This is a genomic window from Leisingera sp. F5 (assembly GCF_001593695.1).
Genome location: NZ_LUKH01000009.1, coordinates 166,588 through 222,308, shown reverse-complemented (window position 1 = coordinate 222,308; position 55,721 = coordinate 166,588). Strand labels below are relative to the sequence as shown.

Sequence of the window (55,721 nt, the reverse complement as noted above, 5' to 3'; positions counted from 1 at the left end):
TCCGCCAGCAGCCGCTGGATGTCGCCGGCCGGGACATGGCCCTCGATCACATAGGGCCCGGCCATCGCGGTGTGGCAGGAGGCCAGATCGCTGGTGATCCCCAGCCGGTCCTTCATTGCCCGCAGCTGATCATCAGGCACATTGCGCAGTTCGGTTTGCAGCCCGGCAGCGGTCAGATGTTTTGCCCAGGCGGTGCAGCAGCCGCAACTGGGGGATTTCATGATCCGGATGGTGTCCTGAGCTGCGGCGAAGGCGGGGAATGCGGCAAGGGGCAGGGCGGCGGCTGCGGCCAGCAGCAGGGAACGGCGGTGCATGGGGATCTCCAGTCCTGGCAAATACGGGGCTGTCAGGCACCCTAGGTCTGCGCTTGCAGCGGCGCCATGCCCCTCCCGCGCAGGATGCGCGGTATTGCCGCAGGCGCAACCGTGCTACTCCCCCAGCAGTTCGCGCGGAACGGCAAAGTCGACGGGTTTGCCGCTGCTCCAGGCCAGGTCGCGCCAGCTGCTGATATCAAACTCTGCCACCAGCGTTGCACCGGTCGGGTAATCGTCGAACCGTGAATGATCCGGCGGACTGGAGACGATGGAATGGGCAAAGGCGGCGATGCCGGGATTGTGCCCGATCAGCATGACACGCGGCTGCTCCGCCTCGATCAGCACCTTGAACATCATTTCCGAATTGGCGTGATACAGACGTTCGGTGAACTGCGCAGGCACGCCCAGCTCCATCAGCTCGCAGGTTTCGCGGGTGCGCTGCGCCGAGGATGAGATCACTTGATCCGGCAGGTAGCCATTGTCCCGCAGCCAGGCGGCAATGGCCGGGGCGGACCGGCGCCCTCGTTTGTTCAGCGGACGGGCGTGGTCGCTGGGGACATTGGCGTCCCAGGCGGATTTGGCATGGCGGGTCAGGATCAGGGTGCAGGTCATTGGGGGTGAAAATGCCTCATGTGATGTGCGGTTTGTTCCGGATCGCGGCCGGCGTTGCGGCTCAGCGGGCAGGCCCGGCGGGCCAGGCAGCCGCCTGCCATGCAGCCGGCGCCGGCTGGGGTGTCGAGATAGTCATGGCAGGCTGCCAGATCGTAGGGGCCGCCGTCTGCCAAGGCGCTGACGGGGCAGGCGCTGAGACAGGGGCGGGCGGAGCAGCTGCGGCAGGGGGATTCTGCCAAAGTCGGCGGGGGAATGTCAAATTCCTGTTTGAAATGAAGGGCCCCCCGCAAGGATATCAGCATTCCGGCGCGATCATGCACCATCATCTGTGACGGTGATGTGAAAAACCGGCCCGACGCCAGCGCCCAGTTGATAAAAGGCGTGTAGGGCGGCCGGCCAAAGGGGAAATAGGCGCTGCCGCGCAGGTCTTGGGCCAAGGCGCCGACCACCCGCTCGGACCAGCGGTCCACCGGGTGCGGGGCGCCGTCGCGGTGCTCGGGGCTGGTCTTGAAGACGGGCCAGAACGCCCCGGCTGTGCCGAGCAGGATCAATGTCCCGCCCTCCAGCGCCTTGACGGGCTGCCGGGCGGGATGCAAGGCGCCGCAGACCGCAAGCCCGGCCTGCGCGGCGGCAGCTTCGATCTCAGGATAAGACAGCGCGCCTTGGGCGCGGCGGTCTGGCAGGTCGGTCAGGGTCATTTGCGGCATCCGGTCCGGGGGCTTGGTTCGAGCCTAACAGCGCAAGCCTGCTTGCCAGAGTGCAAAAACGTCCCGTCCTGTCCTGCCGGCGTCTTCCCGCCGGCGCGGTCAGAAGCGGCGGAACGGCAGTCTCAGGCTCCAGCCCAGCCGGGCCGGGCGCCCGTCCTGCCAGTGCAGTCCCACAGTCATGCCCCTATGCCCTGCGCCGGGCCGGGCCGTATAGGTTCCGAACATGCGGTCCCAGATGGACAGGGCAAAGCCGTAGTTGCTGTCATGCTCCGCGCGGCGGGCGGAATGATGCACCCGGTGCATGTCCGGTGTCACCAGCAACAGCCGCAAGACCCGGTCCAACCGCCCCGGCAGCGCCAGATTGGCGTGGTTGAACAATGCGGTGCCGTTCAGCAGCATCTCAAACAGCACCACCGCCAAAGCTGACGGCCCCAGCAGGTAGACCAGTCCGGTCTTCAGCAGCATCGACAGCGCGATCTCAATGGGGTGAAAGCGCACCGCTGTGGTCACGTCCATGTCGCGGTCGGCGTGATGCACCCGGTGCAGCCGCCACAAAAGCGGCACCTTATGGGTGATCAGATGCTGCAGCCAGATCGCAAAATCCAGCACCAAAACCGCCAGCAGTCCCTCCAGCCAGCCGGGCCAGTTCAGGTGGTTCAGCATCCCCCAGCCGTGTTCAGCGGCGTCCCAAGCCGCCCCAACCGCCAGCAGGGGCAACCCAAAGGCCAGCGCCCGCAAGGTCAAGGTGTTCAAAACGGACATGGACAGGTTGGTCAGCCAGCGCCGCCGCCGGGGCAGGCGCCGCGCGCGCCGCGGTGCCCAGGCCTCGGCTATGGCAAACAGCGCAAACAGGCCCAGGAAAACAGCAAGGCGGAGGAGGTTTTCATGATCCATATATGCAGAGAGGCGCATATATGGGTAAAAAGCAAGCCCCGCTGCCGGTTCCGCACTCATATGCCGGAAGGCCGGAATGTGCTATGATCCTGCCCCGGGGGGATGCGGGCCGGACTGTGCGGCATCGGGCCCATCGCCGGCCTGCAGGATTCACCCCAGGGAGAGTCAGAATGCCAAGATTTATCGTGACCGGTTGTTACACGTCCTCTGCGATGAAGGCGATGATTGAAAGCCCCAGTGACCGCGAGGCGGCAGCCCGCGCACTTGTCGAAGCGGCAGGCGGGACTTTGGAAAGCTACTATCTGACCACTGGCGAAAGCGATTTTGCGATCCAGGTGACAATTGACGACGCATCCGGCCTGCTTGCGGGGCTGATGGCAACCGGTGCCAGCGGGGCCGTCAGCAACCTGAAAACCGTGCGAGCGTTCACCTCGGACGAATTCACCGCAATACAGAAGAAGGCCGGCGGCATCGCCAAAGCCTACAAAGCGCCAGGAAGCTAACGCAGCCAGCGGCCGGACGGCAGCCGCCCGCTGCCATCCGGCTTCTTTCTGGTCAAAAATACCTCGGGGTGAATTGGCCAGGCAGGGCCAAGAGGGGCAGCGCCCCTCCAATCCCGCCGGTGCGCGTCAGGCGCGGATCATCGAGCCTGCGCCGTGATCGGTGAACAGCTCCAGCAAAACCGAGTTCTGCACCCGCCCGTCAACGATGGTGCAGGCGCGCACACCGTTGCGCACCGCATCCAGCGCGGTTTCGGTTTTGGGGATCATACCGCCGGCAATCACGCCGCTGGCGGTCATTTCGTCGACGTCCGCGGCCTTCAGTTCGGTCACCACTTCGCCTTCGCCGTTCTTGACGCCTGCAACGTCGGTCAGCAGCAGCAGCCGGTCGGCCTGCAGCGCCTTGGCGATGGCCCCGGCAGCGGTGTCGCCATTGATGTTGAAGGTCTCGCCCTCCCGGCCCGCGCCGATCGGGGCGATCACCGGGATCATGTCTTTTTCAAACAACCCGTACAGCACCTTTGGGTCCAAATCGGCCGGGGCGCCGACAAAGCCCAGATCTGGATCGGCCTGATCGCAGGTGATCAGATTGGCATCCTTGCCCGAAAGGCCGACGGCACGGCCGCCCTGGCGGTTGATCGCCTGCACGATGCGTTTGTTGACGACGCCGGACAGCACCATTTCCACCACCTCCATGGTGGCGGCATCGGTGACCCGCTTGCCGCCCACGAACTCGGACTGGATCTGCAGCTTCTCCAGCATCGCGTTGATCATCGGCCCGCCGCCGTGCACGATCACCGGGTTCACTCCGACCTGACGCATCAGCACGATATCGCGGGCAAAGGTCTCCATCGCCTCGTCGCTGCCCATGGCGTGGCCGCCCAGCTTGATGACAACAATGGCCCCGTCATAGCGCTGCAGGTAAGGCAGGGCGCTTGAGAGGGTCTCGGCAGTGGCAATCCAGTCGCGGTTCATGTTCTGTGTCTTCATCGCTGTCATCATTCCTTTGACAGAAGGGTTTAGGCGCTTCTTGGTCTGGTGCCAAGGGCCGCCTGCGTCCCGGCCATTGCAGATGCCGGTTCCGGTGCTAGGCTCTGGCCGCAGATCCCTGCCGTGAATCCCTTGAAGAGGACCGCATGATGCGCCAGAAAACCCTGCTCCTGACCGGAGCCAGCCGCGGTATCGGCCACGCCACCGTGCGCCGCTTCAATGCCGAGGGCTGGCGGGTGATCACCTGCTCGCGCCAGCCGTTCCCGGCGGAATGCCCCTGGGGCGGCGGCCAGGAGAACCATGTTCAGCTGGATCTGTCGGACCCGTCGGACACGATCAACGCGGTGGGCCAGATCCAGGAGCTGCTGGACGGCCGGCTGGATGCGCTGGTCAACAATGCCGGGATTTCACCGAAAGGGCCGGCGGGCGAGCGGCTCAGCACGCTGGACACCGACCTGATGGACTGGGGCAAGGTGTTCCATGTGAATTTCTTCAGCTCGGTGGTGCTGGCGCGCGGGTTGAAGGATGAACTCGCGGCGGCCAAGGGCTCGGTAGTCAATGTGACCTCGATCGCGGGCAGCCGGGTGCATCCCTTTGCCGGCGCCGCCTATGCCACGTCGAAGGCCGCTCTGGCGGCGCTGACGCGGGAGATGGCGCATGATTTCGGGCCGCTGGGCGTGCGCGTCAATGCCATTGCGCCGGGCGAGGTGGAGACCGCGATCCTGTCGCCCGGAACCGACAAGATCGTCGAGAAACTGCCGATGCAGCGGCTGGGGCAACCGGAAGAAGTGGCCTCGGCGATCTATTTCCTGTGCTCGGACGGGAGTTCCTATATCTCCGGCGCCGAGATTGAGGTGAACGGCGCGCAGCACGTCTAAAGCCCGGAATAAAAGTGAAAAGCCGGGCCACCGCCTGACCGTGGGGTGGCGGTGTCCGCTTTCCGCATCACGGTTTATGCCTGTAAACTGCATCCGGCATAACTGTCCCGCACAACGCAGCCAAACCGCCAGCCCGCCGGGACGGGCAGGCGGTGGCCCGGCGGCCTGCGGCCTTGTCCCGGGCCCGCGGAAGTCTCAGCTCACGGCGCGTTTCAGCGGCGGCAGGTGGCCCAGCAGCAGCACGTCAAAGGCCAGCACCGCCAGCAGCGCCAGACCGGTCAGCGGGAAGGCCAGCGACACCAGCACCGCAATCAGCGCGGCCCCTTTCCAGAACGGCATCTCTGCCGGTTCCGGCGGCGCAGCCAGGCGGGTGGCGCCGGCCGGGCGGCGCTTGATCCACATCACCAGGCCGGAGACGCAGACAAAGATCACGGCCAGGCAGAACACCACATTCAGGATAAAGCTCCAGGTGCCCATCAGACCCATGTGGAAGGGGATGCTGACCGCCATGGCCTTGCCCGCGAGCGAGTAGTCGTCGTATTTCACGTCAGCGAGGATCTTGCCGCTGTACTGGTCGATATGGATGGTGCGGTCGATGAAGGGGCTGTCGCCGTCACCGCTCATACTGTCGCGGTTGATGGTCCAGACGCCATTTCCGCTGCCGGGATAGGCGAGGCGGAAGCGGCCCTCCATCCCCAGCGCACGGCCCAGGGCGATCAGGCTGGCGGCATCCACGGCCTGGCCTTCAGCCACACCGGTGATGCCCGCCTCAGAGCCGGAGGCGGGCATCGGGGTCTGCTCCAGCGCCCAGGGCACGTCGTTGGTGGCGCCGTGGTTCATGCTGGCGTGGATGTCATCTGACAGGGGAACGTTGTCCCATTTGGCTGCCGGGAAGGTGCTCCAGGCCTGCATCATCTGGCCGCCCCAGATGCCGGTCCACGACAGGCCCGAGATCAGGAAGACCACCAGAAGCGCCGACATCCAGAAGCCGGTGACCGCGTGCAGGTTCTTCCACAGGGCGCGGCCCTTGGCGCGGAAGTTCGGGATGAAGGCGCTGGCGGCATTGCCGCGCGGCCACCACAGGTAAAGCCCGGTCAGCACCAGCACGATGCCGAGGCCCGCGGCGATCTCGATCAGCCGGTCGCCGGTGTCGCCGATCAGCAGGGTGGAGTGGATGTTGTCGGCAAAATCATACCAGCCCGCGCGGCGGTCCCAGCTTTCGATTACCTCGCCGGTGTACTGGTCGAGGGCGACCAAACGCTGGCCTTCGTCGGTCTTAACCCGGAACACGGCGGCCAGGTCCGGCGCCTTAGGGCCGATCCATTCGGCAATGGTGCCGGGCTGGGCGGCCAGCACGGCAGCGGATTGATCAGCGATGCTGAGTTCGGCTGTGCCTTGGGCGACGGTGATTTTCTCGCCGTCGCGGCCATCGAACTGGGTGATGAACATCATCATCAGGCCGGTCACCGCCAGCATGATCAGGAACGGCACCACAAACAGGCCGGCATAGAAGTGCCAGCGCCAGGCGGCGAAGTAGAATTTCTCGGACAACGGGCGCGATTGGCCCGCGGGGTGCGGTTGGCTGGTCGCCATTGGACTCTCCATATCTGGACGGTGCCGGGCAGATTCATGCCGGCAGGTATTTTTGAAATCGGGGAAAGAGGGTCAGAGCCCTTTGATCCGGCCATGCCTGCAATGGGGCGCAAGGCGCGCGCGGCGGGCGCGGGTCCATTGCGGTTCGGCAGAAGGGAGGCTGTCAGGGTGGGCGCAGGAAGCTGCTCGCTCACCCTGCGCCTAGGCCGGATGAAAGGAGGCTGACCCTAGGCCGCGGCGGGCGGGCCGCGGGCGTCGTAGCGCCAGTGGAACCCGGCGCTGTGATGGGTGAACACCTCGCGCGACCAGCGGTCGGCAAGCGGCGCATCAAGGCTGAGGTTCTGCGTGTTTTCCGGCAGCAAAGCTGCTGTGGCGAAACCGGAGAAGGGGCAGCTGCGGTCATCCATCTGTTCCGCGGGATCATGTGAACCGCCATCGCCCGGATCGACCCAGGCTTCCTGCACACCGTCGGTGGTGCAGATCACCAGCAACACCTTGCCGTCCTGCGCGCTGCCCGGCATCCAGCCAGCCGGGATCAGCCCGGCAACGGCCAGGGCGATCACAACCAGATAGGAGGCGAGCCGGTCAAACATCCGTCACAAATTAGCGATAATGGACCGCAGGGTCGAGATGCCATCACCCTTTTCAGAGGATGTCAGCACAATTTCCGGGTAAGCGGCGGGATGGCGCGCAAGGGCTGCGCGCACCTGGTCAACAATCTGCTCACGGTCCTTTTCCTTGACCTTGTCGGCCTTGGTCATCACGCATTGGAAGGTGACGGCGGAGCTGTCCAGGAGCTTCATAATCTCGGCGTCCACGGCTTTCACACCGTGGCGGCTGTCGATCAGCACAAAGGCGCGGCGCAGGTTCTGGCGGCCTGAAAGGTAGCGCTTCAGCAGTTTCTGCCACTGCTCCACCACCTTCAGCGGCGCGTTGGCATAGCCATAGCCGGGCAGGTCGACCAGATAGAGCTCCGGGCCTTGAGTGAAGAAGTTGATCTCCTGCGTGCGGCCCGGCGTGTTGGAGGCGCGCGCGATCCCCTTGGTGCCGGTCAGCGCGTTGATCAGGCTCGACTTGCCGACGTTGGAACGGCCGGCAAAGCAGACTTCCAGCCGGTCGGCATCCGGCAGGCCGTTCATCGCAACCACGCCTTTCAGGAACTCGGTCTCGCCCGCAAACAGCTTGCGGCCCTTTTCGGCGGAAATGTCATCCGGCGCTTCGGCCAGGGAAAATTGCATCTGCATCACAGCACCTTTACCGCGTCGCCCAGGCGGATGTCACCGCCGCGCACCACCTCGGCATAGACCGAGAAATCCTGGTGGCCCCAATTGTCTTTCAGGGTTTTCAGCGTATCGGCGTCGCGTTCGCCGGTTTCGGGGTTGGCGGTGGTCGCCAGGCAGCGCACCACCCGCTCGCGCACCGCAAAGACGGCTTCGCCGATCTGAACCTCGCGGCCCAGCCAGTCGTTCTCGGCCCAGGGTTCATCCAGGTCAAACCAGATGTTGCCGCGCCAGCGTTTGGGCGACAGCGCATGGCCGATGGCCTGTTCCACCGCGCGGTGGGAAGCCCGGTTGCACAAGGTGATCGAGGGGAAGGGGGTGTCAGTCATGCCGCGGCCCGGCACCCGGATGATCCGGGCAGAGGCGGCACGGCCCGTTGGCGTCAGCGGTTTTTCCCAGTCAAGAAAGCGCTGCAGGTCCGCCGGGTTCTCCGGGTCGAAACTCAGGTCAGGCTGCTGCGGGTGGGTCAGCGTCAGCTGGCCGCTTGCGTCGTCCAGCGTGGCATTGATCGCCATCAGCCCCGGCGCCTTGGAGCCACGGGTAAAATTAGCGCAGGGCGCCCATTCCGAGCCATCGGCCTTGGAGGCCTCATGCGCCACGGCCCAAACGCGATCGCCGGGCATGGTCTGCCCGGCGGTCAGGGTTACTTTCTCCAGCGCCTCACGCCCGTGGGATTTGAGCGGGTGGCGCCAGATGTCTGTAACTTGGTGCGTCATCAGCTGTCAGCTTTCGGCTTCTTCTTGAAGCCCGACTTGATGTTGCCGAACACGTCCGGCTTGTAGCCGTGGCTGCGCATGATCAGATACTGCTGGCTGAAGGTGATCGTGTTGTTGGCGATCCAGTAGACCACCAGGCCGGAGGCGAAGCCGCCGAGCATGAACATGAACACCCAGGGCATCCAGGCAAAGATCATCTGCTGGGTCGGGTCGGTGGGCGCCGGGTTCAGTTTCTGCTGCAGCCACATGGAGATGCCGAGCAGGATCGGCAGGATACCGATGAAGACCAGCGCCATGATGCTTTCCGGTGCCGGGGAGGCAAAGGGCAGCAGGCCGAAGAGGTTCATGATCGAGGTCGGATCCGGCGCGCTGAGGTCCTGGAATGGGCCGAAGAAGGGCGCGTGGCGCAGTTCCAGGGTGACGAAGATCACCTTGTAGAGTGAGAAGAAGATCGGGATCTGGATCAGGATCGGCAGGCAGCCCGCGGCGGGGTTCACTTTTTCCCGCTTGTACAGCTCCATCATCTCCTTTTGCATCTTCTGGCGGTCGTCGCCGGTACGCTCCTTGAGCTTCTCCATCTCCGGCTGAAGCTCTTTCATCTTGGCCATCGAGGCATAAGATTTATAGGCCAGCGGGAAGACGAGGATCTTGATCACCACGGTCAGGCCGATGATCGCCCAGCCCATGTTGCCGATCAGGACGTTCAGGTTATGCAGCAGCCAGAACATCGGCTTGGTCAGGAAGAAGAACCAGCCCCAGTCAATCACGTCCAGGAAGCCCGCGATGCCTGTCTTTTCGTAGCCGCGGATGGCTTCCCATTCCTTGGCGCCGGCAAACAGCTGGGTGGTGACTTCGGACGACTGGCCGTCGGCGACAGTCACGGTCGGCAGCACGATATCGGTCTGGTAGATTTCGCGGCGTTCGTCGAACTTCGCGATCGAGCGGAAAGCCTGGCCCGGTTCGGGGATCAGGGTCGACATCCAGTAGTGGTCGGTAAAGCCGATCCAGCCGTTCTCTGCGACCTGTTTGACTTCGGCCTTGGACCCGTCGCGGGGATCGGGCTCGAAATCTGTCATGTCGTCATAGTCGGTTTCGGCCAGCTCACCGTCCGACATGCCGACCAGGCCTTCGTGCAGGATGAAGAAGTTTTTCAGGTCCGCAGGCTGGCCATGGCGGGCCAGGGTGCCGTAGGGCGCCAGGGCGACGCTGCCGCCAGAGGCGTTAGCAACTGATTGGGTGACCGAGAACATGTAATCCTCATCCACCGCGATAGTGCGGGAGAAGTTCAGGCCTTTGCCGTTGTCCCAGGTCAGGGTGACGGGGCTGTCTGTGGACAGTGCGGCGTCTGCCGGAGCGGTCCAGACGGTGTTGGCTCCCGGCACATCGTCCAGCGACAGGCCAGCACCCGGCGCCCAGCCGTAAAGCGCGTAATAAGCGCCGGCGTCGCCCACGGGCTTCAGCAGTTTGACGATCGGAGACCCTTCGTCCAGCGTCTCGCGGTAATCCTTCAGCGACAGATCGTCGATCCGGCCGCCCTGCAGCGAGATGCTGCCGGCCAGGCGCGCGGTATCGATGGCCACTCGGGGGGCATCCGGGGCTCCGGCCTCTTCTGCGGCGGTCTCCGCCACGGCATCCGCTGCGGCGCTGGGGGCCAGGGCGGTATCGCCTGCGGGGGCGGTTTCGCTGATCACAGTATCAGGTGCCTGTTCCGGCTCTGGCGGCGGGAAAAAGGTGTACCACCCCAGGATCACCAGAAAGCTGAGTACGGTTGCGAGAATAAGATTTTTGTTCTGATCGTCCATTGGGGACTGCCACCTCGTGTAGGGAAGGACACGTGGGGTTCAACAGAGGTGGGCCGCAAAGGTCAAGCAGAATCGCGGTGCGCCGGGGCGGCATAGGGCCCCGGCGCAGCAGAAAATCAAAGGAATTGAATAATCAAGGGGTCTGGCGGCCGATCACAGGTGTATCCTGCAGTTTGGCTTCATGGGCGGTGATCCAGTCCAGCGTCTGGTCAAACGGCATCGGGCGGCCGATGCCAAAGCCCTGCACATGACCGCAGCCCAGCTGCGCCAAGAGCGCGTGCTCGCCTGCGGTTTCGACCCCTTCGGCCAGGGTTTCCAGCTCCAGCCGTTCGGCCATGGTGAGGATCGCGGAGATCAGTTTCTGCTGTTCCGGGTCCTGATCCGCCTTCATCACAAAAGACCGGTCGATTTTGATGCGCGAGATGCTGAAACGGCGCACGGCAGCGATCGAGGCATGGCCGGTGCCGAAATCATCCAGGTCGATGTGGCAGCCCATTTCGCTGAGGGCGAGGATGTTGCGGGTGATCACGTCGTCGGGCTGATCGGTCATCACGGTTTCCAGAATCTCCACGCACAGGCGGCTTGGCGGCAGCTCAAAACGTTCAAGCTCCCATTTGATGCGGCCTGCAAGGCCGGGGTTGCGCAGCTCCTGGGTGGCAAAGTTCACCCCGACGCAGGGCACCTGGACGCCGGCGGCATCCCAAGCCTTGATTGCTACCAGGGAGTTGTAAAGCATCACCTGGCTCAGCCGGTCCATCAGCCCGGCTTCCTCCAGCGCGGGCAGGAAGGTCGAGGGCGGGATCAGCCCCTGCACCGGGTGCGACCAGCGGGCCAGAGCCTCGAACCCGGAAACCCGGCCGGTGTCAGTGCAGATCTGCGGCTGGAACCAGGCCTGAATCTGACCCGACTCCAGTGCCGAGGCGGCCTCTTCGCGCAGGTTGGAGCGGGCCCCGCCGCGCCCGGACATATCCACCGAAAAGGCGCGGATGCCGCCGGGGCCGTTGCTTTGCGCCTCGGCCAGGGCTGTCACGGCTGCACCGGTCCAGTCGGACCCGGTCTTTCCCGGAGCCCGGTTGCGCTGGCAGAAGCCGATGGAGGAGGTCACGTAGATATTGGTGCCATCCAACGGCACAGGTTCCTCAGCGGCGGTTTGCATCCGGCCGGCCAGCTGGATGCATAATTCCAGATCCAGTTGCAGGGTCGGGGCCAGGCAGATGGCAAAGCGGCTGTCGCCGATCCGGGCAATGGTATCGTGCTGGCGCAGGATCGAAGCGATCTGCGTGCCGCAGTGCTGAACGATGCGGTCGCCGGCCTCATGGCCGTGCCGGTCTGCCAGTTCTTTGTAATCGTCCAGCTCCAGGATGAAGACAGCGGAGCGCAGATCCGTTTCCGCGCATTCTTCATAGATCCGGGCGGTTTCATGCTCAAACCCGTCGCGCAGCATCATGCCGGTGACACTGTCGCGCGGCAGGCCGCCGCCGCCCAGCTTGCTGAATCCGCCAGCGACGGCAATCAGCACTGGCAGGCCAAGTGCCACCGAAAGCAATGCGGTTTCGCCGCCGAGCCAATAGGTGGCCAGGGTCAGGGCAGGCAGGAATGCGAGCACAGGCGGCCCGAAAAGTGCCGGGGCAAGGGTTTGCCGGAGCCGTGCCAGGAGACCTGATCCCGTGTGTGTCATTCTCAGACCTTTCGTCTGCAGCCAGTCGTTCCGGCATGAGACTAAGGCGCTGATCTAACCCGGGAGTTAACGCAGCTTGGGGATTTCCGGTATTTCCGCTTCAGAATCCTCATTCTTCAGGTCCAAACCGGCAAAATCGAACAGTTTCGGGTCCAGAAGATGCGAGGGCCGGGCATTCATCAGTGCGCGGAACATCACCTGGCGGCGGCCCGGGCTGTTTGATTCCCACTGATCCAGGATCTGTTTCACCTGCTGGCGCTGCAGCCCGTCCTGGCTGCCGCAGAGATCGCAGGGAATGATCGGATAGTTCATGGCACGGGCGAATTTTTCGCAGTCGGCCTCGGCCACATGGGCCAGCGGGCGGAACACAAACAGGTCGCCTTCCTCGTTCACCAGCTTGGGCGGCATGGTCGCCAGTCGGCCGCCGTGAAAGAGGTTCATGAAGAAGGTTTCCAGAATGTCATCCCGGTGATGGCCAAGAACCACGGCCGAGCAGCCCTCTTCGCGCGCGATACGGTAGAGGTTGCCGCGGCGCAGGCGTGAACAGAGCGCACAAAAGGTCCGGCCCTGCGGCACCTTGTCCATGACGATGGAATAGGTGTCCTGATATTCGATCCGGTGCGGCACGCGCATCTTCTCCAGGAACTCCGGCAGCACGGTGGCCGGAAAACCGGGCTGGCCCTGATCCAGATTGCAGGCCAGCAGGTCCACCGGCAGCAGCCCGCGCCATTTCAACTCATAAAGAACCGCCAGCAGGGTATAGCTGTCCTTGCCGCCCGAGAGGCAGACCAGCCATTTCGGGGTGCTGCCGTCCGCGCGGCGCTCCACCATGCCGTATTGGTCAATCGCCTCACGCGCATAGCGCACGATGCGCTTCCTGAGTTTCTTGAACTCGGTGGTCGAGGGGGCGCCGGCAAACAGCGGGTGGATTTCGTCCAGATCATCATCAAGCATGGCCGCGCCCTAGCTGAGGAAGTGCGTTTTGCCAAGAAAAAAGGTGTTCCGGCGTCAGTCGTGCTTGTCCGGGACCGGGTCATAACCGTCGCCGCCGAAGGGGTGGCAGCGCCCGATGCGGCGGGCCGTCAGCCAGGCGCCTTTCAGGCCCCCGTGCTTTTCCAGCGCTTCCAGCGCATAGGCCGAGCAGGTGGGCTGGTAGCGGCAGTTGAAGCCGACCCAGGGGCTGAACAGCAGCCGGTAGGCGCGCACAGGCAGGGCGAGGATATGGGCCAGAGGGGTCATGCGGGTTAGATAGGGGGAGGACGGTTTCGTGGCAATGAGGCTTAAAGCCCGGAACAAGCCGCAGGCGCCGGGCCAGCGCCTGCCCGCCCCATCGGGCTGGCGCTTTGCAGTCTGGGCGCTTCACGGAAAACCGGGAGTAAATTTGCTTGGATAAAGTGGCTGTTCCCGCCATTGCAGCGCCATCCCGCAGGCAGGCGCTGGCCCGGCTTGGACTGCTTTACTGGCCGTGGATCTTTTTCAGGGCGTAGATCAGGTCGCGCTTCAGCTCCTCGAATGGACGCTGGGCGGTCTCCACCGCGCGGCCGATCAGCACGTAATCCCAGCCCGGACGGCCATGCGCGGGGAGAATCATCCGCGCGGCCTCGCGCAGCCGCCGTTTGGCGCGGTTGCGCGCAACGGCATTGCCGACCTTTTTGGAACAGGTGAAACCCATGCGGATGCCGCCGTCACCCTGGCGGTTGCGGCCCTGGACCATCATGCCCTTGGTGCCCTGCTTGCGGGCAGGCGGGCGGGCACAGGAAAGGAAATCACGGCGCTTGGCCATGACCTCGATCTTTGGCGCAGCAGCTGCGCAAACGGACACCGCCGGAGGCGTGTCCCCGCGGGCAGCAGTGCCGTCCTTGGGGGCCTCCGGCGGTGTCATGTCCGTCAGAACGGGAACTGAGCTTATGCGCTCAGTTCTTTCCGGCCGCGGGCGCGGCGGGCGTTCAGGATCTTGCGGCCAGCTTTGGTGGCCATGCGCGCACGGAAGCCGTGGCGGCGTTTACGAACCAGGTTCGAAGGCTGATAGGTGCGTTTCATCGCTCCGGTCTCCACATTGTATCTTCGGGCAGGGCGCGGAATCGCCTCCCGGGGGTCTATCTCGAAGCCCGGTCTTTAGGAGGGAACGGCGGGTAAGTCAAACCCTGCGGCACGGGTTTTCGGAGAGTTGTGCAACATTTCTGCCAAAAACCGCACCGGAACAGCCTCCGGGCAGGGCGGATGTAACATCGGGGCAGTGATTCTGCCACAAAACTCACGAATCCGGGGGCGGGCGATCAAGCAGCCGTGAGGCAGGGCTGCCCGGCCTCGCCTGCGGGCCATTTAACACGTAGCAACAAGGCACTGTTACAGAGACGGACGTATGAGCAACATGAGCGAGACCCCCAAGACCGATTCCCCGCCGAAGGATCAGCCAGCGGCCAAGCCCGGGCTGATCCGCCACCTGCCCCTGATTGCCGTGGCGGCGGTGGCGCTGATCGGGGCGGTGACGCTGAAGGATTACCTGACCTTCGAGACGCTGCGCGACAACCGTGAGGCGCTGATGGCATTCCGGGATCAGAATTTCCTCGGCCTCGTGGCGCTGTTCATGGGCATCTATATTGTGATCGTGGTGTTTTCGCTGCCTGGCGCTGCGGTGGCCTCGGTCACCGGCGGGTTCCTGTTCGGGCTGGTGACGGGCACCGCGGTCAATGTGATCTCGGCTACCATCGGTGCGGCCGGCATCTTTCTGGCGGCGCGCTGGGGGCTGGGGGCGGCGCTGACCGCCAGAATGGAAGCGGCAGAAGGCCGGGTTCAGATGCTGAAACAGGCGCTGCGCGAGAACGAGGTCGAGGTGCTGCTGCTGTTGCGGCTGGTGCCGGCGGTGCCGTTTTTTGTCGCCAACCTGCTGCCCGCGCTTGTGGGCGTGAAATTCAGCAACTTCCTGTGGACCACGGCGGCGGGCATTATTCCGGGCGCCATTGTGTTTACATGGATCGGGGTCGGGGTCGGGTCGGTGTTCGACCGCGGTGAAGACCCGGACCTGAGCTTGTTGTGGGAGCCGCATGTGATCGGGCCGATTCTGGGGCTGTGCGTGCTGGCGGCGATGCCGATCCTGGTCAAATCCGTCCGCGGCACCCTGCGCGGCAAGAAAAACAAGGATACCTGAACATGAGCCGCATTGAATGTGATCTCCTGATTATCGGCGCCGGATCGGGCGGGCTGTCGGTGGCCGCTGGGGCCAGTCAGATGGGTGCCTCTGTGGTGCTGCTCGAAGGCCATAAGATGGGCGGCGACTGCCTGAACTATGGTTGTGTGCCCTCCAAGGCGCTGCTGGCCAGCGGCAAGGCGGCGCACGCCCAGGCGCATACCCAAGCATTCGGCGTGGCGGATCAGCATCCGCAGCCGGATTATGCCGCGGCCAAGGATCATGTGCAGGCGGTGATTGATACCATCGCCCCGGTCGACAGTCAGGAACGGTTCGAGGGCTTTGGCGTGCGGGTGATCCGCGAGTTCGGCCGTTTCGTTTCGCCAACAGAAGTCGAAGCAGGCCCGCACAGGATCATTGCGCGGCGGGTGGTGATTGCCACCGGTTCTTCGCCGCTGGTGCCGCCGATTCCGGGGCTGGACAAGGTGCCGTATGAGACCAACGAAACCCTGTTTGAGCTGCGCGAGAGGCCGGAGCATCTGTTGATCATCGGCGGCGGTCCGATCGGCATGGAAATGGCGCAGGCGCATATCCGTCTGGGCAGCAAAGTCACCGTGATCGAAGGTTTCAAAGCGCTGGGCAAGGATGATCCGGAGGCCGCATCGCTGGTACTGGACAGATTGCGCGCAGAAGGCGTGGAGATCGTGGAGGGCGCCATGGTGTCCCGTATCGGCGGCCAGGCCGGGGCGGTTGAGGTGGAGACCAAGGACGGCAGCCTGTTTAAGGGCAGCCACCTGCTGATGGCGGTGGGGCGCAAGGCCAATATGGAGCGGCTGAACCTCTCTGCCGCCGGGGTTGAAACCACGGATAACGGCATCAAGGTGGACGGCAGCCTGCTGACCGCCAACAGACAGGTCTATGCCATCGGCGACGTGGCCGGCGGGCTGCAGTTCACCCATGTAGCGGGCTATCACGCCAGCGTCATCATCCGTTCGGCCCTGTTCGGCCTGCCGTCGAAGGCAAAGACCAGCCATATCCCCTGGGTCACCTATACCGACCCGGAGCTGGCGCAGGTTGGCCTGACCGAGGTACAGGCGCGCGACATCTATGGTGTCAAACTGGAGGTGGCGCGGTTCGACTACCATCACAACGACCGTGCCATTGCCGAACGCAAGACCAAGGGCTTCATCAAGGTGATGGTGTTCAAGGGCCGTCCCGTCGGCGCCACCATCGCGGGCCATCAGGCTGGCGAATTGATCAGCCTGTGGTCGATGGCGCTGGCCAACCGTCTGAAAATGAGCCAGATTGCGGCCATGGTTGCGCCTTACCCATCGATCAGCGAGATTAACAAACGGGCGGCAGGGGCCTATTTCTCCCCGCGGCTGTTTGAGAGCGGTTTTGTGAAACGCGCAGTGCGCTTTGTTCAGCGCTGGATTCCTTGAGGTAAGGGCGGCGGGATGCTCAACACGCTTTCGGGCAGATTTCTGATCCTGACAACTGTTTTCGTGATGCTGGCCGAGGTGCTGATCTTTGTGCCTTCAATTGCGCGGTTCCGCGAGGATTACCTGGCCGACCGGCTGCAGCGGGCGCAGATTGCCTCGCTGGCGCTGCTGGCGGACGACATGCTGGAGACGGAGCTGGAAGCGGAGCTTCTGGAGAATGCCGGTGTCTACAACGTGGTGCTGCGCCGCGATGAGATCCGCCAGCTGATGCTGGCCTCGGCCATTCCGCAGCAGATCACCGGCACTTATGATTTGCGGATGGCGGGGGCAATGACCCTGATCCGGGATGCGGTGCTGCGGCTGTCCCGGCCAGAAAACGAGATTATCCGGGTGATCGGCGCGCCGGTGCGCGATGCCGGGCTGCTGATCGAGGTCACCATGGAAACCGCGCCGCTACGGATGGCGATGATCGATTACGGGGTTCGGATCCTGGTTCTGTCGGCGGTGATTTCGGTTTTCACGGCGCTTTTGCTGTTTGTTGCGGTGCGGATTGTGCTGGTGAAACCGATCAAGAGCGTGGTTGGCTATATGCAGCGCTATGCGGCGGCTCCGGAAGATGCGCGGGGCATCATCCACCCGAGTTCCAGCGTGGTGGAGCTGCGCGAGGCAGAAGAGGCGCTGATGCAGTTGCAGACCGAGCTGACACAGGCGCTGAAGCAGCGCGAGCGGCTGGCCCAGCTGGGCGGCGCGGTCGCCAAGGTGAGCCATGATCTGCGCAACATCCTGACCTCTGCGCAGCTGTTCACCGACCGGATAGAAATGAGCGAGGACCCCCTGGTGCGCCGGCTGGCGCCGAAGCTGGTGAATTCGATCACCCGTGCGGTTTCCTTATGTGAGGGCACCCTGGCGTTCGGCCGTGCGGAGGAACCTTCGCCCACCTTTGCAGTGGTTTGCCTGCATGAAATCACTGCGGATATTGCCGAAAGCGAGCTGCTGGCCGCGGACAGCCAGCTGGTCGGGATCGTCAATGCGGTGCCCAAACCGATGATGCTGCGCGCCGATTCCGAACAGCTGTTCCGCATTGTCATGAACCTGGTGCGCAATGCCCGTCAGGCGATCACGGCCACCGGAAAGCCGGGCCGGATCACGGTTGGCGCGTATGAGGAAGAGGACGCTTGGTACATCACCGTTGCCGACACCGGCCCCGGCTTGCCGAAGAAGGCGCAGGACAATCTGTTCACCCCGTTCCAGGGCGGTGCCCGCAAGGGCGGCACCGGGCTGGGGCTGGCCATAGCGGGCGAGCTGGCTCGCGGCCATGGCGGATCGGTCGTGCTGAAGGAAACCAGCCCGGCAGGCACCGTTTTTGAGATCTGCCTGCCCAAGGGCGACGGCACAATTTGACCGCGGCAAGCAGGCTGGCGTGAACTATGTCAGCCGGAGGAAACTAATTTTGGGTTTTGGGGTTGCGACTCCCCAGCACTATGAGTAAACCCCGCCGCAGTGGACCGATAGCTCAGCTGGATAGAGTACTTGACTACGAATCAAGGGGTCGGGGGTTCGAATCCTCCTCGGTCCGCCACTTCTTCTGTTCTCAGGCGACACGTAGTTTTGCCTTTTGCGACAGAATCTTTCCTTTTTCGTGTCTCCAACATGCCCGCTCGCGCCTCCTGTTCCGCCAGTGGCGAAGCCTTCCCTGATTTTCACTTCGGAAGACCTCGTGTCTTCTGGACTGCGGCCGGACGGTGATCTGACACACGGGGCCGGAGCGGTGAAATTGGGAGGGGCCCGCGCCTGGCGCGGGAGGAACCGGATTTCTCCGTGGAGGCTGGCGCGCAGCAGCATCAGAACCCGTGTTCAGATTGCCGGCCGGATGGCAGGCGGACCAATCATATGGAAAATGCCGGGGGCAGGGGGGAGCGGGTGCAGCCCGCCGATGCCCTGTTACGACTCCTGGGATATGCAATCCGCGCGCCTCGCGCGGATTTTTACTGTCACTTGCAGAAGGCGGAGCTGCCCAGGCCGGAATGTCCAGCCTCGCTTCCGCAAAAGGGATCGTTACCCTCTGGGGCGGAAACCGGGTCGTGCAAACGACTTGTGCCCGCGGTGGAAAGTGGCTCGGAACGAGACATGTTCCGCCGCTCTCGGGCCACAGGGAGATTGCGCTATCCGGATAGAGCCCGGTCACGAGTTGAAAGCTCGGGTCAACCGAGGAGACAGACGATGAAGAGAAGCCGGTTCAGCGAAGAACAGATCATAGGCATTCTGAAGGAGCACCAGGCCGGGATGGGCGCGAAGGAGTTGTGCCGCAAGCACGGCATCAGCGATGCGACCTTCTACAAGTGGCGGTCGAAGTATGGCGGCATGGAAGTTCCGGACGCCCGGCGGCTGAAGGCGCTGGAGGCAGAGAACGCCAAGCTGAAGAAGATGCTGGCGGAGCAAATGCTTGATGCCGCCACGCTGAAAGAGATGCTTGGAAAAAACTTCTGAAGCCCGGTTCAAGGAGACGCGCCGTGGACTGGGCCATGAAAGAGAAGAGTTGCTCGCAACGGCGGGATTGTGCGCTGGCCGGGATCGATCCGCGTGTGTACCGGCGGCGCCCGGCCAGCCCGGAAGATAGCGCATTGCGTCAGCGATTGAAGGAGTTATCCGGCGTTCCAATCAAGGCACACGGCGACAATTCGCCGGGTGCGGATGCCTGCTCAGGCCAAAACGCCTCGGCCAAGAGTTGGAGACCGGTATTGTAAACACCGGCGTGGAACAATCTGCGACTGAATATCGCTCACTTTGGCGGGTTTGACGAAGAAAGGTTCCCTGCAAATCCCGGATGCCCACCCACATCTGTCGCCTAGCCGAGGACACGGCCCTGTCGAATGGGGGTGCCCGAGGGGGAGGGCAGCGCCCTCAGCTTGACGGCCATCCGGTCCGAACGCCGGATCTGCGAGGAGGTGCATCTGAACTTGGCGTATCGGTGGTTCTGTCGGCTTGATCTGAGTGACCGGGTTCCGGATCACTCGGCGTTTTCGAAGAACCCCGAGTTTTTCAGCAGCCTGTTAACTGTGCTTTCGCCTGAGCGCTGCCCACAAGGGCTTGCAAAGGCACGGATATTCCTGAAGCGCATAGCTCCAATGTGCAGGTTGCATACCCTATGCGATATCGGCATTTCACAGATGCCGCGCCACCGGATAGCGTTCACGCCATAATCACAGGGGAGTATGCCTAATGACGAAATTTGTCAGAAGCCTGGCGGCTGCTGCGGTGGTGGCGATGGCACCGGTTGCCTACGCCGAAACCACCGTGCGCGTTGCCTATGACGCTGACCCGGTCTCGCTGGATCCGCATGAACAGTTGTCCGGCGGCACGCTGCAGCTGTCGCACATGGTCTTTGACCCGCTGGTGCGCTGGACCCAGGACCTGCAGTTCGAACCGCGCCTGGCCGAAAGCTGGGAGCAGATCGACGGCACCACCATGCGCTTCAAGCTGCGCAGCGGCGTGACCTTCCACAGCGGCAACCCGCTGACCGCCAAGGACGTGGACTGGACCTTTGACCGGCTGAAAGAAAGCGACGATTTCAAAGGCATCTTCACCCCGTTCACCGATGTTGAAGTCGTCGATGACATGACCTTCGACCTCAAGACCTCGGAGCCTTATCCGCTGGTCCTGCACACCGCGACCTACATCTTTCCGATGGACAGCGCCTATTATTCCGGCACCACTGCCGACGGCAAGGACAAGGCCGAGATCGTCAAGCACGGCGACAGCTTTGCCTCCCGCAACGTCTCCGGCACCGGCCCGTTCATCGTCTCCGAGCGTGAGCAGGGCGTGCGCGTGGTGTTCGACCGCTACGCCGATTACTGGGACGCAGACGCCGGCAATGTCGACAAGATCGTGCTGACCCCGATCAAGGAAGACCCGACCCGCGTGGCAGCCCTGCTGTCCGGCGATGTCGACTTCATCGCGCCGGTTCCGCCGACTGACCTCAAGCGCGTGGCGGATGCCCAGGGCGTTGACCTGATCACCATGCCCGGCACCCGCATCATCACTTTCCAGATGAATCAGGACCGTGTTGAGGCCTTCAAGGACGCCCGCGTCCGCAAGGCGATCGATTATGCGGTGAACAACGCTGGCATCGTTGACCGCATCATGCGCGGCTTCGGCACCGTCGGCGGCCAGGCCAGCCCGGCGGGCTACCTGGGCTACAGCGAAGGCTTCGCGCCGCGCTTTGACCTGGAAAAAGCCAAGTCGCTGATGGCAGAGGCTGGTTATGCCGATGGGTTCTCGATCACCATGATGGCGCCGAACAACCGCTATGTGAACGACGACAAGATTGCCCAGGCGGTGGCCTCGATGCTGGCGCAGATCAACATCAAAGTGGATCTGCAGACCATGCCCAAGGCCCAGTACTGGCCGACTTTCGACGAGCGCGCGGCGGACATGATGATGATCGGCTGGCACGCGGATACCGAAGATTCCGCCAACTTCCACCAGTTCCTGACCGCCTGCCCGGATGAAGCAACCGGCAACGGCCAGTACAACTCTGGCAACTACTGCAACGAAGAAGCTGATGCGCTGATGAATGCAGCCAATGCGGAAACCGATCCGGCCAAGCGTGGAGAGCTGCTGCAGAAGCTGGAAGGCATCCTGTACGACGAGGCCGCGTTTATCCCGCTGCACTGGCAGAACCTGGCATGGGGCGCCAAGTCCGGCATGAACGCAGGCGACATCGTGAACGCGCTGAACTTCCCCTATTTCGGTGACCTGGTCGTCGAGACCGGCAGCTAAGCCACTGATTTAACCCGGGCCGGTCTCCCCGGCCGGCCCGGGCCACCCCCATAACAAGCGGCCGCCAAGGCTGTGTTTGCAGGATCCGCGTCCCGCTTGGACAATGCGCCCTGCGCTGTAACCAAACTCTACAAAGGTCAGGAAGATGTTTGCCTATCTCGCCAAGCGAGTGATCCAGGCGATTGCCGTGATGTTCGTCATCTCGCTGATTGCCTTCGCCATCCAGGGCAACCTGGGCGACCCGCTGCGCGAGCTGGTCGGACAGTCGGTTTCGGAAGAAGTGCGCCAGCAGCTGCGCGATGAGCTGGGGTTGAACGACAGCTTCGTGACGCAATACCTGCGGTTCGCGGGCAATGCGCTGCAGGGCGATCTGGGCACCTCCTATTTCTTCAAGGAACCGGCGCTGGACGTGATCCTGAAGAAGCTGCCGGCAACGCTGGAGCTGGTGTTCGGCGCGACGCTGATCATCGTCGGATTCTCAGTGCCGCTGGGTGTCTATACCGCGATCAAGCCCAATTCGATCCTGAGCCGTATAATCATGGGCCTGTCGATCATCGGCATTTCGATCCCGGTGTTCCTGACTGCGATCCTGATGATCTTTGTGTTCTCGGTGGAATACGGCTGGCTGCCCTCTTACGGGCGCGGCGACACTGTACAGGTCTGGGGCTATTGGCAAACCAACTTTGCCACTGCTGACGGCTGGCTGCATATCATCCTGCCGTCGATTGCGCTGGCCTCGATCATGCTGCCGCTGTTTGTCCGGCTGATCCGGGCCGAGATGATGGAAGTGCTGCAGTCGGAATACGTGAAATACGCCAAGGCCAAGGGCATCAACCCGTGGCGCATCTATTTTGTGCATGCGCTGAAGAACACGCTTTTGCCGGTGATCACCGTGGGCGGCGTGCAGATCGGCACCATGGTGGCCTATACCATCCTGACCGAGACGGTGTTCCAGTGGCCGGGCATGGGGTTCATGTTCCTTGAGGCGGTGAACCGCGTCGATACCCCGCTGATCGTGGCCTATCTGATTGTTGTCGGCTTCATCTTTGTGGTCACCAACACCATCGTCGATCTGATCTATGGCCTGGTGAACCCGACCGTGAATATTGCGAGGATGGGCGCATGAGCACTGAAACGATTTCCCCGAAATCCGAACCGTCGCGCTGGTCCAAGGCTTGGAACTCCAACATGGGATACAGCTTCCGCCGCAACCCGGTGGCGGTGGTCAGCATGATCATCTTCCTTCTGATCGCCGTGGCGGCCTTTCTGGCGCCGCTGATCGCGCCCTTTGACCCTTACGATCCGGGGTCCATTGATATCATGAACTCAGAATATCCGCCGGCCTGGGTCAGCGGCTCGTTGCCTGAATTCATGCTGGGCACTGATGATCAGGGCCGCGACCTGTGGTCCACCATCCTGTACGGCACCCGATTGTCGCTGCTGATCGGTATCTGCGCCGTGGCGCTTCAGGCCTTCCTGGGCATCTCCATCGGACTGATTGCCGGCTATGTCGGCGGCCGTCTGGACAGCTTGCTGATGCGGATGGCGGATATCCAGCTGTCCTTCTCGACCCTGATGGTGGCGATCATCTTCCTGGCTGTGACGCAGGCGATGTTCGGAACTGATACGTTCAACCGCTATGCCGTTGTCTTTCTGATTGCGGTGATCGGAGTGGCGGAATGGCCGCAATACGCCCGCACCGTGCGCGCCACCGTGCTGGCCGAGAAGAAAAAGGAATACGTCGACAGCGCCCGTGTGCTGGGATTTGGCCCGATGCGGATCATGGTGCGGCACATCCTGCCGAACTCGCTGTCGCCGATATTCGTGATCTCCACCGTGCAGGTCGCCAACGCTATCATTTCCGAGGCGTCGCTCAGCTTTCTGGGTCTGGGCATGCCGCCGAGCCAGCCGTCGCTGGGCTCGCTGATTTCCTCGGGGTTTGATTACATCTTCTCCGGCAGCTGGTGGATCACCGCGATCCCCGGCGTGGTGCTGGTGGTGCTGGTCCTGGTCATCAATCTGCTGGGCGACTGGATGCGCGACGTCCTGAACCCGAAACTTTACAAGGGGTAACGCGATGAGCCTTCTTTCCGTTCGCGACCTGACCGTGAAATTCGCCATGCGCGACGAGACGGTCACTGCCCTCAACGGCATTTCTTTTGACCTGGCTAAGGGCGAGCGCCTGGGTATTGTCGGCGAAAGCGGCGCCGGCAAGTCGATCACAGGGTTCTCGCTGATGAACCTGCTGAGCCGCCCCGGTTACATCGACAACGGCCAGATCCTGTTCGATGGCGAGGACGTCGTGCAGATGAACGACAAGCGTCTGCGCACCCTGCGCGGCAACCGCATGGCGATGATCTTTCAGGACCCGATGGTGACGCTGAACCCGGTGCTGACCATCGGTCAGCAGATGGTTGAAACCCTGCTGGCGCACCGCAAGCTGAGCCGCGAAGAAGCGCGCCAGATCGCCATCGTCAAGCTGCGTGAGGTCTATATCCCCTCGCCGGAGGAACGTCTGGAGCAATACCCGCACGAGCTGTCGGGCGGCATGCGCCAGCGGATCATCATCGCAATTGCGCTGCTGCTGGACCCGCAGCTGATCATCGCGGATGAGCCCACGACGGCGCTGGATGTGACCATTCAGGCCGACATTATGGAGCTGATGCTGGAGCTGTGCCAGTCGAACCAGGTGGGGCTGATCCTGATCACCCATGATTTGGGCGTGGTCAGCCAGATGACCGAGCGCACGCTGGTGATGTATGCCGGCCGGATCATCGAGGCGGGGCGCACGCGGGAAATCATCAACGACCCGCAGCACCCCTATACCCAGGGACTGATCAACGCGCTGCCGCAGCAGACCGTGCCCGGCCAGCGGCTGAAGCAGATCCCCGGCAACATGCCCGGGCTGACCAGCATCCCCACCGGCTGCGCCTTCAATCCGCGCTGTAAATATGCCACCGATCTGTGCCGCAGCCGGGTGCCGGACATCGTGCATTACGGCGAGGTCGAGGTGGCCTGCCACGAGGTGCAGCGCCTGAACAGCGATGAAGACCGTCAGGAGGCACGGGCATGAAGGACGCAAAGACAGACCGCCCGCTGCTGCAGATCAAGAACCTGGAAAAGCGGTTCGATCTGGATCAGGGCTTCCTCGAGACGCTGAAGTTCAAACACGGCAAAATCGTGCGCGAAAGCCGCTCGGTTCACGCGGTAAACAACGTCTCGCTGGAGGTGGGCCGCGGCGAGGCGTTGTGTGTGGTTGGCGAGTCGGGTTGCGGCAAGTCGACAGTGGCGCGGCTGGTGGCCGGACTGCTGACCCCGACCGCGGGCGAAATCCATTATGACGGCCAGCGCATCGACGATCTGTCGCGCGGCGCCATGCAGCCCCTGCGCAAGAAGATCCAGATGATCTTCCAGAACCCCTATGCTTCGCTCAACCCGCGCATGACCATCCGGCAAGCGCTGGAAGAACCGGTGCGGCACCACTTTCCAAACGCCTCGGCAGCAGAAGTGCGCGACAAGGTGACCGAGGTGATGCTGTCGGTGGGGGTCGATCCCAGCTGGGCGAAACGCTACCCGCATGAGTTTTCCGGCGGCCAGCGCCAGCGCATTGCCATTGCCCGCGCCCTGACAGTGGATCCGGAGTTCATCATCGCGGATGAGCCGATCAGCGCATTGGACGTGTCGATCCAGGCGCAGGTTTTGAACCTGATGCTGGAAGCCAAGGAAAGCCGCGGCCTCACCTATCTGTTCATCACCCACGACCTGAGCGTGGTGGAGCATTTCGGCACCCGTGTTGCGGTACTTTACCTTGGGTCGGTTTGCGAGGTTGCGGACACAGCAACGCTGTTCTCCAACCCCAAACATCCCTATACTCGGGCCTTGCTGTCCGCGGTGCCGCAGCTGAAGGACGACCGGCCGAACCATATCCGCCTTAAGGGCGAGATCCCGACGCCGATCAATCTGCCGACAGGCTGCCCCTTCCAAAGCCGCTGCGCCTTTGCGGACGCACGATGCAAGAGTGAACAGCCAAAAGCCATTCACCAGCCCGATGGCAGCACAGTCGCCTGCCATGCTGTCGAAGAAGACAGGCTGGATGCGGTGGCCGCCGGTTAGGACGGGACGCCCAGTTGGACATCATCTGGCTTAAGGACTTCGAGGCTTTGGTCGCGTGCAAGAATTTCTCGCGCGCGGCCGAGGAGCGCAATGTCAGCCAGCCGGCGTTCTCCCGCCGCATCCGGGCGCTGGAGAATGAGATCGGCGTGCGGCTGATCAACCGCGAAACCCTGCCGCTGACCCTGACCCCGGCGGGCGAGGTGTTCCTGTCGCAGTCCCGCATCATGCTGCGCACCTACGAGGAAACCATCGAGCGCTGCCAGACGATTGATGCCGCGGGCGAAAATGTGATCCGCTTCGCAACGTCCCAGTCGCTGTACATGACGCATTACAAGACTTTGATCGCGCCCCTGGCCAGCGAGGGCGGGGTGGATACCGATCTGAACTCCACCTCCTGGGCTGCGGACCAGTTCGTCAGTGCGCTGCAGCAGGGCTATTGCGATGTGATCCTGACCTACTGGCATCCGTCGATGGATTTCCTGGGTCCGCTGGAGGTTGCCAATTTCGATCATCTGACCCTGTCCACCGACCGTTATGTGCCGGTTTCCCGGACAACCCCTGACGGCGTGCCCGAGTTTTCCTTTCCCAAGGGCGGCAAGGATGCGGTGCCCCTGTTGTCTTATGGCGCGGTCTCGGCGTTGCGCTCAGTGCAGGAATTCGCGCTGGCGCAGCTGTTGCCCGGCCAGAAGGTCTTTGTGGTCAATCAGAACGCGCTGGCCAATAGCGTCAAGGCGATGATCCAGGAGGGCTTTGGCATGGGCTGGCTGCCCCTCAGCCTGTGCCGTGAGGAGATTAAACAGGGACGCTTTGCGGTGGTGGATGAGCGGCTGGCAACAGATCTGGAAATCCGCCTGTACCGCGACCCGCGCAGCACCAAGCCGACGTTGGAGGTGTTGTGGAAAAAGCTGCGGATGTCCGCGCTGGAAACGGTCTGATCCTCATGTCCCGGAAACATTGAACACCGTTTCAAAATAAAAAAGACGCCCTAAGGCGCCTTGTTTTATTGGTCGGAGCGAGAGGATTCGAACCTCCGGCCCCTGCCTCCCGAAGACAGTGCTCTACCAGGCTGAGCTACGCTCCGACCGTGGAGGGCGAAATAGCTCAGGGGGCGGGGTTTGACAAGGGCGATTCCGTAGAAAGCTGTGGTTTTCAGGAATTCTTTTTGCGGGCGCAGATGGGGCCGGCGCAGCCGTGAAAAAGCCCCGCGCTGACGGTCAGGCGGGGCTTTGGAACTTGCTTGGACCGGCCTGGAAATCAGAGGCTGGTATCCAGAGCTGCAATCACGGCATCGCCCATCTGGCTGGTGGAAACCGGCTCCACGCCGTCTTCGCCCAACAGGTCTGCAGTGCGCACACCGTCAGCCAGGACTTTCTCAACCGCGGCTTCCAGACGGTCGGCCTCGGCGCCCTGATCAAAGCTGTAGCGCAGCGCCATCGCAAAGCTCAGGATGCAGGCGATCGGGTTGGCCTTGCCCTGGCCCGCGATGTCGGGAGCAGAGCCATGCACGGGCTCGTACAGCGCCTTGGGACGGCCGTTTTCCATCGGTGCACCCAGCGACGCGGAAGGCAGCATGCCCAGCGAGCCGGTCAGCATCGCCGCGCAGTCGGACAGGATGTCGCCGAACAGGTTATCGGTCAGGATCACGTCGAACTGCTTGGGCGCGCGCACCAGCTGCATGGCGCCATTGTCGGCATACATGTGCGACAGCTCGACCTCGGGGTAGTCAGCGGAGACACGGGTCACAACCTCGCGCCACAGGATGCCGCTCTCCATCACATTGGCCTTCTCCATCGAGCAGACCTTTTTGCCCCGGCGCATCGCCAGCTCGAACGCGGAGCGGGCGGCGCGCTCGATCTCGCTCTCGGTATAGCGCTGGGTGTTGATGCCGACGCGCTCGTTGCCTTCCTCAAAAATGCCGCGCGGCTCGCCGAAGTAGACGCCCGAAGTCAGCTCGCGCACGATCATGATGTCGAGGCCGGCCACGATGTCCTTTTTCAGCGAGGAGAAATCCGCCAGCGCGTCAAAGCACTGCGCGGGGCGCAGGTTGGAATAGAGGTCCATTTCCTTGCGCAGGCGCAAGAGGCCGCGCTCGGGCTTCACTGAGAAATCCAGATCGTCATAGGCAGGGCCGCCGACGGCGCCCAGCAGCACGGCGTCAGCTTCTTGCGCCTTGGCCATGGTTTCATCCGCCAGCGGCTTGCCGTGCTTGTCATAGGCTGCACCGCCGACCAGATCCTCGCTCACATCGAACTGCAGGCCGCGCTTGCCGCCGAACCAGGAGATGATCTTGCGCACCTCGGTCATGACTTCGGGGCCGATCCCGTCGCCGGGCAGAATCAAAATCGATGGGTTGGGCATGAGGATCCTCCAAAAAACAGCTGGCAAGGGCGTAGCGGGACAGCGGGGCAGGGTCAATAATAGGCCCAGAAAATATAGGGGTTTGATGGGGATTTGCGCAGGCCGGGCCGAAGACTGGCCCTAGTCCAGCGCGATATCCGTCCAAACCAGCCGGTGGCGGCTGGCATTGGCTGCGGCTGCGTTCGGGGCATCCGGCCAGATAACGCCGGCTCCGGTGACGGCCAGCCCGGCAGAAGGCAGCAGATAATCCACCCGCATCCGCCCGGCGCCCTGCCACTCCACGGTTGCGGTTCCGGCTTGTGGGCTGCGCGGCTGCGGGTCCTGCAGCCGGGGATCGCCCAGCAGATTGCGGATGGCGTCCTTGCGGCCGTCACCGCGTTCCGGGTCGAGATTGGCGTCACCGGCAATCACAAAGGGCGCCTCGGGGACGGCGCCCAGGCGGCCATCCAGCAGCAGCTGCCACAGGCGGATTTCATCGCGGTTGCGCCGCCCGTTGCGGTCTTCCGGCCCGTCAAACACTGGCGGCGCGGCGTGAAATGTCATCACGTTCAGCTGCCCGCCGCCGGGCAATTCCAGCGGCACCAGCCAATGCGCGGTGGCAGACAGGCGCTGCACGGCTTGCACCTCGCCGGACGGAAACGGGCGCCCGTCCGGGTGTTCAGGCAGCAGGGCGCCGGGCAGGTCCCGCCACAGCAGGGCCGAGAAATCGCGGATCCGGTTACGGTCAACCGGCAGCCGCGACAATAGCGCAATGCCGTCTTGGCCGCGGAACCGGCCATAGCCCTGATTGTCGCGCGGCCCGCCGGTCCTGCCATCGCCGTCCATGTCCAGCGGGACCGGGGGCGGCAGCCCGGCATTGGGCTGCAGGGAAACGCGGTATGGATAGGCCGCGCCGGCCTCTTCCAGCAGCCGGGCCAGGGCGGCAAGGCTGCGGCCTTCGTAATCCCAATCCAGTCCCTGCAATGCCAGAACATCCGGCTGTGCGCCCGCGATCACCTCCACCACCGCGGCGATTTGCGGATCGCCGCCGCGCTCAAGGTCGCGCAGCAGCAGGCCAGGCCCGTCCCGTGACAGCTCTGTGTTGAAGGTGGCGATGCGCAGGGTGTCAGCCCGGGCTGCTCCGGCGGCAAGGATCAGAAGAAGACCCGCCGCCAGCCGCCTCATGCGGTTTGCAGTGCCTTATCGGCGGCGCTGCCTGCGGCGCGCCGTTTGTGCATGATCAGCCCGGCAATGCGCTGCATTGCCATACCGCGCATGATCATCGACGCGGGTACCAGCGCCCAGGCGCTGATTACCCAGATCAGCATATGGGGCGCCGCCAGTATTCCGGGATCGACCAGACCCGAGGTCATCTTGACCGCGGCGGGCAGGGCAAACGGCAGCAGAACGCCGCCGATGATATTGACCCGCGCGTCCCGCTGCAGCCGCTGCACCACATCGCCGCCGGCGGTGGGGTCGAACAGCGGCAGGTTGACCCAGACATTGAAAGCGCCGCTGCCGACAGGCCAATGGCCGACGCGGATCACCAGCGCAAAGACGGCAATCGCGGCGCCCGCGATCGCACAAGCCAGCCCGGCGGCATCGCGCACCATCAGCACGGTGGCTTCCGGAACCTGCGGCGGCAGCATCAGCACCGTCAGCTGCACCGGCGAATAGGCAAAGTCCAGTTGTCCGCCCAGCCAGCCGCCAAGACGGTGGATCAGCGCGGTCAGCCCGGTCGGTTCCAGCGGATGGGCGGCCAGCAGGCTCAGCGCGCCGACAGACGCAGCGCAGGCGGCAAAGCGCATCCGGTTGATCGGCGGCGCATTGCGGAACTCTACGATGCTGGGGAAGTGCGAGTTGTATTCGGTGAAGGCCAGGGCAGAGCCCAAGAGCGCGATGAACAGGATAATTTCCGGGGACTCGGTGGCCGATGCCGGCAGGATCAGCGTCGGCATGGCAAACAGCATAGCCACCAATATGCCGCGGAACGCCGCGCCTGTGATGCGTGCAAACACGTCTCTCAATCCCTTCAAACTGGAACGGGCGTTTTCGCCTCTGGGTCCAGATTTGAAGCCCCCCGGGGATGGCCCAGGGCGCTCTGCCTCATTTTTGCCCCATTGTTGCCGGGCGGCGGCTTTCCGCTCAAGGCCTGGCGGCAGGGCAGGGGGCACTTTCGCTGCGGGACTGGTGCCCGATTGCATCAGGGTTTTGGTGCAGGATGAGAGGGCTGGGGGCTGCCTACCAGATGCTGTGGCAAAGCGTCAGGAGAGCACTACGAGACTGTCAGCGCTGAATTGCGGCAGGAATACGGCGCGAATCTGGCAGGCGAAAAAAAAGAAGAGCCGCCCATGCCGGGCGGCTCTGATGTGGTCTTGGCAGTGCGCGGGGGTCAGACCCAGGGGCGGGCCTGCGCGGCCTTGTCTTCAAATGTTTTGATGGAGTCCGCTTTTTCCATGGTCAGGCCGATATCATCAAGACCGTTCAGCAGGCAGTGCTTCTTGAACGCATCCACTTCGAACGGGATCACCTCGCCGTCCGAGGTGGTGATCTCCTGCGCTTCCAGGTCCACGGTCATGCGGGCGTTTGCTCCCTTTTCCGCGTCAGCCATCAGGATGTCGACCTGTTCCTGAGGCAGCACGATCGGCAGGATGCCGTTCTTGAAGCTGTTGTTGAAGAAAATGTCGGCGAAGGATGTCGACACGATGCACTTGATGCCGAAATCGGCAATTGCCCAGGGCGCATGTTCGCGCGAAGAGCCGCAGCCGAAGTTGTCGCCCGCCACCAAAATCTCAGCGTCGCGGTACTGCGGCTTGTTCAGCACGAAATCCTCGATCTCGGTGCCATCGCGGTTAAAGCGCATCTCGTCGAACAGGTTCTTGCCGAAACCGGTGCGCTGGATGGACTTCAGGAACACCTTGGGAATGATCATGTCGGTGTCGATGTTCACCAGCGGCATCGGGGCGGCGATACCCTGCAGTTTCTGGAATTTTTCCATTGCCAGTCTCCTTGTGCGAACCCGTGTGAGGCAAGTCTGCCGGGTTCAGGTTTTTTGATGTCAGGGCCACGCGGCCCCGGAATTTCATTCAAGCGGGGGTTCGTTGCTGTTGGCGCTCAGGCCGCAGGCATCAAGGTCAAAGCCTATCTGTTCTGCGAAGTCGTCAACAAAGCTCCCGCGAAGCGGACGGACTCGTTTGTGAAAGGCGCGGATACGCGATGAATAGAGGTGGATCGCTTGGGTATCATTGCTGAGCCATCCTTCCACGCCGCCCATCGGGTTGAAGTAGGCGTCCGCAAAGGACCACGGCAGCGGGTTCAGTGCATCCTGCGGCAAGGCGTGCATGTCTTCACCATGCTTGGGCAGCATATACGACAGCGCACGCGGTCCGGCGGCAGTGGGTATCAGTTTGCAGGCCTCGTACAGCCTGCGCCCCTTGCCGGACTCCTTGGCAGCGCGCCGGGTGGCGGGACGCAACCATTCCGGGACATAGGAAGGATCGGAAAACAGGTCGATCAATTCGTTCAACGAGGCGGAATTCTCAGGCAAATGCAGCACAGCGTTGTTGATCATGCCGCTATGTTCATAGCCGGCCAAGTACCCATCCTTAGGTATGAAAGGGCGGTAACAGAATACATCCGTGTCGGCCCAAATCATGCCTGCATCCCGGATCATGCGCAGCCGGAAGAAATCGGAAAACACCGTTGGGCTGACCCGGTCCAAGAGATTTTCCGGGTAGTCCCAGATCTCGCGGGCTGAAACCAAGTCAAGCCCCTCGACTTGCGGGTCTTCCATGTCTTCCGTGTGGAACAGAGTGACCGGATGGCCTCTGTGCAGAAACGACTGCAAAGACATCCGGCCAATCCAGCTCATCTGCGATCCAACCCAGACCGTTCCCACCGGAAGCAAATCCGGTTGTACCGTATTTGCTCCGGCGGCAACCATCAGATCAACTCACGCACATCCGTCAGCCTGCCGGTCAGCGCGGCGGCGGCTGCCATCGCAGGCGACACCAGATGGGTGCGGCCCTTATAACCCTGGCGGCCCTCGAAGTTGCGGTTCGAGGTTGCCGCGCAGCGCTCGCCCTCGGACAGTTGGTCAGGGTTCATCGCCAGACACATGGAGCAGCCCGCAAGGCGCCACTCGAAACCGGCCGCTTCAAAGATCTCGGCCAGGCCTTCTTCCTCGGCCTGCGCCCGCACCAGGCCGGAGCCCGGAACGATCATGGCGCGCATGCCGTCCTTGATCTTCTTGCCCTTCACAATCTCAGCCACGGCGCGCAGGTCTTCGATGCGGCCGTTGGTGCAGGAGCCGATGAACACGGTGTCGATCTCAATATCGGTCAGCTTCTGACCGGGGGTCAGACCCATGTACTCGATCGAACGGCGGGCTGCCTCAACCTTGCCGCCGGTGAAATCCTCAGGCGCGGGCACAACACCGGTGATCGGCAGCACGTCCTCGGGCGAGGTGCCCCAGGTCACGACCGGCTGGATGTCTTCACCGCGCAGGGTGACAACCTTGTCGAAATGGGCGCCTTCGTCGGTGTAGAGCGTCTTCCACCAGGTCAGCGCGGCTTCCCACTGGGCGCCTTTCGGGGCGTGCGGGCGGCCTTTGACGTAGTCATAGGTGGTTTCGTCCGGGGCGATCAGGCCGGCGCGGGCGCCGCCTTCGATGGCCATGTTGCAGACGGTCATGCGGCCTTCCATAGTGAGATCCCGGATGGCTTCGCCGCAATACTCGATGACGTAGCCGGTGCCGCCGGCGGTGCCGGTTTCGCCGATCACCGCGAGGGTGATGTCCTTGGCTGTCACACCCGGCTTCAGCTTGCCGGTGATCTCCACCTTCATGTTTTTGGACTTCTTCTGAATCAGCGTCTGGGTGGCCAGCACGTGCTCGACTTCCGAGGTGCCGATGCCATGCGCCAGCGCGCCGAATGCACCATGAGTGGCGGTGTGGCTGTCACCGCAAACCACGGTCATACCAGGAAGTGTCCAGCCCTGTTCCGGGCCGACGATATGCACAATGCCCTGGCGGACGTCATCCACCGGGTAGTAATGCACGCCGAATTCACGGGCGTTCTTGTCGAGCGCCTCCACCTGAATGCGGCTTTCCTCGTTCTCGATGCCTTTGGCGCGGTCCAGCGTGGTCGGCACGTTGTGGTCCGGCACCGCGATGGTCTTGTCGGGCGCGTGCACGCCGCGGCCGGCCATGCGCAGGCCTTCAAAGGCCTGCGGGCTGGTCACTTCGTGGACCAGGTGGCGGTCGATATAGAGCAGGCTGGTGCCATCCTCGGCTTCATGCGCAATATGCGCATCCCAGATCTTGTCATAGAGTGTTTTGGGGGACATGGGTCCACTCCCGTATGTATTTGGGTATGCTGGCTTTGGGCTGGGCAACGGCCTTATAGGCGTGCCAGGACCGTGCGGGCGGCGCCATAGAACCGTTCGCGCAGCCGTGCGCGGTCTTGCAGTTCGATCTTTTGCGCCAATACGAGGGTCATGGCTGTCAGATACATCCGCAAGGGCCGGCAATCAAGATTCGTTCTAAGGCCGGGGGCAGCGGGTTCTGATCCGGAATTCTCCGGCCCGTCCGCCCCCATGGGCGGGCGCTGCCCTTGTCTGTTCTTGATCAAAACATTCAGGAGCGGCACACTGCCGCAAAAAGGGGGGGCTTGATGGAGCCGGAAGAGCAGACCCAACCCAAGGACGCGCTGGCGGAAAGCACCGCCGAGGCGCTGGAATTCGGCCAGCAGCTATGGGCGCTTGCGGCTGAGGGTGCCGAGCTGCTTCTGCGGCCCTGGAACGCTTATCAGGTCGGGATCGCGCTGGCGGTCTTCGTGCTGGCCACGCTGATCGCGCGGCCTGTGGCTGCTGCGTTCCATGATTGGCTGCGCGGGCGCGAGGGCTGGCCGCGCTGGCGGATGCGGGCGGGACTGGTGCTGCACAAGCGGATCCGCGGCATCCTGTTTGTCCTTCTGATCTGGGCGGTTGTGCTGGTCATGCAGGAGGCCACCTGGCCCAGCCGCTCGCGGCTGCTGGCGGTGATTGCCAACCTGTCGCTGGCCTGGCTGATCGTGGCCTTTGCCACCAGGCTGGTCGGTAATCCCTTGCTGCGCAATATGGTGCGATACGGCGCCTGGGTCTGGATCACCCTGCGTATCCTTGGCGTCACAGCCGAGGCAACCGCGCTGCTGGACGGCATCGCCATCGAATTCGGCGATCTCAGGATCTCGCTGTATCTGGTGGTGCAGGCAGCGGTCATCCTAGGGGTGATGCTGACGCTGGCGCGGGTAATCTCTTCGGTGGCGGCAAACCGCATCCGCAGCAATCCCGATATATCCCCGTCGATGCAGGTGCTGGGCGCCAAAATGGCGCAGATCCTGCTGTTCGGCGGCGCGTTTTTCATTGGCCTTAAGGCCATCGGCATCGACCTGACCGGGCTGGCGGTGCTGTCCGGTGCCATTGGTGTGGGGCTGGGTTTCGGCCTGCAAAAGGTGGTGTCGAACCTGGTGTCTGGTCTCATCATCCTTTTGGACAAATCGATCAAGCCGGGCGATGTGATCTCGTTGGGCGATACCTTCGGATGGATCAACGCGCTGGGCGCGCGCTATGTCTCGGTCGTGACCCGCGACGGGCGGGAGTACCTGATTCCAAACGAGGACCTGATCACCTCTCAGGTGGTGAACTGGTCGCATTCCGATAAATACGTGCGGCTGGATTTGACGTTCGGCACCGGCTACGGCGACGACCCGCACAGGGTGCGCAAGATTGCGATAGAGGCGGCATTGGGGGTGAACCGGGTGCTGAGCGCAGGCGGCAAGAAGCCGGTCTGCCATATCACCGGTTTTGGCGACAGCAGCGTTGATTATGTTCTCAGAATCTGGATCGACGACCCCACCGGCGGGCTGACCAATATCCGCGGCAATGTCTATCTGGCGCTATGGGATGCGTTCCAGGCTGAAGATATCTCAATCCCCTTCCCGCAGCGCGAAGTGCGGATGCTGAACGACCCGCTGCCGGTCAGGGTTGCACCTGCCGGGAATGACGGATAAAGCACAGGGCTTGCATCGCCGGAGCGGGGTTTCATTGAAAATTCACCATCTGGTTGCTACATTATTAACAGGCCCGGCGCCGGGGCTTGGCGGCGCGTTGCAAGGAGGACTCTGTCCTGTCACCCGTACCTCAAGCGGCGGATGCCGCTGTTAATGGGGCAGCCGTGATGGCTTCCCGGTCCCAGCCCACCAGCGAACAGCTGCTGGAGCGGATTCTTTCTTCACTCAGCGATGACAAAGCCGAAGATGTTGTGCAGATCGACCTGCGCGGCAAGACGGCGATTGGCGATTACATGGTGCTGGCCTCGGGCCGTTCCACCCGTCAGGTTGCCGCCATGGCTGAAAAGCTGACCGATCGGCTCAAACAGGAGTACCAGCTTGGCTGCAAGGTCGAAGGCAAGGATACCGGCGACTGGGTGCTGATCGACACCGGTGATGTGATTGTCCATATCTTCCGTCCGGAAGTGCGCGAGTTCTACCAGCTCGAGAAGATGTGGATGCCCGCAGGCACCGCGGCAGCTCCGGCAGCCGAAGGCTGAACCAAGGCTGAATTGATGCAGGCCCGCGCCGGGGTGCGGGCCGGATTGCTTTTGGAATTTCATGCGTCTGCATATCTGTGCGGCCGGCCGGTTGCGGGCTGGCCCGGAAAAATCCCTCATCGACGACTACCTCACCCGGTTCGACCGGACCGGCCGCGCGCTGGGCCTTGGCCCTGCGCGGGTGGTGGAGATCGAGGACAAGAAAAACGGCGGCATGGCGGCTGAGGCTGCACTGCTGCGCAAGGCCTTGCCCAAGGGCGCAGTGATCTGCACCCTGGATGAGCGCGGCAAGGTGATCTCTTCCCCGGATTTTGCGGGCAAGCTGGCCGGCTGGCGCGACAGCGGGCGTCAGGATCTGGCACTGATCATCGGCGGGGCGGACGGGATTGATCCCAGCCTGCGGGCCGAGGCCGATTTCTCGATCTCTTTCGGCAAGATGGTCTGGCCGCATATGCTGGTGCGGGTGATGCTGGCCGAACAGGTCTACCGTGCTGCGACTATTTTGGCGGGCAGCCCCTATCACAGGGTGTGAATGCGCCTTTGGCGCATGCCTGCGGTGGGAGTATTTCTTACAAAGAAGAAGGTCAGTGCAGGGTGAGGACGTAGGTTTCCTGGCCCCAGCCGTCCACCAGGCAGCGGGCCTGGATATGCACCTGTGTCGTGCCGTCCGGGATTTGCACACCGCTGAGGGACCGGGTGAAGGGTTGTTCCTGTTCATGCGGATGCGCCAGCACGCGCAGGCCCAGCTCGTTGCCGTCCATGTCCAGCACCCGCCAGCCGTCGGCGTAATGGTCCCAGCCGGTATCCGGGTGGGACAGCGTGACACTGAACGTCCAGCCGCCGCCGGATTGGCGGGCGGTGGCATTCTCGATCACCGGTTCGTCCGCCAGGGCGGGAAGCGCAATGGAGCAGAGTGCGAAAGCGGCAAGGGTCTGTTTCATGGCGTTACCTTAGCCGCGCGCCTGGAAGAGGTGCAGTCACGAAACGGTGTCCCCTTTGCTGACTGGCGGGATGCGCAGCAGGATCGTGCGGGAGTGCGAGGCAAATTCCCGCCGGTACAGCACCGCAAAGGTGATCACCGCGGCGCCTGCCAGCGGCAGCGCACCGGCCAGCCAGGCCACGGCAGCCAGCGCAAAATAGGTCGCCCGCATGCCACGGTTGAAGCTGCGCGCGGCAGTGATGCTGATTTCGGCGGCCTGTGCGGCGCGGGGATAGGCCAGCGGATCCCTGCGGTCATTCGGCACCGCAGCCATCAGCACCGCGCAATAGCCGAACAGCCGGTGCGACCAAACAAATTTCAGAAACGCATTTGACAGAAACAGCAGCACAACCAGGATCTTCACCTCCCAGACAAAGGCCGGTGCGCTGTCCTGGATCAGGTCTTCGGCCACGCCGGCCAGCTGCTCGGTATTGCCGATCAGGGCCAGCCCGCCGCCAATCGCAATCATCGCGGCCGAGGCAAAAAAAGCGGTCGCCTGGCGCAGATTGCCTGCCAGCTGCGCATCAAAGATCCGCGGATCGCGCTCGACCATCTGTTTCATCCAGTCGCGCCGGAAATCCGCCATCAGCCAGGAGACCGAAGGCCGCCCTGCAGGCGGGTTCTCGATCCGCCAGCCGATCCATAGCCAGCCTGCAATCAGCAGGGCGAGGGCGGCAGGGTCGTACAGGGAAAATTGCGCAAGGCGGGTGGTCCAGATCATGGTCCGACACTAGGGGGCTGTTCCTGGCGCGGCAATCCGTCTCTTGCCAGACGGGGTAATTGGTAATATTATTTTACCAAATAGGAGAACCCCATGGAGATGCCATCCCCGAACCCCGCCATTCTGGCCCGCAAGGCGCGGCTTGCCGAGCGGTTGCTGGCTGTGCTGCCTGGTGATGCGGTGATCCAGGACGAGGCGGAGACCCGTGCTTATGAATGCGACGCGCTGACGGCCTATAAATGCCCGCCGCTGCTGGCGGTGCTGCCGCGGAATACGCAGGAGGTCTCGGACATCCTGCGGATCTGCCACGAGGAAGGCGTGCCGGTGGTGCCGCGCGGGGCGGGCACTTCGCTGGCGGGCGGGGCGCTGCCGACGGCGGATTGCGTTATTCTGGGGGTGGCGCGGATGAATGGGGTGCTGGAAACCGATTACCAGAACCGCATCATCCGGGTGCAGACCGGACGCACCAACCTCAGCGTTTCCGGCGCGGTGGAGGAGGAGGGCTTCTTTTATGCGCCCGACCCGTCTTCGCAGCTGGCCTGCGCCATTGCCGGCAATATCGCGATGAACTCGGGCGGGGCGCATTGCCTGAAGTACGGGGTGACGACGAACAACCTGCTGGGTGTGACCCTGGTGATGATGGACGGCACTGTGGTGGAAATCGGCGGCGCGCATCTGGACGCCGGGGGCTTGGATCTGCTTGGGGTGATCTGCGGCAGCGAAGGCCAGCTGGGCGTGGTGACCGAGGCCACCCTGCGCATCCTGCGCAAACCCGAAGGCGCGCGGCCCATTCTGGTCGGCTATGACAGCAATGAGGTGGCAGGGGCCTGTGTCTCGGACATCATCAAGGCAGGCGTATTGCCGGTGGCGATTGAGTTCATGGACCGGCCCTGCATCGAGGCCTGCGAGGCATTCGCCAAGGCAGGTTACCCAAAGTGCGAGGCGCTGCTGATCATTGAGGTTGAGGGCAGCCCGGCAGAGATAGACCACCAGCTGGGGCTGATCATTGAAATTGCCCGGTCCCACAATCCGGTAGAGCTGCGCGAAGCCGGCGATGCGGACGAGGCCGCCCGCATCTGGCTGGGCCGCAAGTCAGCCTTTGGCGCGATGGGGCAGATCAACGACTACATGTGCCTTGATGGAACCATCCCGGTGTCCTCGCTGCCATATGTTCTGCGCCGGATCGGCGAGATGAGCCGGGAATTCGGGCTGGATGTGGCCAATGTCTTCCATGCCGGCGACGGCAATATGCACCCTTTGATCCTGTTTGACGCAAACAAGCCCGGTGATCTCGAAACCTGCGAGGCTTTCGGGGCCGAGATCCTGAAGCTCTGTGTCGAGGCGGGCGGCTGTCTGACTGGCGAACACGGGGTGGGGATCGAGAAACGCGATCTGATGCTGTATCAGTACACTGCCGGGGACCTTGAGGCGCAGTTGAAGGTCAAGGATGTGTTCGATCCGAAGTGGCTGCTCAATCCGGCCAAAGTGTTTCCACTGTCAGCGACCCAAGATCGCCGGGACGTGGCGCTGGCTGCTGAATAATGGGGGCTTTGCCCCCAAACCCCCAGAGTATTTTTGAAAAGATGAAACCATGACACCTCAGAACGAGGCCGAACTGGCTGAAATGATTGCGGGCGCAAGCGGGCCGCTGTGCCTTCAGGGCGGCGGCACCCGCGGGCTGGATGTGGATGGCGAGAGGCTGAGCACACGCGCCCTGTCCGGTGTTGAACTGTATGAACCCGGCGCACTGACGCTGGTGGTCAAGGCAGGCACGCCGGTGGCGGAGGTGGAGGCGCTGCTGGCCTCGGAAAACCAGCGGCTGGCGTTTGAGCCGATGGATCATCGCGGGCTGCTGGGCACGGAAGGTGAGCCGACCATTGGCGGGGTGATTGCTGGGAATGTTGCCGGCCCCCGGCGCATCCAGGCGGGCGCGGCGCGCGATCACCTCTTGGGGGTGCGCTTTGTGGATGGTTCGGGCCAAGCGGTGAAGAACGGCGGCCGGGTGATGAAGAATGTCACCGGCTATGATCTGGTCAAGCTGATGTGCGGCGCCCATGGCACCTTGGGGGTGCTGAGCGAAGTGTCGCTGAAGGTTCTGCCGCAGGCGGAGGCATGTGCAACAGTTGCAGTTGAAGGCGCTGAACCGGCGGATGCAGTGGCAGCGATGTCCGCGGCGCTGGGATCCCCCTATGATGTGACCGGTGCGGCCTATAATCCGGAGAAGCAAACAGCTTTTGTCCGGGTCGAAGGGTTTGCAGATTCAGCGGCCTACCGGTGCCGCAAGCTGGTTTCGGAATTGGCCGGCTTTGGCAGTCCCAGGATCGAAGACGAGGACGCCGGCCTGTGGCAAGGCATCCGCGATGCCGCGGGTTTTCACGGGCGGGGCGGCGATGTCTGGCGGATTTCGGTGAAGCCTTCCGATGCCGTTGCGCTGGCACCGCGGCTGCAGGCAGAGGCGCTGCAGTTCGACTGGGGCGGCGGGCTGATCTGGGCGCTGGTGCCCGCGGGCACCGATCTGCGCGCCAGGATCAATGTGCCGGGCCATGCCACGCTGGTGCGGGCCGGCGCAGACACCCGCAAGCGGCTTGGCGTGTTTCAGTCGCAGTCCGCGCCGCTGGCGGCGATTTCCGAAGGATTGCGGCGCCAGTTCGATCCGCGGGGCATCCTCAATCCGGGGCTGATGGGGTAAGAGATGCAGACCACTTTCACCGAAGAACAGTTGCAGGACCCAGGCACTAAGCGCGCCAATGAAATCCTGCGCTCCTGCGTGCATTGCGGCTTTTGCACCGCGACCTGCCCGACCTACCAGGTCTTGGGAGACGAGCTCGACAGCCCGCGCGGCCGCATCTACCTGATCAAGGATATGCTGGAAAATGAGCGGGTGCCGGACGAAAAGACGGTCAAGCACATCGACCGTTGCCTGTCCTGCCTGGCCTGCATGACCACCTGCCCCTCGGGCGTGCATTACATGCATCTGGTCGACCACGCCCGCGCCTATATCGAGAAACACTATGACCGGCCCCGGAGCGACCGCGCCCTGCGCTGGCTGCTGGCGCGGATTCTGCCGTATCCGGGGCGGTTCCGCCTGGCGCTGCTGGGGGCGAAACTGGCGAAACCGTTGAAGGGGCTGATGCCGGACGCGCGGCTCAGGGCGATGCTGGATATGGCGCCGCGGCACATTCCGCCGGTCAGCCGCAACGACGATCCGCAAAGCTTTGCCCCTGCCGCGCCGCAGAAGAAACGCGTGGCGCTGATGACCGGCTGCGCGCAAAAGGCGCTCAATACCGATATCAATGACGCCACCATCCGCCTGCTGACCCGGCTGGGGTGCGAGGTGGTGGTGGCCAAGGGAGCAGGCTGCTGCGGGGCGCTCACCCATCACATGGGGCGCGAGGAGGAAAGCCACGCCACGGCTGCGAAAAACATCCGCGCCTGGGGTGCGGAGATGGACGGGCAGGGGCTGGACGCCATCGTGATCAACACCTCCGGCTGCGGCACTACGGTCAAGGACTATGATCATATGTTCCGCAACGCTCCGCTGGCCGCGGATGCTGCGCGGGTGTCGGAACGAACCATGGATATCTCTGAGCTACTGATGCAGCTGGAGCTGCCCGAGGGTGCGGACAAGGGGCTGACCGTTGCCTACCACGCCGCCTGTTCGCTGCAGCATGGCCAGCAGATCAAGACACACCCCAAGACGCTCTTGAGGCGCGCAGGGTTCACGGTAGTGGAACCCGCTGACAGCCATCTATGCTGCGGTTCGGCCGGCACCTACAACCTGATGCAGCCGGAGATTTCCACCGAACTGAAGGCGCGCAAGGTCAAGACGCTGGAGGCCAAGCAGCCCGACCTGATCGCCGCGGGTAATATCGGCTGCATGATGCAGATCGACTCCGGCACGGAACTGCCCATCGTGCACACGGTGGAGCTGCTGGACTGGGCCACCGGCGGCCCGCAGCCGCCTGCGCTGACGGCGCCGGGCAAACGCGCGCCGGAGGTGCCGGTCCTGCGCTGATGCCATGGCCAAAGAATCGGCTGCATAAACCGCGCATTTGCCCTAATTTTGCCTGAACGGACCCGTAATCTCCCAACTGGTGGACAAGAGGAGAGACATGTGAGGCAGTGGATACTGGCGGTTCTGGCAGCCGTGCTGCCGGCGGCGGCGATGGCGCAGGACAGTCTTTTGCAGCGGATGGACACAATGGATGCGGGCCGCAAGTGGGAAGCGGTCGGGCGTCTTGACGTGAACGGCGAGGGGTTTTGCACCGGCGCGCTGATTGCGCCTGATCTGGTGCTGACCGCCGCCCATTGTCTCTATGACAGCCAGACCAAGGCGCGGATCGACCCTGCCACCATCGAATTCCGGGCCGGCTGGCGCAACGGCCGCGCCTCGGCCTACCGCAGTGTGCGGCGCGCGGTGCAGCATCCCTCATATGTCTATGACGGAGAGCTGTCGACCGACCGGGTGCGCAACGACATTGCCCTGCTGCAATTGCAGCGCCCGATCCGCAACACCACCGTGACACCTTTTGAAACCGACGAACGCCCGCGCAAGGGGGCCAGCATCGGTGTAGTGTCTTATGCGCATGACCGGTCCGAGGCGCCGTCCCTGCAGGAGGTCTGCGCGGTGATGGCGCGCCAGCAGGGGGTTCTGGTGATGTCCTGCGACGTCGATTTCGGCTCCTCCGGGGCGCCGGTGTTTTCCTTTGAGGGCGGCACCCCGCGGATTGTTTCGGTGATCTCCGCCAAGGCCGAGGTCAGCGGTGAGCGGGTCTCGCTCGGTTCTGCTCTGGCAGAGGAACTGACCCTGCTGCAGGCGCAGCTGACAGGTGTGAACACGGGTGGCCGTCTGCCGCCCGGCGTTGGCCGGGTGAAGGTGGGGGAGGGGCGCAGCTCCTCTGGTGCGAAGTTCATCAGTCAATGATCTGGCGCGCCTTGATACTGGCTGTTGCGTCACTGGCGTACGCCGGGCAGGCAACGGCCCAGGGCGCCGGTCTGCGGCGGCTGACTGACCGCGATGACCTGCTGGGCTGGGAGGCCGTTGGCCGGCTGGAGTTGAACGGCCAGGGCTTTTGCACCGGAACGCTGATCGCGCCGGAACTGGTGCTGACCGCAGCCCATTGTGTCTATAACCGCAACAGGAACTTGCGCGCGGCAGAGCAGATCACCTTCCGCGCCGGCCTGCGCGACGGGCAGGCCATTGCCGAACGCCAGGCACTGCAGATTGCCGCGCATCCGGGGTTCAATCCGCGGGGACGGCTTGATCTGGATAACATCCGCCACGACGTGGCGCTGATCCGGTTGACCGCGCCGATCCTCAGCGGCCAGGCAGATGCTTTTGCACTGCATTCCGGTCGCGAATACGGCAGCAGCATCTCTGTCACATCTTATGGACAGGGCCGTGCCGAGGCGCTGTCGCGCCAGCGCCGGTGCAATCTGATGGGGGAAAGCGGCGATGTGCTGATGATCGACTGCAATGTCACTTTCGGCTCTTCCGGGGCACCGGTGTTCTCGCAGGTGGGCGGGCGCGGGCGGATCCTGGCGCTGGTCTCCGGCGGCGGCAATTACCGCGGCAAGCAGGTCGCCTTTGGCATGAAGCTGCCGCAGCGGGTGGCGGAGCTGAAGGCGCAGCTGCGCCGCAATCCGGTGGCCGCACCGGACCGGCGGATCAAGCGCATCCGGGTTGGTGGCGGCGCATCATCCGGCGGCGCAAAATTTGTGACCGTGGGCGACTGATCCCCCTCTTGAAGCCGTATTTTCCGTTCTTATCTCAGGTCTATCCGGGCAGCCGCTGATTGGGGCCCGGAAAATTCCAGCCTGTCCCCGCGGGGAAGGCGCCCTGAAATCGCTCATGTATGAGGATGACACTATGCGTACATTTGATTTTGCACCGCTGCACCGCGCCACCATCGGTTTCGACCAGATCGCCAGCCTGATGGACCGCGCCCTTAGTGCGGATGCAGCCCAGTCCAGCTATCCGCCCTACAATATCGAGAAAACCGACGCCGACAGCTATCGCATCTCGATTGCCGTTGCCGGCTTCTCCGAAGACGACCTGAACGTCGAAGTGAAGGAAAACGCGTTGGTTGTGGCCGCCAAAAAGGCCGAGGACAGCGAAGACCGGAGTTTCCTGCACCGCGGGATTGCAACCCGCGCTTTTGAACGCCGTTTCACTCTGGCCGACCACGTCCGCGTGACCGGGGCCAGTCATGAAAACGGCATGCTGCATATTGATCTGCACCGCGAGGTGCCGGAGGCGCTGAAACCGCGCCGGATCGAAATCTCCTCCTCCCGCTCGAACCGTGCCGAGATCGAGGCCACTGCGGTCAACTGATCCTGCGGCCAAGGTTCGAGTGCTTCAGCCCCCTGGTTTCTCCAGGGGGCTTTTTCGTCTCTCCAGGCTGCACCTGGATGGACAGCTGCCAGTTATGGTTGCAGACGTAAATGTTTCTTAGGTTTTGGGAGGCAGGATTGGAGGCAGTGTAATTGGTGCCGCAGCGCAAAGGCGGTTTTATGGAACTTCAGGAAGTCCAGCATGTTCAGCAAAGCTTTGCCGGGGTTTTTGCCCGCAAGGCAGATCTGGCTGAACGGTTCTATGTGCATCTGTTCACCCGCCTGCCAGAGGCGCGCGGCATGTTTCATGGAAATTTTGTGAAACAGAAGGCGATGCTGATGGCCATGATCGCCGCCTGCGTGCGCAACCTTGACGATCCGCGCACACTGGCAGAGCTAAGCTCGCAATTGCACCAGGCCCACACCCATCTGCAGCTTGGCGCACGGGAAAGCGAGGCGGCAAAGCGGGCGCTGATTGCCGCTTTGCGCGATGTTCTTGGCCCGGCGCTGGACCCGGAGACGGAAACCGCTTGGACCAGCGCCATCAATCAGGTGGCCGGGGCGATGATCCGGCACTGACCTGCGTAGTCTGATCCGTCAGCGGATCAGACTGCCATGCAGATGTATTTCATCTCCAGGTAATCCTCGATGCCGTGGTGGCTGCCTTCGCGGCCCAGGCCGGACTGTTTGACACCGCCGAACGGGGCCACCTCGGTGGAGATGATGCCGGTGTTCACACCCACAATCCCGTATTCCAGCGCTTCCGCCACTTTGTACACGCGGCTCAGGTCCTTGGCGTAGAAATAGGAGGCCAGGCCAAAGATGGTGTCATTGGCCATCGCAATCACCTCGTCCTCGTCCTCGAACTTGAACAGCGGGGCGAGGGGGCCGAATGTCTCGTCGGTGGCGAATGCCATGTCCTGGGTTGCGCCCTTGACGATGGTCGGCTGGAAGAAGCTGCCGCCCAGTTCGGAGGGGTTGCCGCCCAGGATCACTTCGCCGCCTTTGGAGGTTGCGTCAGCGATATGCTCCTGCACCTTGTCGACCGCTTCCATGTTGATCAGCGGGCCGAAATGAATGCCGTCGTTGAGGCCGTCGCCGACGTTCATCTTCTCGACCGCAGCTTTCAGCTTCTCCGCAAATGCATCGTAAACGCCGGCTTGCACATAGATCCGGTTGGCGCAGACGCAGGTCTGGCCGTTGTTGCGGAATTTGCACATGATGGCGCCCTCAACCGCGGCGTCCAGATCGGCGTCGTCGAACACGATGAAAGGTGCATTTCCGCCCAGCTCCATCGAGCATTTCATCACAGTGTCCGCCGCCTGCCGCATCAGGATGCGGCCGACTTCGGTGGAGCCGGTGAAGGTCAGCTTGCGCACTGCGTCGTTTTCGCAGAACTCTTTGCCGATCTCCGAGGCGCGCGACGACGGCACCACGTTGAACACACCTGCCGGAATGCCTGCGCGATCCGCTAGCACCGCCAGAACGGTGGCCGACAGCGGGGTCTCGGCGGCGGGGCGGGCGACAAAGGCGCAGCCTGCGGCCAGCGCCGGACCTGCCTTGCGGGTGATCATCGCGTTGGGGAAGTTCCACGGCGTGATCGACGCGGCCACACCGATCGGCTGTTTCAGCACGGTGATGCGCTTGTCGCGCTGGTGGCCGGGGATGGTCTCGCCGTAGATCCGCTTGGCCTCCTCGGCGAAGAACTCAATGAACGATGCGCCATAGGCGATCTCGCCGCGCGATTCCGCCAGCGGCTTGCCCATCTCGGCGGTCAGGATCACAGCCAGGTCTTCCTGGTTCGCCATCATCAAGTCGTACCACTTGCGCAGGACATTGGCGCGTTCCTTGCCGGTCCACTTGGCCCAGTCCTTTTGCGCCGCTTCGGCTTGGGCGATGGCGCCTGCCACCTGGGGGCGGCTGATATCGGCCATCTGCGCAATCACGTCGCCGCGGGCCGGGTTGGAGACGTCAAAGGTGCTTTCACCCTCAACAAACTGGCCGCCGATGTAACCGCGGGTTTCCAGCAGGCTGGGGTCTTTGAGCAGGGATTTCAGGTCTGTTGTTGCGTCGAGCATAGCGGGCCTCCCGGGTGTTTTGTCGCTGGAATGCAAATCAGCTGTGCCTAAATAAGTCCAGAAACATTGATGAGTCCAGAATTTGATCAAATTTCCCGCCGCACGGGGCGGCTGGGGTTTTTCAGACGGGCAATTTGACATGTCCTGTGTCAGACTGTCAGGTAGCCGCAAAGAATAAGAACAGGGGAGATTGGGCATGGAATTGGATGATGCCTATGCCAATGGGGCATATATCGAAAATGCGGACAGCTATCCGCCGCGCTGGGCGGCTTCGGCTGAGGATTTCCGCAACAGCCTGCATGAGCGCGCCCGGCTGGACATTCCCTATGGCGACGGCGCGCGGCAGCGGTTCGACCTGTTCCTGCCAGAGGGAACGCCCAAGGGGGTGTTTGTCTTTGTGCATGGCGGATACTGGCTAGCCTTCGACAAAAGCACTTGGTCGCATCTGGCGCGGGGGGCGATTGCGCATGGCTGGGCAGTGGCGATGCCGTCGTATGATCTGTGCCCCGAGGTGCGGATTTCTGATATCACCGGCCAGATTGCTGCGGCAGTGACCCGGATTGCTGCCGAAGTCGCGGGGCCGATTGCGCTGGCGGGCCATTCGGCGGGCGGCCATCTGGTGGCGCGGATGCTCGACAAGGCGCTGCTGCCGGCGGATGTGGGAGCGCGGATCAAGACGGTGATCCCGATCTCGCCGCTGGCGGATCTGCGGCCGTTGCTGCGCACCACGATGAACCAGAAGTTCAAGATGGATTCCGCCGCGGCGATTGCTGAAAGCCCGGTGGACATGCAGGATCGCTACCCGGCGGCGGTCACAGTCTGGGTCGGCGGCGAGGAGCGCCCGGCGTTTCTGGATCAGGCGATCTGGCTGGTGGAGGCCTGGGAGGCGGATCACGTGATTGCCTTTGGCAAGCATCATTTCAACGTGATCGACCCGCTTGCGGATCCGGAAAGCGATCTGGTAACGCTGATCGTGAATTGAGAGCGGGGCGGTGGGCGGAACCGCCCACCATACGGGCCTGCTGCAAAAACTTCTTGCCAGAATCCCGTTTCCGCCGCATCTTCTGCGCAAGGGCCAGGCGATGGCGTCGCCGCATGGAATACATGCCGCCCCCAGCATTCAAAAACCGTCCTGAACGCCGGGACCTTTCTTGTAAGAAGGAAGGGTCTGATATGACTTCACGTCCTGAAATGTACCGTTTTCACAATGGTGAAAAAGCACCGCTGCAATTTGCCGTCTCGGAGTATGAGGCGCGCATTGCCGGCCTGCGCAAGATCATGGCCGACACTGGCGTGACTGCCGCTGTCTTCACCTCGATGCATAATATCTCCTACTACTCGGGTTTCACCTACTGCGCCTTTGGCCGTCCCTACGGTCTGGTGGTGACGGCGAGCGAGGCTGTGACCATCTCTGCCGGCATCGACGCGGGCCAGCCCTGGCGCCGGTCGTTCTGCGATAACATCACCTACACTGACTGGCAGCGCGACAATTTCTGGCGTGCGATCAAGTCGGTCAGCGGCGCAGGCGCGGTTGTCGGTTTTGAAAGCGATCACCTGACCCTGATGCAAAAGGCCAAGCTGGAGAGCTTCCTGGAGCCGTCCAGCCTGGTGGATCTGTACCACCCGACCATGGTTCAGCGGATGGGCAAATCGGCTGCGGAACTGGACATGATCCGTGCCGGTGCCGCGGTGGCAGACGTCGGCGGCTTTGCAATCCGCGATGCGGTCAAGGAAGGCGTGCGGGAAATCGACGTGGCGATGGCCGGCCGCGATGCGATGGAGCTGGAGATTGCCAAGCGCTTCCCCGATGCGGAATACCGCGACAGCTGGGTCTGGTTCCAGTCCGGCATCAACACCGATGGTGCGCACAACCCGGTGACGGGCCGCACCCTGCAGCGCGGCGATATCCTGTCGCTGAACACTTTCCCGATGATCTCCGGCTATTACACCGCGCTGGAGCGGACCATGTTCGTGAAGGAAGTGGATGCCGAGTCCCTGCGCATCTGGGAGGCCAATGTGGCGGCGCATGAGCTGGGTATCTCGCTGCTGAAACCGGGCGCAAGCTGCGCGGAAATCACCCATCAGATCAACGCCTTCTTTGAAGAACAGGATCTGCTGAAGTACCGTACCTTCGGCTATGGCCATTCGTTCGGCGTCTTGTCGCACTACTATGGCCGCGAGGCGGGGCTGGAGCTGCGCGAGGATATCGACACGGTGCTGGAACCAGGCATGGTGATCTCGATGGAGCCGATGCTGACCATCGCCGACGGCCAGCCCGGAGCAGGCGGTTACCGCGAGCACGACATCCTGATCATCCATGAGGATGGCAACGAGAACATCACCAAATACCCCTATGGGCCGGAGTTCAACGTCGTCGGGTAATTCAGCCTGTTGGATTGAGACCGTTTGATTGAGGCTGGCAGGCGGGGGCCTCCCGCCTGTTCCTGGCCTCCCCTTGGGGAGACCATCACAGTTGGGCGTGGCACCGTGCGATGCACGGTGCCATTTCCTTTGCCGGGGTATTGCCTGTACACTTGCCGCACAGCGGGCGGGTGCGGGGTTTGCACACATTGCGCCGGGGCGCTGCTTGGGGCATATGTTCGCCACGGCTGAGACCGCCGTAAATTTTACTCCGGGGTTTGCCCCAAAGGCCGCCCATGGGCCGCGGCGTGCCCCAGCGCCCCGCGAGGATGAAAGAACCGCCGCATGTATGACACCCCGGAAAAGAAGAAATCCGAATTTGCGCTGATCCAGCTGATGCCGAACATGATGACCATCGGCGCCATCTGTGCCGGCCTGACGGCGATCCGCTTTGCGGTGTTCGGGAATTACTCCCTGGCGGTGATGATGATCATCCTGGCCGCGATCCTGGACGGGTTGGACGGGCGGCTGGCCCGCGCCCTGCACAGCGAAAGCAAGATGGGCGCCGAGCTGGACTCGCTGGCGGATTTTCTGAACTTCGGCGTGGCGACGCCGCTGGTGATCTATTTCTGGGCTTTGCAGGACGTGCGCGGCGCCGGGTGGATTTCGGTTCTGGTGTTTTCGGTCTGCTGTGTGGTGCGGCTGGCGCGATTCAATGTCAGCACCAAGTCCGAGGAGGCGCCAAAGGGGCGCAGCGGTTATTTTGACGGCATCCCGTCGCCTGCCGGCGCGCTGCTGGCGCTACTGCCGATGTTTGTCGCCTTTGCCTTTGACGGCGAGGTCGTGCTGCCGGAGCTGCTGATCTGCCTGCATATGGTGGTGATCGGATTGGCAATGATCAGCCATATTCAGACCTGGTCGCCAAAGGCGGTTAAAATCTCCCGCGAGAATGTTAAGTATTTGCTTGTCGGCTTTGCCTTCATGGCTGCGGCATTACTGACCTATGCATGGACCGTGCTTGTCGTGTTATGCCTTGGCTACGTTGTGATGGTAATTTGGGGGCTGGTTTCAAAGCCAAAGGACTAGCCCATGACGTCCGGGGAGGGACGAATTGGATATCAAGGCAGTTGAAGAATCTTATGCGCGCTGGGCACCGGTCTATGACAAGACCTTTGGCGCGGTGACGCGCTCGGGCCGCCGCCGCGCGACCCGCTATATCAACACCCGGCAGGGCAGCGTGCTGGAGGTCGGCGTCGGCACAGGCCTGTCGCTGCAGCATTACGCGCCGCATCTGCATGTGACCGGCATCGATTTCAGCCATGACATGCTGAAGAAGGCGCAAGGAAAGGTGCAGGAGCTGGGCCTGAAACAGGTCAAGGAGCTGCGCCAGATGGATGCGCGGAGCCTGGATTTCCCGGACAATTCCTTTGACACCGTGGCGGCGATGCATGTGCTGTCGGTGGTGCCTGATCCGGATCAGGTGATGCGCGAGATTGCGCGTGTCCTGAAGCCCGGCGGCCAGGTGGTGATCACCAACCATTTCAAAAGCGGCAAAGGGGTGCGGGCGTCGCTGGAAAAACTTTCGGCGCCGCTGGCCAATGTGATCGGCTGGCATTCGGATTTTGCGCTGGAGACAGTGCTGCAGGAGGACCGGCTGAGCATCGAGCAACAGGAAAGCATTCCGCCCTTCGGGATGATGACCTTTCTGGTTCTGGGCAAGCAGCAAACCATGTGAAACGGCGCAATTCGGCGAAGCGGCCCCGGAGTGTTCTCCGGGGCTTTTCTTTGTGCGGCCTCTCTGCAACAGTGCGTTTGAACCGGGTGGAATTGTGCCGCCCCAGGGGATGTAAATCCTGTTTACATTCCTATATCCAGATCAAGTAATTCAGGGGAAGGAACGGATACTATGAGTGTTTCCCAATTTGAGAAGATGGTGGCGGAGAGCCAGGACAAGGTGCGGGAGTCGCAGTCCAAGATCGAGGCGCTGACCTCGCGCATCGAAACCGCCCGCAGCAAGATCGAGGCGGGCGAGGATGCCAGTATCGACATCGAGAACGCGACGCTGGAGGATGTGCACGCCCACACGGACGTGATGAACGCCAACATCGCCGAGCTGATCATGGGGCTGGACGATGTGACTGCAGCCTTCTCGAAAGATTTTGACGAGATGCGGGGCAAGACCGGCTGGGAGAGCTTTGTAGGCTTCTTCAGCAGCGGCAAGTCCGACTCGATGCGCCAGGAGCGGATGCGCACCGCCAATATCGACGACAAGCTGCAGGATCTGATTGCCAAATCCGACGTGATCGTGAAGCTGCTGGAGGGCCAGCTGGCGACGCTGGAAGAGCAGCGCGAGAAGGTGCAGGAAAACCTGACGGCGACGCTAGACGACCGCGAATTCACGGTGCAGGAGCTGGAAGCGGTGCGGGCCGGAATTTTCGCGCTGGATCCGCAGATCATCGAGCTGGAGAACAAGATCTCGGTCGAGCAGGACGCCGCCGAGCGCACCAAGCTGGAGACTGAGCTGGCGGATCTGAACGCCAAGTACAACGCGATGGTGCAAGAGGAGCAGGTAAAGCTCGCCAAGTCCCAGACGCTGGAGCGCTATATCGAGAAGGGCAAGACCTGGGTCGACTCCCTTCAGAACCAGGCGGCGACGCAGATGGTTCTGATCAACAAGCTGCAGACGGACACGGCGCAGCGGGTGGTGCTGTATGACGCGCTCACGAAATCGCTGAAAACCGCACAGCAGCAGGACGTGGCGCATAGGATCAACGAGATCGGCGTGCAGACCGACAAGGAAGCCCAGACCGCGATGGCGGCGATCGGCACCGCCACCAACCAGAAGATGGCCGATATGCTGGAAGCGCATGAGGGCAACATGGTGTTCGCGCGCGACGTGCTGGAGAAGAAGGCCAAGGCCGACGAACGCTTTGCCCGCCGGTTTGCGGCCATTGTCGAGAAGCACGACAAGAACCTGTATGGGGGATGACTTACCGAAGGCGTTCTCTGCTTGGTGATGCCAGGCCGGGTTCCCGGGAAGCGCTGCTCAAAAAGCGGTTTCTGATAAGCACCGTTGTGGCCGGTTTTGTTGCGGCGGGCTTCTTCGTAATTGGTTTCACCCGATTTGGAAACTGGGGCCTTTGGTTTGCGATTGGCTTTTTGGCGTCTTCGGAGCTGTTGCGGGGAATACGGTATCTGCTGCGAGTGTTCAGCTTTTGGGTGCCGGGTCTGTCTATTTGGTACGCGCGATATGAAAGTTGGATGAATGAAAAGATTCAGCAGTGAATTTCGGCGCAAAGGATCGCGCCGGGCCCAAGGGGGGGCGCAAACCGCGTCCGCCGTTTTGCCGGAAGCAAACCTGCGGTTTGATGGGGGCGGGGCGGGCACGATCCGGGCCACTGCGCACCCCGGAGGTTTGGCATGACCGATCCCTCAAACGACCACGCGGGCCTCAGCGATACCTTTGCTTCGCGCCGGTATTTCCAGAAGTTCGACGCCATCATCCGGCATCTGACGCGGGTGGCGGCGGCGATGCAGGCGGAGGGGCGGCTTACGAAATCCGATGTGAAGGTGCTGACGGCCTATCTGATGCGGCTCAATTTCACCTTCCGCGCGCTTTCGATGAAATACCTGATGGCGGGGCGCGACACGGGCCGTTTCTTTGGCAGCCTGGCAATGGATAAGCGCGACAGTGGCTTTCCAGTGGCGGCTGAGCTGATGACCATGGCCAATGACGCCCAGCAGGCGGAGCGGCATCTGGCCAATATGGCCAGCGAGGCGCAGCTCAAAGACGACATGGTGCGCACCATCATCTCGGACCGGGTGGTGCCGTCAAAGCTGCAATTCGCGCTGTCGCAGCGGCTCTATTACCAAGAGCTTCTGAAGGGGCAGCTGTTCTGGACGCAGAACGACCCGGTTTGCGAATGGCTGGAAAACCTTGGCCCGCGCCGCCGGCGCTTTCTGCTGCATTGGGCCGCTTATGACAGTCAGGTGAACCTGCCGGTGATCTACCTGATGGAGCTGGAGGACAGCGGCAAGGTGGCGCTGCCGAAGGACGAGCGCCGCTGGCCCGAGGTCCAGGCGCATCTGATGGCGCAGGCCCTGGCCGGGCTGAAGCTGGTGACCATCGCCAAGGGGTTTGACGAGGATTTCGACGACCTCCACCCCAAGCATCTGCGCCGCTACCACGTGGGCCCGATGTATTCCTCCGCCTATACCGAGCAGTCCGGCCCGCTGCACCGGGTGCTGGAGGAAGCGGAGGCGCCTGCCGGTCAGGACTGGGCGCTGGCCTGGACGCTGGAGGAGCTGGAAAGCGAAGAGGTGCGCGACGAGCGATCGGGCTGGTTCGGCACCGTGGAGCGGGAGATCTTTGCGCTGGACCCCTTTGGCGGGCGCGGCGCGGACACCGGCGCGACCCGGACCCAGCGCGCTATCATCCTGCCGCAGCGCCCGTTCCAGGTGCTGGCAGAGCTGGACCCGCCGGGGTTTGGCGATGTGCAGAAGTTTGTGGTGAGCGAGGCGGGGCAGGTGCTGCGGTATTGACGCCTGCGGTTGTGGCTGCGGCGGGAGCCTCCGGCGGGAGTACTTTTGAAAAGATGAAGAGCGGGTTCCGGAGTTTGCGGAGCGTCTGGCGGATTGAGAGGGTGAGATGAGCATTTCAGGCAATCAGATGGAGCTGCGGGAAGAAGATATCCGCAAGCATTACCCCGCTGCGGCGGCGATGCTGGACGGGTTTGATCACACGCCGCGCATTGCCAAGCCTGCGGTGGAGGTTAAGGCGCCGGAGCGGTCCTCAGGCGTTGGCACGCGGCGGCGGTTCCGCTCGACCACGCCGGGGCTGGTGACGCGCTCCACCGCGCGTCCCGAAGGGGTGCATCTGATTGCCCGCATCGAAGCTGCGGATGACGATGATCCGCTGACCTCGCCGCTGCAGGCGACCTTGCAGCATTGCCTGCGGCGGGCGCTGGCGATCTCCTTGGCGATGGGGGAGGCTTATGCGGATGTCTCCGGGCTGGGTGATCTGAAGCGGGCCAATTTGGCGGGGTCTTTGGATGCGGCGCGCAAGGGGGAGTTTACCGAGCTGCTGGCCGCCGAGGCGTTGATTGCGGCGCATGTTTTTGCCAATGCTGCGGCCTATCTGCTGGCGCCGCACGGGAGCGAGGCGCAGGCCGAGGTAGGCGAGGCGGAGGAGCTATTGACGGACAACGCGCCGCTGGCCCTGCACGGGGCGCTGTGGGAGTTGGACCAGAAGCTGGCACAGCATGCGCCCGACGATGCGCATCTGATTGCGGCGGCAGCGGCTTATGCCGAGCAGCTGATGGAGAAGGCGTCCTTGCGCGCGCAGACCGCGGGCCGGCTGGAGGCGTTCTCCGCCGCGGCCTGGCGGGTGGAGGCGGATGATCTGACCATCAGCGGCTTTGACGCGGCGGCCAAGGCGAAGTCCACTACCCTGACGATGGCGTTCAAGAAGCCGCATGAGGTGGTGGGCAACCATATCGCCAAATACCAGGCCCTGCGGCTGGCCAAGATGCTGATGGCCTATGATTTCGACCGCCGCCTGAACCCGTTTGCCGAGATGGGCGGCTTTATCTTTACCTTCATGGGCGATGGCAAGCCGGGGACCGGCAAGACAACGCTGATCCAGATGATGGCGGGGCTGGTGCATGACTATTGCCAGAACGCGGGCTATGCCTTCCGCTACCAGAATTTCGGCATCGACAATATCGACAGCTATCAGGGCAAATCAGGCCAGAACGCCAAGAGCTTCATCCAGAACGTGATTGATCCGGGCGTGATCGGTTTTGGCACCATCGACGACATCGACCAGATTGCGGGCAAGCGCGGCGACCGGCAGTCCAGCGCGGGCCAGCAGGAGGTGACGGCGGTGTTCATGGAGGCCTTTGCCGGCGCCAACACCGTGGTGCGCGGCAACTGCACCTTTGGCATGTTCTCCAACTATCCGGAGAATGTGGACGACGCGCTGCGCCAGCGGGCGGGGGCGCGGTTCCTAGTGGACGGGCCGCAGACGCGGGAGGATTACATCGATATCCTGACGCTCTTGATGGGCAAGAACCATAGCATCCCGCTGGGCGAGCATGATCTGTACGGCGCGCAGGAGATCAGACGGGCGGTGGCGCGGTCGTTCGAGGCCTATAACCGCCCGCAGGAGCCGGGGCTGATGGAGGTCTTTGGCCGGGTGCGGGATCAGATTGGCGAGATGGATGATCTGGCCAAGCTGGGCACGTACCTGAAGGCCATTCAGCAGGCGGATGAACGCTTCACCGGCCGCGCCATCAAGAACATCACCGATGCGGTCAAGGTCCGGGCGATGGATTTCGAGCTGCCGGATGACTGGATGGAGAACCCGGAGCTGTTCCTGTTCAAGGATTACGAGACCAAATCCGCGATGATTGCAGAGCTGCGCGTGCCGATCACGGTCGACATGGTGGTGCAGGAGATCAATCGCTACGCCGACAGCGAGTTCCGCTATGCCGATAAGTCGGATGAGGTGGCGATCGAGAACATGGTGCGCGATTTCGGGCGGCAGGAAGAGGCCAAGCGGCGGTATCTGGAGGGGAAGTAAGTCTTGGGGATTTTCTTTGGATATGTTGCTCTTGTGGTTTCGGGGCTCACCGCGGTCTACGCTGTGATTGCCGGGATCGTGATGGGGCACAGGCTTGGGAAGAAAGAGGTGCCGTTGAAATCAGCGTTCTCCGTGACATTCCTTCCCGTTCTCCTTGTGCCAATGGTGATCTTTCTGATCGTTGCAGCTTTCCATGTTGGCGAAATGGGGCAGGGCGTTGTCACTTTTTCTGGCATCTTAGGCGCTGCCCTTTTCATGGAACGGATCTCAATGTCCTTGTTGGTCCCGGTTACTTCCGTGTTTTTTGGACTTTCACTATTTCTTGGAAGGCGGGCGTTGGATAAGGCGCAAGGAAGGTTGTGATGGACGTATCGCACAACACAAGGGCAGAGCCTGTCCGCGGGCGGAAGCGAAGCGCCCGCCCAGGGGGGCGGACGGGCGCTGCCCGAGCCGCAAGCGCCTCGGGCAGGGAATTGTTGCAACTGCTCTGGAAACGGGCGGATTGCTCGCTTGATGCGGAAAGGAGGACTGCATGAAACGCCTCATCCAGCATGGCCTGATGTTCGGCAATCTCTTCCATGTGGCCTCGCCGGCGCTGGTGGAGCGGTATAACCGCGCGTTGAAGCATCTGACCGGCAAGACCACGGCTCTGAAGGACTTCCACGTCGATATCTCGGGGTTTTCGCCGGAAATCGGCGATGAGCTGGGGGATGATCACTATCTGAACCATGCGGGCGTGAACCGGCAGTTCATTCTGCTGTCGACAGAGCAGAAACGCTGCCCGCTGCTTCACGTGAAATTCTCCACCAGCCGGGACATTCTGCGCCGGTTCATCGAGGTCAATGAACGCCAGCTGTTTGCGCTGACCGCGACGGATGCGGTGGCGGGCGAGCTGGTGAATTCGGTGTTTGAGGTATCCTCACCGGCCAAGCTGTTCGACATCCGCCAGGTGCGGATCGAGGCGGATACCACCCGCGGCACGCTGCGCCATGCTGACCGTCTGACGGAACTGGTGGAGCGGTTCAAGACCGGGGAGGATGCCTGGTTTAATGATGATCTGATCGGCGAGATGATTGCGACGGCAGAGAAGACCGGCGATGTGACCCGCAATCCGGTGCATCTGGAGCATGAGGTCTTTGAGCAGTCGAACTTCTGGACCGCGCATTTCGGCGGGCTTTATGTGTTTCAGGATGCCGGGCATCCGGCGGTGATTGCCAGCGGGGCAAAGCCCGAAGGCGTGCCGCTGAAACATGTGTTCGATCTGGAGGAGCGCAATGCGATTGCCAAGTTCCTGGAGCTGAACGGGCTGGCAGAGC

Annotated in this window: 55 protein-coding genes, 2 tRNA genes and 2 pseudogenes (2 of these 59 only partly in view); 33 read left to right on the top strand and 26 right to left on the bottom strand. The window is 62.7% G+C overall.

The genetic code is table 11. The features are described 5' to 3' along the window. The 4 genes from A2I95_RS08515 to A2I95_RS08500 form a co-directional block, all read right to left on the bottom strand. Window positions 1–314, bottom strand: partial view of a DUF411 domain-containing protein gene (locus A2I95_RS08515; RefSeq protein WP_291729357.1) — the 5' portion only. It extends 142 nt beyond the left edge of the window; the window shows 314 of its 456 coding nt (coding positions 1–314); it begins with the start codon at window positions 312–314; its stop codon lies off the left edge, out of view. 114 nt (window positions 315–428) lie between these two features. Next, window positions 429–926, bottom strand: coding sequence for a histidine phosphatase family protein (locus A2I95_RS08510; protein ID WP_291729356.1), 498 nt, complete (start codon window positions 924–926; stop codon window positions 429–431). Then, on the bottom strand, window positions 923–1,624 hold the full coding sequence (locus A2I95_RS08505) for a ferredoxin (protein WP_291729355.1): 702 nt from the start codon (window positions 1,622–1,624) through the stop codon (window positions 923–925). The genes A2I95_RS08510 and A2I95_RS08505 overlap by 4 nt, the downstream gene beginning before the upstream one ends. Window positions 1,625–1,732: 108 nt before the next feature. After that, window positions 1,733–2,527 carry a sterol desaturase family protein gene (locus tag A2I95_RS08500; protein WP_291729354.1) on the bottom strand — a complete coding sequence of 265 codons (795 nt, stop codon included), beginning with the start codon at window positions 2,525–2,527 and terminating at the stop codon, window positions 1,733–1,735. Between the two features lie 170 nt (window positions 2,528–2,697). Here A2I95_RS08500 and A2I95_RS08495 point away from each other — a divergent pair, with 170 nt between their 5' ends. Then, entirely contained in the window at window positions 2,698–3,030 is a 333-nt protein-coding gene (locus A2I95_RS08495) for a GYD domain-containing protein (RefSeq protein WP_291729353.1), read from the top strand. 126 nt (window positions 3,031–3,156) lie between these two features. On the opposite strand, the gene argB is transcribed toward A2I95_RS08495, so the two are convergent. Next, window positions 3,157–4,017: an acetylglutamate kinase gene (gene argB / locus A2I95_RS08490; RefSeq protein WP_291729352.1), complete on the bottom strand. Its 861-nt coding sequence runs from the start codon at window positions 4,015–4,017 to the stop codon at window positions 3,157–3,159. Between the two features lie 149 nt (window positions 4,018–4,166). Between argB and A2I95_RS08485 the strand changes: the two genes are divergently transcribed. Continuing rightward, window positions 4,167–4,895 (top strand): SDR family NAD(P)-dependent oxidoreductase, encoded by a 729-nt coding sequence (locus A2I95_RS08485; RefSeq protein WP_291729370.1) that lies wholly within the window; start codon window positions 4,167–4,169, stop codon window positions 4,893–4,895. Window positions 4,896–5,090: 195 nt separating this feature from the next. Here the strand turns inward: A2I95_RS08485 and A2I95_RS08480 are convergent, their stop codons facing one another. The 10 genes from A2I95_RS08480 to rpmH form a co-directional block, all read right to left on the bottom strand. After that, window positions 5,091–6,488 (bottom strand): PepSY domain-containing protein, encoded by a 1,398-nt coding sequence (locus A2I95_RS08480; RefSeq protein ID WP_291729351.1) that lies wholly within the window; start codon window positions 6,486–6,488, stop codon window positions 5,091–5,093. 227 nt (window positions 6,489–6,715) lie between these two features. After that, on the bottom strand, window positions 6,716–7,081 hold the full coding sequence (locus A2I95_RS08475) for a DUF2946 family protein (RefSeq protein WP_291729350.1): 366 nt from the start codon (window positions 7,079–7,081) through the stop codon (window positions 6,716–6,718). A 3-nt stretch (window positions 7,082–7,084) separates the two neighbouring features. Further along, entirely contained in the window at window positions 7,085–7,732 is a 648-nt protein-coding gene (yihA, locus tag A2I95_RS08470; protein ID WP_291729349.1) for a ribosome biogenesis GTP-binding protein YihA/YsxC, read from the bottom strand. Continuing rightward, the gene (locus tag A2I95_RS08465) at window positions 7,732–8,484 is read right to left on the bottom strand and encodes an MOSC N-terminal beta barrel domain-containing protein (RefSeq protein WP_291729348.1); all 753 of its coding nucleotides are present in this window, start codon (window positions 8,482–8,484) and stop codon (window positions 7,732–7,734) included. Before A2I95_RS08465 ends, yihA begins: the two co-directional genes overlap by 1 nt. Beyond that, window positions 8,484–10,286 (bottom strand): membrane protein insertase YidC, encoded by a 1,803-nt coding sequence (gene yidC / locus A2I95_RS08460; protein WP_291729347.1) that lies wholly within the window; start codon window positions 10,284–10,286, stop codon window positions 8,484–8,486. Before yidC ends, A2I95_RS08465 begins: the two co-directional genes overlap by 1 nt. Before the next feature lie 133 nt (window positions 10,287–10,419). After that, the gene (locus tag A2I95_RS08455; RefSeq protein ID WP_291729346.1) at window positions 10,420–11,964 is read right to left on the bottom strand and encodes a bifunctional diguanylate cyclase/phosphodiesterase; all 1,545 of its coding nucleotides are present in this window, start codon (window positions 11,962–11,964) and stop codon (window positions 10,420–10,422) included. A 66-nt stretch (window positions 11,965–12,030) separates the two neighbouring features. Then, on the bottom strand, window positions 12,031–12,918 hold the full coding sequence (ttcA, locus tag A2I95_RS08450) for a tRNA 2-thiocytidine(32) synthetase TtcA (RefSeq protein ID WP_291729345.1): 888 nt from the start codon (window positions 12,916–12,918) through the stop codon (window positions 12,031–12,033). A gap of 54 nt (window positions 12,919–12,972) precedes the next feature. Then, the gene (gene yidD / locus A2I95_RS08445) at window positions 12,973–13,203 is read right to left on the bottom strand and encodes a membrane protein insertion efficiency factor YidD (protein ID WP_291729344.1); all 231 of its coding nucleotides are present in this window, start codon (window positions 13,201–13,203) and stop codon (window positions 12,973–12,975) included. Between the two features lie 217 nt (window positions 13,204–13,420). Further along, window positions 13,421–13,846 carry a ribonuclease P protein component gene (rnpA, locus tag A2I95_RS08440; protein WP_291729343.1) on the bottom strand — a complete coding sequence of 142 codons (426 nt, stop codon included), beginning with the start codon at window positions 13,844–13,846 and terminating at the stop codon, window positions 13,421–13,423. Between the two features lie 23 nt (window positions 13,847–13,869). Beyond that, window positions 13,870–14,004, bottom strand: coding sequence for a 50S ribosomal protein L34 (rpmH, locus tag A2I95_RS08435; RefSeq protein ID WP_008554144.1), 135 nt, complete (start codon window positions 14,002–14,004; stop codon window positions 13,870–13,872). Window positions 14,005–14,335: 331 nt separating this feature from the next. Between rpmH and A2I95_RS08430 the strand changes: the two genes are divergently transcribed. From A2I95_RS08430 to A2I95_RS08375, 12 genes and pseudogenes are all read left to right on the top strand, one after another. Beyond that, on the top strand, window positions 14,336–15,112 hold the full coding sequence (locus tag A2I95_RS08430; RefSeq protein ID WP_291729342.1) for a VTT domain-containing protein: 777 nt from the start codon (window positions 14,336–14,338) through the stop codon (window positions 15,110–15,112). 2 nt (window positions 15,113–15,114) lie between these two features. Continuing rightward, a complete protein-coding gene (locus tag A2I95_RS08425; protein WP_291729341.1) occupies window positions 15,115–16,533 on the top strand; it encodes an FAD-dependent oxidoreductase in 1,419 nt (472 codons plus the stop codon). A 15-nt stretch (window positions 16,534–16,548) separates the two neighbouring features. Next, a complete protein-coding gene (locus A2I95_RS08420; protein ID WP_291729340.1) occupies window positions 16,549–17,934 on the top strand; it encodes a HAMP domain-containing sensor histidine kinase in 1,386 nt (461 codons plus the stop codon). A 101-nt stretch (window positions 17,935–18,035) separates the two neighbouring features. Next, window positions 18,036–18,112, top strand: a tRNA-Arg gene (locus A2I95_RS08415). Between the two features lie 641 nt (window positions 18,113–18,753). Then, window positions 18,754–19,181 (top strand): annotated as a pseudogene (locus A2I95_RS08410) (transposase); the annotation flags it as partial. 267 nt (window positions 19,182–19,448) lie between these two features. Then, window positions 19,449–19,562 (top strand): annotated as a pseudogene (locus tag A2I95_RS08405) (transposase); the annotation flags it as partial. 190 nt (window positions 19,563–19,752) lie between these two features. After that, entirely contained in the window at window positions 19,753–21,312 is a 1,560-nt protein-coding gene (locus A2I95_RS08400) for an ABC transporter substrate-binding protein (protein ID WP_291729339.1), read from the top strand. Window positions 21,313–21,457: 145 nt separating this feature from the next. Further along, entirely contained in the window at window positions 21,458–22,438 is a 981-nt protein-coding gene (locus tag A2I95_RS08395; protein ID WP_291729338.1) for an ABC transporter permease, read from the top strand. Then, window positions 22,435–23,385 (top strand): ABC transporter permease, encoded by a 951-nt coding sequence (locus A2I95_RS08390; RefSeq protein ID WP_291729337.1) that lies wholly within the window; start codon window positions 22,435–22,437, stop codon window positions 23,383–23,385. Before A2I95_RS08395 ends, A2I95_RS08390 begins: the two co-directional genes overlap by 4 nt. Before the next feature lie 4 nt (window positions 23,386–23,389). Further along, window positions 23,390–24,385 (top strand): ABC transporter ATP-binding protein, encoded by a 996-nt coding sequence (locus A2I95_RS08385; RefSeq protein ID WP_291729336.1) that lies wholly within the window; start codon window positions 23,390–23,392, stop codon window positions 24,383–24,385. Then, the gene (locus A2I95_RS08380) at window positions 24,382–25,425 is read left to right on the top strand and encodes an ABC transporter ATP-binding protein (RefSeq protein ID WP_291729335.1); all 1,044 of its coding nucleotides are present in this window, start codon (window positions 24,382–24,384) and stop codon (window positions 25,423–25,425) included. The genes A2I95_RS08385 and A2I95_RS08380 overlap by 4 nt, the downstream gene beginning before the upstream one ends. A 14-nt stretch (window positions 25,426–25,439) precedes the next feature. Continuing rightward, window positions 25,440–26,360, top strand: a complete 921-nt coding sequence (locus A2I95_RS08375) for a LysR family transcriptional regulator (protein WP_027257403.1) — start codon at window positions 25,440–25,442, stop codon at window positions 26,358–26,360. Window positions 26,361–26,429: 69 nt separating this feature from the next. Here the strand turns inward: A2I95_RS08375 and A2I95_RS08370 are convergent. The 8 genes from A2I95_RS08370 to A2I95_RS08335 form a co-directional block, all read right to left on the bottom strand. Further along, window positions 26,430–26,506, bottom strand: a tRNA-Pro gene (locus tag A2I95_RS08370). A gap of 173 nt (window positions 26,507–26,679) precedes the next feature. Then, window positions 26,680–27,783 (bottom strand): 3-isopropylmalate dehydrogenase, encoded by a 1,104-nt coding sequence (gene leuB / locus A2I95_RS08365; RefSeq protein WP_291729334.1) that lies wholly within the window; start codon window positions 27,781–27,783, stop codon window positions 26,680–26,682. 120 nt (window positions 27,784–27,903) lie between these two features. Beyond that, a complete protein-coding gene (locus A2I95_RS08360; protein WP_291729333.1) occupies window positions 27,904–28,947 on the bottom strand; it encodes an endonuclease/exonuclease/phosphatase family protein in 1,044 nt (347 codons plus the stop codon). Continuing rightward, window positions 28,944–29,780 (bottom strand): hypothetical protein, encoded by an 837-nt coding sequence (locus A2I95_RS08355; RefSeq protein ID WP_291729332.1) that lies wholly within the window; start codon window positions 29,778–29,780, stop codon window positions 28,944–28,946. Before A2I95_RS08355 ends, A2I95_RS08360 begins: the two co-directional genes overlap by 4 nt. Before the next feature lie 374 nt (window positions 29,781–30,154). Further along, a complete protein-coding gene (gene leuD, locus A2I95_RS08350; RefSeq protein WP_027257407.1) occupies window positions 30,155–30,760 on the bottom strand; it encodes a 3-isopropylmalate dehydratase small subunit in 606 nt (201 codons plus the stop codon). 84 nt (window positions 30,761–30,844) lie between these two features. Then, entirely contained in the window at window positions 30,845–31,633 is a 789-nt protein-coding gene (locus tag A2I95_RS08345; RefSeq protein WP_291729331.1) for a hypothetical protein, read from the bottom strand. A 71-nt stretch (window positions 31,634–31,704) separates the two neighbouring features. Continuing rightward, entirely contained in the window at window positions 31,705–33,108 is a 1,404-nt protein-coding gene (leuC, locus tag A2I95_RS08340) for a 3-isopropylmalate dehydratase large subunit (RefSeq protein WP_291729330.1), read from the bottom strand. A gap of 53 nt (window positions 33,109–33,161) precedes the next feature. Continuing rightward, entirely contained in the window at window positions 33,162–33,260 is a 99-nt protein-coding gene (locus A2I95_RS08335; RefSeq protein WP_245602898.1) for an isopropylmalate isomerase, read from the bottom strand. A gap of 174 nt (window positions 33,261–33,434) precedes the next feature. Between A2I95_RS08335 and A2I95_RS08330 the strand changes: the two genes are divergently transcribed. The 3 genes from A2I95_RS08330 (at window position 33,435) to rlmH (ending at window position 35,882) form a co-directional block, all read left to right on the top strand. Beyond that, the gene (locus A2I95_RS08330; RefSeq protein ID WP_291729329.1) at window positions 33,435–34,811 is read left to right on the top strand and encodes a mechanosensitive ion channel domain-containing protein; all 1,377 of its coding nucleotides are present in this window, start codon (window positions 33,435–33,437) and stop codon (window positions 34,809–34,811) included. 167 nt (window positions 34,812–34,978) lie between these two features. Further along, complete coding sequence (rsfS, locus tag A2I95_RS08325; protein WP_291729328.1) at window positions 34,979–35,350, top strand: ribosome silencing factor; 372 nt, start codon at window positions 34,979–34,981, stop codon at window positions 35,348–35,350. Between the two features lie 61 nt (window positions 35,351–35,411). Beyond that, on the top strand, window positions 35,412–35,882 hold the full coding sequence (rlmH, locus tag A2I95_RS08320) for a 23S rRNA (pseudouridine(1915)-N(3))-methyltransferase RlmH (RefSeq protein ID WP_291729327.1): 471 nt from the start codon (window positions 35,412–35,414) through the stop codon (window positions 35,880–35,882). 52 nt (window positions 35,883–35,934) lie between these two features. Here the strand turns inward: rlmH and A2I95_RS08315 are convergent, their stop codons facing one another. Both A2I95_RS08315 and A2I95_RS08310 read right to left on the bottom strand, forming a co-directional pair. Next, window positions 35,935–36,291 (bottom strand): hypothetical protein, encoded by a 357-nt coding sequence (locus A2I95_RS08315; RefSeq protein ID WP_291729326.1) that lies wholly within the window; start codon window positions 36,289–36,291, stop codon window positions 35,935–35,937. A gap of 36 nt (window positions 36,292–36,327) precedes the next feature. Next, a complete protein-coding gene (locus A2I95_RS08310; protein ID WP_291729325.1) occupies window positions 36,328–37,050 on the bottom strand; it encodes a DUF599 domain-containing protein in 723 nt (240 codons plus the stop codon). 93 nt (window positions 37,051–37,143) lie between these two features. Here A2I95_RS08310 and A2I95_RS08305 point away from each other — a divergent pair, with 93 nt between their 5' ends. The 7 genes from A2I95_RS08305 to A2I95_RS08275 all read left to right on the top strand — a co-directional run bounded on the left by A2I95_RS08305 (window position 37,144) and on the right by A2I95_RS08275 (window position 43,962). Beyond that, window positions 37,144–38,592 (top strand): FAD-linked oxidase C-terminal domain-containing protein, encoded by a 1,449-nt coding sequence (locus tag A2I95_RS08305; RefSeq protein ID WP_291729324.1) that lies wholly within the window; start codon window positions 37,144–37,146, stop codon window positions 38,590–38,592. Between the two features lie 49 nt (window positions 38,593–38,641). Further along, entirely contained in the window at window positions 38,642–39,739 is a 1,098-nt protein-coding gene (locus A2I95_RS08300) for an FAD-binding protein (RefSeq protein ID WP_291729323.1), read from the top strand. A 3-nt stretch (window positions 39,740–39,742) separates the two neighbouring features. Further along, a complete protein-coding gene (gene glcF, locus A2I95_RS08295; RefSeq protein ID WP_291729322.1) occupies window positions 39,743–41,065 on the top strand; it encodes a glycolate oxidase subunit GlcF in 1,323 nt (440 codons plus the stop codon). A 150-nt stretch (window positions 41,066–41,215) separates the two neighbouring features. Beyond that, window positions 41,216–41,974: a trypsin-like serine protease gene (locus A2I95_RS08290; RefSeq protein WP_291729369.1), complete on the top strand. Its 759-nt coding sequence runs from the start codon at window positions 41,216–41,218 to the stop codon at window positions 41,972–41,974. Beyond that, window positions 41,971–42,786, top strand: a complete 816-nt coding sequence (locus A2I95_RS08285) for a trypsin-like serine protease (RefSeq protein WP_291729321.1) — start codon at window positions 41,971–41,973, stop codon at window positions 42,784–42,786. Before A2I95_RS08290 ends, A2I95_RS08285 begins: the two co-directional genes overlap by 4 nt. Before the next feature lie 133 nt (window positions 42,787–42,919). Next, complete coding sequence (locus A2I95_RS08280; protein ID WP_291729320.1) at window positions 42,920–43,384, top strand: Hsp20 family protein; 465 nt, start codon at window positions 42,920–42,922, stop codon at window positions 43,382–43,384. Between the two features lie 179 nt (window positions 43,385–43,563). After that, window positions 43,564–43,962, top strand: coding sequence for a globin domain-containing protein (locus A2I95_RS08275; RefSeq protein WP_291729319.1), 399 nt, complete (start codon window positions 43,564–43,566; stop codon window positions 43,960–43,962). A gap of 26 nt (window positions 43,963–43,988) precedes the next feature. On the opposite strand, the gene A2I95_RS08270 is transcribed toward A2I95_RS08275, so the two are convergent. Beyond that, complete coding sequence (locus tag A2I95_RS08270) at window positions 43,989–45,461, bottom strand: NAD-dependent succinate-semialdehyde dehydrogenase (protein WP_291729318.1); 1,473 nt, start codon at window positions 45,459–45,461, stop codon at window positions 43,989–43,991. Between the two features lie 196 nt (window positions 45,462–45,657). Between A2I95_RS08270 and A2I95_RS08265 the strand changes: the two genes are divergently transcribed. The 9 genes from A2I95_RS08265 to A2I95_RS08225 form a co-directional block, all read left to right on the top strand. Next, a complete protein-coding gene (locus A2I95_RS08265) occupies window positions 45,658–46,443 on the top strand; it encodes an alpha/beta hydrolase (RefSeq protein ID WP_291729317.1) in 786 nt (261 codons plus the stop codon). 191 nt (window positions 46,444–46,634) lie between these two features. Then, window positions 46,635–47,843 carry an aminopeptidase P family protein gene (locus A2I95_RS08260; RefSeq protein ID WP_291729316.1) on the top strand — a complete coding sequence of 403 codons (1,209 nt, stop codon included), beginning with the start codon at window positions 46,635–46,637 and terminating at the stop codon, window positions 47,841–47,843. 324 nt (window positions 47,844–48,167) lie between these two features. Then, complete coding sequence (locus tag A2I95_RS08255) at window positions 48,168–48,908, top strand: phosphatidylcholine/phosphatidylserine synthase (RefSeq protein ID WP_291729315.1); 741 nt, start codon at window positions 48,168–48,170, stop codon at window positions 48,906–48,908. A gap of 25 nt (window positions 48,909–48,933) precedes the next feature. Next, on the top strand, window positions 48,934–49,557 hold the full coding sequence (locus tag A2I95_RS08250; RefSeq protein WP_027257425.1) for a class I SAM-dependent methyltransferase: 624 nt from the start codon (window positions 48,934–48,936) through the stop codon (window positions 49,555–49,557). Between the two features lie 171 nt (window positions 49,558–49,728). Next, on the top strand, window positions 49,729–50,811 hold the full coding sequence (locus A2I95_RS08245) for a hypothetical protein (RefSeq protein WP_291729314.1): 1,083 nt from the start codon (window positions 49,729–49,731) through the stop codon (window positions 50,809–50,811). Window positions 50,812–51,242: 431 nt separating this feature from the next. Continuing rightward, complete coding sequence (locus A2I95_RS08240) at window positions 51,243–52,364, top strand: hypothetical protein (protein WP_291729313.1); 1,122 nt, start codon at window positions 51,243–51,245, stop codon at window positions 52,362–52,364. A gap of 106 nt (window positions 52,365–52,470) precedes the next feature. After that, on the top strand, window positions 52,471–54,405 hold the full coding sequence (locus A2I95_RS08235) for an ATP-binding protein (protein ID WP_291729312.1): 1,935 nt from the start codon (window positions 52,471–52,473) through the stop codon (window positions 54,403–54,405). A gap of 3 nt (window positions 54,406–54,408) precedes the next feature. Continuing rightward, window positions 54,409–54,768: a hypothetical protein gene (locus A2I95_RS08230; RefSeq protein ID WP_291729311.1), complete on the top strand. Its 360-nt coding sequence runs from the start codon at window positions 54,409–54,411 to the stop codon at window positions 54,766–54,768. 169 nt (window positions 54,769–54,937) lie between these two features. Further along, on the top strand, window positions 54,938–55,721 hold the 5' portion of the coding sequence (locus tag A2I95_RS08225) for a DUF6638 family protein (protein ID WP_291729310.1). The gene runs 578 nt beyond the window's last position; 784 of the gene's 1,362 nt are visible here — the first part of the coding sequence; its start codon is at window positions 54,938–54,940; its stop codon lies beyond the right edge, outside the window.

Coding starts and splice junctions, on each gene's coding strand:
- A2I95_RS08510 (WP_291729356.1), bottom strand. CDS start 926: ATGACCTGCACCCTGATCCTGACCCGCCATGCCAAATCCGCCTGGGAC.
- A2I95_RS08505 (WP_291729355.1), bottom strand. CDS start 1,624: ATGACCCTGACCGACCTGCCAGACCGCCGCGCCCAAGGCGCGCTGTCT.
- A2I95_RS08500 (WP_291729354.1), bottom strand. CDS start 2,527: ATGGATCATGAAAACCTCCTCCGCCTTGCTGTTTTCCTGGGCCTGTTT.
- A2I95_RS08495 (WP_291729353.1), top strand. CDS start 2,698: ATGCCAAGATTTATCGTGACCGGTTGTTACACGTCCTCTGCGATGAAG.
- argB (WP_291729352.1), bottom strand. CDS start 4,017: ATGAAGACACAGAACATGAACCGCGACTGGATTGCCACTGCCGAGACC.
- A2I95_RS08485 (WP_291729370.1), top strand. CDS start 4,167: ATGCGCCAGAAAACCCTGCTCCTGACCGGAGCCAGCCGCGGTATCGGC.
- A2I95_RS08480 (WP_291729351.1), bottom strand. CDS start 6,488: ATGGCGACCAGCCAACCGCACCCCGCGGGCCAATCGCGCCCGTTGTCC.
- A2I95_RS08475 (WP_291729350.1), bottom strand. CDS start 7,081: ATGTTTGACCGGCTCGCCTCCTATCTGGTTGTGATCGCCCTGGCCGTT.
- yihA (WP_291729349.1), bottom strand. CDS start 7,732: ATGCAGATGCAATTTTCCCTGGCCGAAGCGCCGGATGACATTTCCGCC.
- A2I95_RS08465 (WP_291729348.1), bottom strand. CDS start 8,484: ATGACGCACCAAGTTACAGACATCTGGCGCCACCCGCTCAAATCCCAC.
- yidC (WP_291729347.1), bottom strand. CDS start 10,286: ATGGACGATCAGAACAAAAATCTTATTCTCGCAACCGTACTCAGCTTT.
- A2I95_RS08455 (WP_291729346.1), bottom strand. CDS start 11,964: ATGACACACACGGGATCAGGTCTCCTGGCACGGCTCCGGCAAACCCTT.
- ttcA (WP_291729345.1), bottom strand. CDS start 12,918: ATGCTTGATGATGATCTGGACGAAATCCACCCGCTGTTTGCCGGCGCC.
- yidD (WP_291729344.1), bottom strand. CDS start 13,203: ATGACCCCTCTGGCCCATATCCTCGCCCTGCCTGTGCGCGCCTACCGG.
- rnpA (WP_291729343.1), bottom strand. CDS start 13,846: ATGACACCGCCGGAGGCCCCCAAGGACGGCACTGCTGCCCGCGGGGAC.
- rpmH (WP_008554144.1), bottom strand. CDS start 14,004: ATGAAACGCACCTATCAGCCTTCGAACCTGGTTCGTAAACGCCGCCAC.
- A2I95_RS08430 (WP_291729342.1), top strand. CDS start 14,336: ATGAGCGAGACCCCCAAGACCGATTCCCCGCCGAAGGATCAGCCAGCG.
- A2I95_RS08425 (WP_291729341.1), top strand. CDS start 15,115: ATGAGCCGCATTGAATGTGATCTCCTGATTATCGGCGCCGGATCGGGC.
- A2I95_RS08420 (WP_291729340.1), top strand. CDS start 16,549: ATGCTCAACACGCTTTCGGGCAGATTTCTGATCCTGACAACTGTTTTC.
- A2I95_RS08400 (WP_291729339.1), top strand. CDS start 19,753: ATGACGAAATTTGTCAGAAGCCTGGCGGCTGCTGCGGTGGTGGCGATG.
- A2I95_RS08395 (WP_291729338.1), top strand. CDS start 21,458: ATGTTTGCCTATCTCGCCAAGCGAGTGATCCAGGCGATTGCCGTGATG.
- A2I95_RS08390 (WP_291729337.1), top strand. CDS start 22,435: ATGAGCACTGAAACGATTTCCCCGAAATCCGAACCGTCGCGCTGGTCC.
- A2I95_RS08385 (WP_291729336.1), top strand. CDS start 23,390: ATGAGCCTTCTTTCCGTTCGCGACCTGACCGTGAAATTCGCCATGCGC.
- A2I95_RS08380 (WP_291729335.1), top strand. CDS start 24,382: ATGAAGGACGCAAAGACAGACCGCCCGCTGCTGCAGATCAAGAACCTG.
- leuB (WP_291729334.1), bottom strand. CDS start 27,783: ATGCCCAACCCATCGATTTTGATTCTGCCCGGCGACGGGATCGGCCCC.
- A2I95_RS08360 (WP_291729333.1), bottom strand. CDS start 28,947: ATGAGGCGGCTGGCGGCGGGTCTTCTTCTGATCCTTGCCGCCGGAGCA.
- leuD (WP_027257407.1), bottom strand. CDS start 30,760: ATGGAAAAATTCCAGAAACTGCAGGGTATCGCCGCCCCGATGCCGCTG.
- A2I95_RS08345 (WP_291729331.1), bottom strand. CDS start 31,633: ATGAGCTGGATTGGCCGGATGTCTTTGCAGTCGTTTCTGCACAGAGGC.
- leuC (WP_291729330.1), bottom strand. CDS start 33,108: ATGTCCCCCAAAACACTCTATGACAAGATCTGGGATGCGCATATTGCG.
- A2I95_RS08335 (WP_245602898.1), bottom strand. CDS start 33,260: ATGACCCTCGTATTGGCGCAAAAGATCGAACTGCAAGACCGCGCACGG.
- A2I95_RS08330 (WP_291729329.1), top strand. CDS start 33,435: ATGGAGCCGGAAGAGCAGACCCAACCCAAGGACGCGCTGGCGGAAAGC.
- rsfS (WP_291729328.1), top strand. CDS start 34,979: ATGGCTTCCCGGTCCCAGCCCACCAGCGAACAGCTGCTGGAGCGGATT.
- rlmH (WP_291729327.1), top strand. CDS start 35,412: ATGCGTCTGCATATCTGTGCGGCCGGCCGGTTGCGGGCTGGCCCGGAA.
- A2I95_RS08315 (WP_291729326.1), bottom strand. CDS start 36,291: ATGAAACAGACCCTTGCCGCTTTCGCACTCTGCTCCATTGCGCTTCCC.
- A2I95_RS08310 (WP_291729325.1), bottom strand. CDS start 37,050: ATGATCTGGACCACCCGCCTTGCGCAATTTTCCCTGTACGACCCTGCC.
- A2I95_RS08305 (WP_291729324.1), top strand. CDS start 37,144: ATGGAGATGCCATCCCCGAACCCCGCCATTCTGGCCCGCAAGGCGCGG.
- A2I95_RS08300 (WP_291729323.1), top strand. CDS start 38,642: ATGACACCTCAGAACGAGGCCGAACTGGCTGAAATGATTGCGGGCGCA.
- glcF (WP_291729322.1), top strand. CDS start 39,743: ATGCAGACCACTTTCACCGAAGAACAGTTGCAGGACCCAGGCACTAAG.
- A2I95_RS08290 (WP_291729369.1), top strand. CDS start 41,216: ATGGCGCAGGACAGTCTTTTGCAGCGGATGGACACAATGGATGCGGGC.
- A2I95_RS08285 (WP_291729321.1), top strand. CDS start 41,971: ATGATCTGGCGCGCCTTGATACTGGCTGTTGCGTCACTGGCGTACGCC.
- A2I95_RS08280 (WP_291729320.1), top strand. CDS start 42,920: ATGCGTACATTTGATTTTGCACCGCTGCACCGCGCCACCATCGGTTTC.
- A2I95_RS08275 (WP_291729319.1), top strand. CDS start 43,564: ATGGAACTTCAGGAAGTCCAGCATGTTCAGCAAAGCTTTGCCGGGGTT.
- A2I95_RS08270 (WP_291729318.1), bottom strand. CDS start 45,461: ATGCTCGACGCAACAACAGACCTGAAATCCCTGCTCAAAGACCCCAGC.
- A2I95_RS08265 (WP_291729317.1), top strand. CDS start 45,658: ATGGAATTGGATGATGCCTATGCCAATGGGGCATATATCGAAAATGCG.
- A2I95_RS08260 (WP_291729316.1), top strand. CDS start 46,635: ATGACTTCACGTCCTGAAATGTACCGTTTTCACAATGGTGAAAAAGCA.
- A2I95_RS08255 (WP_291729315.1), top strand. CDS start 48,168: ATGTATGACACCCCGGAAAAGAAGAAATCCGAATTTGCGCTGATCCAG.
- A2I95_RS08245 (WP_291729314.1), top strand. CDS start 49,729: ATGAGTGTTTCCCAATTTGAGAAGATGGTGGCGGAGAGCCAGGACAAG.
- A2I95_RS08240 (WP_291729313.1), top strand. CDS start 51,243: ATGACCGATCCCTCAAACGACCACGCGGGCCTCAGCGATACCTTTGCT.
- A2I95_RS08235 (WP_291729312.1), top strand. CDS start 52,471: ATGAGCATTTCAGGCAATCAGATGGAGCTGCGGGAAGAAGATATCCGC.